This window comes from Halobacterium rubrum, assembly GCF_021729015.1.
In the GTDB taxonomy this organism is placed as follows: Archaea; Halobacteriota; Halobacteria; order Halobacteriales; family Halobacteriaceae; genus Halobacterium; species Halobacterium rubrum.
In genome coordinates, this window is record NZ_JAJQQZ010000001.1 from 1,145,055 (window position 1) to 1,199,749 (window position 54,695).

The window sequence follows — 54,695 nt, forward strand, 5'->3', positions numbered from 1 at the left end:
GGCTCGACCGCGCGAAGGACCTCTACGAGGACAGCGTTGCGACGGAGTCGCAACGAGACGGAGGCGGCGAAGCCGCCGGAGCAGCCGACTTCGGCGAGGACGAGTGGGAGGAGGCCAAGGACGACGCCGCCCGCCTCATCACGAACGAGCACGAGCGCGCCGGCCTCGACGTGGTCGTGGACGGCGAGATGCGGCGCAACGAGATGGTGGAGTTCTTCGCCCACCGCATCGACGGCTACGAGTTCAACGGCCCGGTGAAGGTCTGGGGCCACAACTACTTCGACAAGCCCAGCGTCGTCGACGAGGTCAGCTACGACGAGTCCTGGCTCGTCGACGAGTACGAGTTCACCGCGAGCGTCGCCGACCGCCCGGTCAAAGTCCCCATCACGGGGCCGTACACGCTCGCGAACTGGAGTTTCAACGAGGCCTACGACGACGAGGAGAGTCTGGCCTACGACCTCGCGGACCTCGTCAACGAGGAGATCGAGAAGCTCGTCGAGGCGGGCGCCCGCTACATCCAGATCGACGAGCCGGCGCTGGCGACGACGCCCGACGACCACGCCATCGTCGGCGAGTGCCTCGAACGCATCGCCGCCGGCATCCCCGAGGACGTCCGCATCGGCCTCCACGTCTGTTACGGGGACTACTCCCGCATCTACCCCGAGATTCTGGAGTTCCCGGTCGACGAGTTCGACCTCGAGCTCGCGAACGGCGACTACGAACAGCTCGACGTCTTCGAGGACCCCGCGTTCACGAAGGACCTCGCGCTCGGCGTCGTCGACGCGCACGTCGCCGAAGTCGAGTCCGTCGAGGAGATCGAGGCGAACATCCGGAAGGGCCTGGAGGTCGTCCCGCCCGAACAGCTCACCGTCAGCCCCGACTGCGGCGTGAAGCTGCTACCCCGCGAGGTCGCCTACGGGAAGATGGCGAACCTCGTCGAGGCCGCCCGCAACGTCGAAGCAGACCTCGACAGCGGCGACATCGACGTCGCGGCACCCACCCCGGCAGGCGACTAGAGCCCCTCGCTGCGGAGGTCCTCGAGGTGGCGCGTGCAGACGACGCCCTCCGCCACGAGTTCGCGCTCCGACTCGGCGCCTTCTCCGCCGCTGTCCGCCACCGAGCCGACGTACTCGAAGAGGTCGTAGTCGGCCGACCCACCACAGTACATGCAGGTGTCGTCGTCGAGCTCGTCGAGGAGGTGCTCGGCGACGCACTGCTCGCAGACCCCCAGCCTGCCCTCCCCCGCGACGAGTCGGTACGTCCCCCCGGTCTGATTGCAGACGACGCAGTCCATACGCCGTGCTGACGGTCGACGGCCAAGAGTCTACGGGCCGACGGACCGGTTCACGCCACCGGCTCCCGAATCGTCTCGTACTCCTCGTCCGAGTAAGCGATGAACCGGACGTCATCGAGGTGGTCGGGGTCGAACGCCCGAATCTCGTCGGCGATGAGTGCGGCGCCCTCCCGGAGGTCGAACCCGGCGACGCCACAACCCAGCGCCGGCACCACCACGGACTGGCAGCCGCGCTCGTCGGCCGCCGTGAGCGCGTTCCGGGTGGCCGAACGGATGCTCTCGCTGGTGGCCTTCCCGTCTCCATAGTGTGGCATCGCGGCCGCGTGCACTACATACTCGGCGTCGAGGTCGAACGCGTCGGTCACGGCGACTTCGCCGAGATTCACCGGCCCCTCTGCCATCGCAGCCTCGTTCAACTGCTGGCCGGCCGCACGCCGGAGCGCGCCCGCCACACCGGACCCCATCCGCAGGCTCGTTCCGGCGGCGTTCACCAGCGCGTCCGCGGACTGTTCGGCGATGTCTCCCTGGACGACGGTGAACTGCATAGCTACGCGAGTGTTCTGCTCGCTCCCGCAAAAAGGTCGGCGTCCGTCAGTGGTCGCCGGCGTCCTCGTACACCCACTGCGAGGTGCCGAGGTCCCAGTCGACGAGTTCGTCGTCGTCGAAGAACAGGGCGATCTCGCGCTCGTTGGCGCCCTCGTCCTCGTGGTCGCTACCGTGGATGAGGTTGTGACCCAGGTCGTTGCCGTAGTCGCCGCGGATGGTGCCGGGCGCCGCTTCCTGGGCGTCCGTCGCACCCATCATCTGGCGGACCTGGCGGGTGGCGTCGGCGCCCTCCCAGACCATCGCGAACACGGGACCCGACGTGATGAACTCGACGAGCCCGTCGAAGAACGGCTTGTCCTCGTGCTCGGCGTAGTGCTCGTGGGCGAGCTCCTCGCTGATCTGCATGAACTTCCCGCCCACCATCTTCAGCCCCTTGTCCTCCAGCCGGGAGACGACGTCGCCGATGAGCCCGCGCTGGACGCCGTCGGGCTTGACCATCACGAACGTGCGCTCGTCGTGGTGGCTCACGCCGACCACCCCGTGGTCGCGTGAGCGTCGAGCGTCGCGAAGCGTCGCTCGGAAGTCATCTACTGGCCCTCCCCGACTTCTTCCTCCTCGGTCCACTCCACGTCGCGTGGCTCGCGGCCGAGGTCGGCGTTCTTCTCGCACTTCGCCGAACAGAAGTGGACGGTGCTCCCGTCGTTGTGCACGAACATCGTACCCGTACCGGGCTCGATGTCCGCGCCACAGTAGTCACAGCTCCGGTTCTCCACCATTATTGACCACCGATGGAGTCCGCTTCGCGGGCCGTTTCCTTGAGCTGGATGATGTCACCAACTCGGACGGGGCCCAGGACGTTCCGCGTGATGATGCGGCCCTGGTTGCCACCCTCCTGGATGCGACACTTCACCTGCATCGCCTCGCCGTGCATCCCGGTCTTGCCGACGACCTCGATGACCTCGGCAGCCGTGGCGCCCTCTTCAGATTCCTCTGCACTCATTGTTGGTTACTGCAGGTCCTCGACCTTCGTCGAGATGTCCTCGATCTCGTCCTCGGCGTCGCCGGCGTCGACGACGGCCGCGGCAGCGGAGCCGACCTCGAGGCCGGCCGCGTTGCCGAGCTCGTCCTGGGTCTCCACGAAGACGACCTGGATCCCCTTCTCGGCGGCGAGCTCGGGGAGGTGCATGACGATCTCCTCGGGGGAGACGTCCTCCGCGACGAACACGACGTCGGCGTTGCCGCGCTCGACGGCCTTCGTCGTCTCGTTGGTACCTTTCTTCACGCTACCGGTGTCGCGAGCGACCTCGAGGGACTCGAGGGCTCGCTCCTGGAGGTCTGCTGGAACGTCGTAGTCTACGTATACTGGCATTGTGTTCACCTATCCCGCGGACGGGCTTGCGCTCTCGGCCGAGTAGAGACCTTCCGGCCTCAAGCATCATCGACCCCCGCAGGCTGTATCCCAACACTGGGTCGCCCTCCCGTAAAAGCGCTTTCAATGCCATCGGGGCGTGTCACGCCGGCACAGCCGCGGACGAAACGCCCTTGCCGCCACTCGCCGTACCCCGACGCGATGGACACAGCGGCCGCCCGCGACCTGCTGGCCGAAGCCGAGCGCGCGAACGAGCGCCGCGTCCTCGTGCTCGCCGGCGACCGGGCGGCGGGCGTGGACGCCGCCGACGGGCTGCTCGACGCGCTCCCGGTCGCGCTCTCCGAGACGAGTCTCGTCTCCACGCGCGACGACCTCGCCTGCGAGCACGTCCCGACGCGGAACGCCGGCCGCCTGCTCGGCACGACCCGCCGCGCGGTCGTCCTCGACCTCCACGCCGACTGCCGGCCGAACGCGCTCGGGCGTGTCGTCGGCGCCGTCGACGGCGGCGGCCTCCTCGTCGTCCTCGCGCCCGCCCTCGACGACTGGCCGGCCCACCGCGAGTCGTTCGACGAGGGGCTCGCCGTCCCGCCGTTCGACACCGGCGACGTCACTGGGCGCTTCCGCCGCCGACTCGTCGACACGCTCCGCGCCCACCCCGGCATCGCCATCTACGACGTCGACGACGAGACGCTCGAACGCGACGGGCTCACCGACCCCGCGCCCCGAATGCGCGAGCCACTCCCGGACCCACCCGAATCCACCGCCTTCCCCCGCGAGGCGTACGAGGCCTGCCTGACCGCCGACCAGGCAGACGCCCTCGCAACCTTCGAGTCCCTTCGAGAGCCCGGGCACGCAGTCGTCGCGGACGCCGACCGCGGCCGCGGGAAGTCCAGCGCTGCAGGCCTCGCCGCGGCGTGTCTCGCTCGCGAGGGACTGGACGTGCTCGTCACCGCCCCCGACCACCGGAGCGCGGCGGAGCTGTTCGCTCGCGCCCGGGAGCGCCTCGACGCTCTCGGCGACCTCGACAGCGACGGCGACACCGTCGAGACGACCACGGGGGGCCGTATCCGGTTCGCGAAGCCGCCGGCGGCGGCCGACCTGCCGGGTGACCCCGACGCCGTCTTCGCCGACGAGGCGGCCGCGATTCCCGTCCGCCTCCTCGAATCGCTGGTGGGCTGCCAGCGGCTGGCGTTCACGACGACCGTCCACGGCTACGAGGGCGCCGGCCGGGGGTTCGACGTGCGCTTCCGGGACCGGCTCGCCGAGACCGACCACGAGGTCCACGAGACGTCGCTCGTCGACCCCATCCGGTACGCCGGCGGTGACCCGGTCGAGGCGTGGGCGTTCCGCGCGCTCCTGCTGGACGCCCGGCCCGCCGTCGACCCGCTAGTCGCCGACGCCACGCCCGAGACCGTCGAGTACGTCTCGCTGTCGGGCGACGACCTCGCCGGGGACGAACACCTGCTCAGGGAGGTTTTCGGCCTGCTCGTCTACGCCCACTACCGCACCGAGCCCAACGACCTCGCGCGCCTGCTGGACGCCCCGAACCTCGCGGTTCGGGCGCTCCGCCACGACGGCCACATCGCGTCGGTCGCGCTGCTCGCCCGCGAGGGCGGCCTCGACGCCGACCTGCGGGCCGCGATGTACGACGGCGAGCGCGTGAAGGGCAACATGATTCCCGACGTGCTCACGAGCCAGCTCCGGGACGAGGCGGCAGCGGTCCCGTTCGGCTACCGCGTGATGCGCATCGCCACCCACCCCGCCGTGCGTTCCCGGGGCCTCGGCTCGCGGCTGCTCGGCGACGTCCGCTCGGAGTTCGACGGCGAGGCCGACTGGCTCGGCGTCGGCTACGGCGCAACCCCCGAACTGCTGTCGTTCTGGGCCGCGAACGGCTACGGGACGGTCCAGCTCTCGACGACGCGCAACGACACCAGCGGCGAGTACTCCGCCATCATGCTCGACCCCCTCTCCGACGCCGGCCGCGAGCTCTACGACCGCCACGCCGACTGGTTCGCCGACCGCATCGGCGGCGTGCTCTCGGACGCGCTCCGGGACCTCGACCTCGACGTCGCTCGCGCGGCGCTTCGGTCCTGTGACGCGACTTCTGGCTTCGACTTGGGCGAGCGCGACTGGCGGGTCGTCGCGGGCGCTGCCCACGGTCCGGGGATGTACGGCGTCGACCCGGAACCGTTCCGCGCGCTCGCCGTCCACCACCTCGTCGCGGGCGACGCCGACCTGCTCTCCGCAGACGAGCAGCGCCTGCTCGTCGGGAAGCTCCTGCAGTCCCGGCCGTGGGACGACCTCGCCGACGAACTCGGCTACCACTCCACGAGCCAGGCGATGCGCGCGCTCGGCGACGCGCTCCGACCGCTCGTGGAGGCGTACGGGTCGGAGGCAGCCCGCGCGGAACTCCGGCGGTTCGAGAACGACGACTGACAGCGGTACCCTGAAGCCTGCGGCGGCCCCCGATGGTGTATGGAGCCGTTCGTCGCCGCAGCGCTCGTCCTGCTCGCCGTCGGCGTCGCCGGCAGCGTCCTCCCGCTGCTCCCGAGTGGCCTGCTCTCGCTGGCCGGACTGTTGCTGTACTGGACGCAGACCGGCCGCCCGGGCCCGATTCTGCTGGTCGCGCTGGCCGGGCTCGCCGTCCTCGCGACGCTGGTCGACTGGCTGGCGGGCGTCGTCGGCGCGCGCGCCAGCGGCGTCGACACCCGGACATCGATACTCGCGGGCGCCGTCGGGTTCGGCGCCATGCTGGTGACCGGTCCGGTCGGCCTCCTGCTCGGCGTCGCGGGCGTCGTCTTCGCCGTCGAGTTCCGCGAGAACGAGAACGTCGCCGAGAGCGCGCGACGAGCGGGGTACGCGACGGTCGGCGTCCTCGGGTCGGCCGCGATGCAGGTCGTGTTGACCGTCGTCGTGCTCGCGGCCGTGCTCTGGCTGCAGTTCCTCTAGGGGTGCGTGAAGTACGCCACGGACGCCTCGGCGTCGTGGGCGTCGACGCGCGCGAACCCGACGCGGACGAACTGCACGACAGTGTCCACGGACTGGTCGGCGAACCCGGGTTCGGCGTAGCCGGTTGCGTCGCCGTCCATCGTGCGCAGCCGGACTTCGACGTTGTCGTCGGCGGGCACCCAGTGCACCACGTCGACGCCCTCCTCGCGCACGATGTCGATGTCGGCGTCGAGGAACTCGAAGCGCTCGCCGTCGTAGCGCACCGGCCCGTAGCCCTTCAGCCAGACGCGGTCGCCCTGCTCGGGGAGGTCGGCGGCCTCCACGAGTACGCCGTCACCGACCGGAATCTCGCGGTCGCCGCGGTCGGGGTGCTCGGGGTGGACCTGCGGCGTCGCCTCGTCGGGCCCGCCGTCGACCGGAACCACGACGGCCTCGTACGATTCGCCGTCGCCCTCGCCGCGGGCCTCGAAGCCGTCCCGGACGAGGAACTGCCGTGGCGCCTCGTCGTCCACGAGGTCGCGGTTGTTCGCGTACACCGAGGACATCGCGAGGTCGACGTCCGACGAGGAGGTGCCGAGATCCACCATCGCGTCCACGACGGCCTCCCCGCGGATGCCGCGGCGCTTCACGCTCTGCACGGTCGGCGCGCGCGGGTCGTCCCAGCCGTCGAGCTCGCCGCTCGCGACGAGCTCCTTGATTGTCGAGGTGGACATCTTCACGTCGTAGGCGTCCAGCTGGACGTGCCCCCAGTGCAGGACCTCGGGGTACTCCCAGTCGAAGTAGTCGTAGAGGAAGCGCTGGCGCTTCGCGGAGTCCTGGAGGTCGATGCCGCGGATGATGTGCGTGACGCCGGTGAGGTGGTCGTCGACGCCGGACTGGAAGTCCAGCATCGGCCAGCAGCGGTACTCGCTGGCTTCCTCGCGGGGGTGTGGGGTGTCGACCATCCGGAACGCCACCCAGTCCCGGAGCGCGGGGTTCTTGTGCTCGATGTCGGTCTTGATTCGGAGGACCATCTCACCGGACTCGTACTCGCCGTCGACCATCGCCTCGAACTCTTCGGCGACCGTCTCCGGGTCCTTCTCGCGGTGCGGACACGCCTCCGCGCTGTTCTTCAGCTCGGAGAACTCCTCGCCGGGGCAGCTACACGTGTACGCGCCGCCTTTCCCGATGAGCCGGCGGGCGTGCTCGTAGTACTCATCGACCCGGTCGCTGGCCTTGATGACCTCGTCGGCCTCGAACCCGAGGTAGTCGAGGTCGTCGAGAATCTGGTCGTAGGCGTCGAGGTCTGGGCGCTTGGTCTCCGGGTCGGTGTCGTCGAACCGGACGAGCATCCAGCCGTCGTACATCTCCTTGTACGTCCCGATGACGGCGGGCATCCGGGCGCTCCCGAGGTGCCACGGGCCGTTCGGGTTCGGCGCACACCGCATCCGCACCTCGTCGTACGCCTCGGCGTTCGGGAGGTCCGGCAGCGGCTGGTCGTCTTCTTCGTCCTCGCTGTCCAGTTTCTCGACGTCCTCGGGCGCGAGTTCCGCGAGGCGCTCGCGCTGCTCGTCGTCGCTCATCCCGTTGACGTCCTCGATGACGGGCGCGATGACGCCGGGAATCTCGTCGCCGTGCTCCCGGAACTCTGGGTTCTCCCCCATCATCGGCCCCATGATGGCCCCGACCTGTGCGTCGCTCCCGTGTTTCAGGGCGTTAAACAGCGCGGCCCGCTCTGCCTCCCGGCGGACCCGCTCGCGGAGTTCGTCGTCCATACCACCGATTCCACGCCGAGGGGTGAAAATCCCGCGGGATTCGACTGCAGGAGTGCGTGGTGGCTCGGTCGGCTGCTGTTGTCTCGGTTTCTCTTGGAGGGGAAAGCTCTCGCCAGTCTCGCCTTTCAATCCGCCAGGGAGTAGCTGTCTCTCATTGCAGAGTCCTCTGTGTCAGAACTTTGCTACAGCCGCCTGGAAAACGTTGGATAGCATCCGCGCGGCGAAGCCGCACGGTTCACTCGCACGAGCGAAGCGAGTGCGAGGACGTTTTTAGCGTAGATTTTTGCGAGGAGCGGTTCCCGCAGGGAGCGAAGCGACCGAGGAAACCCGACGAGTAAAAAGGTACAAACGGTGCGTTAATATCCTCGTTCGATGAGGTAGTCCGCGATCTGCTCCAGTCGGTGGCGGGCCTCGTTCTCGGGGAGCACGTCGAGGTGGGCTTTGCCCTCCGCGACGAGGTCCTCGGCGAGGTCGCTGGCGTACTGGATGCTGCCGGCGTCGCGGAGTTCCTGGACGGCCGCCTCGACCTCGTTGTCGGTGACGTCCTCGGGGTCGTCGGCCTCCAGCAAGCCCTCGACGTCGACGCCGTGTTCTTCGGCGTGCAGCGTGATGATGGTCTTCTTGTGCTCGACCAGGTCGGAGCCGCGCTGCTTGCCGAGTTCCTCGGAGGGAACCGTGAGGTCGAGGACGTCGTCCTGAATCTGGAACGCCTGCCCGACCCGCAGCCCGTAGTTGTAGAGGGCTTCGACGGTCTCCTCGTCCGCGGAGAGGAGCTGCGCCGGCAGTGTGGCGGCCGCAGCGTACAGCACCGCGGTCTTCAGCTCCACCATGTCGAGGTACTCGTCGGTGACGACGTTGCCCCGGGTCTCGAATCCCATGTCCATCGCCTGCCCCTCGCAGATGTGGGTGCAGGTCTCCGCGAGCGTCCGCATCGCGCGGAGGCCGCGTTCGGGCGGTGCGCCCGTCTGGAGCATTATCTCGAACGCTTTCGAGTACAGCGTGTCGCCCGCGAGAATCGCGGTCTCGGTGTCGTACTCGCGGTGGACCGCAGGGACGCCCCGTCGGAGGTCGTCGTCGTCCATGATGTCGTCGTGGATGAGCGTGAACGACTGGATGACCTCGATGGAGACTGCCGCCGACATCACGTCGACCTCGCCGCCGTTCAGGTCTGGGAACGCCCGGTAGTCGGCGGCCGCGGCGTCCACGCCAGACAGCGCTTCGGCTGTCAACAACAGGACCGCCGGTCGCAGCCGTTTCCCGCCGGCCTCGAGGATGTAGCGGGTCGCCTCGTAGAGCCGCTCGGGGTCGGCCATCGGCAGGTCCTCGTCGATGGCGTCGTTGACCTGCTGCCGGCGCTCGCGGACCGCCGCGAGCACCGCCTGTTCGCGCGCTTCCTGGGACATCTACTCGACGAGCTGGATGGTGTTGCCGTTCTCGGTCACGTGTAGGTCGCGACCGACCTTGTACCCCTGGCTCTTCGCGAGCTTCGTGTACGGCGCGAAGCCAGCCATGTCCTGGTGGGCGGGGATGAGGTGCTGGGGCTGGAGCGCCTGCAGCATCTGGTAGTGGCCCTCCTCGCGGAGGTGGCCGGAGACGTGGATGTCGTCGTAGATGCGGGCGCCCTGCATGCGGAGCAGCTGTTCGCTCTGGTAGCGCTGACCCTCGTTGGTCGGCTCCGGGATGACACTCGCCGAGAAGATGACCTTGTCACCGTCCTCGATGTCGTAGGGCGTCTCGCCGCGACCCATCCGGGTGAGCATCGCGCGGGGCTCGCCCTGGTGGCCGGTGACGATTGGGAGGAAGTTCTCCTTGCCCTCGTTCATCACGCGCTTGAACGCGCGGTCGACGGACTTCCGGTGCCCGAACATGCCGAGGTCGTCGGGGAAGTTCACGCGACCCATGCGCTCGGCGGTGCCCGAGTACCGCTCCATCGAGCGGCCGAGCAGGATGGGCTCGCGGCCGATGTCCTTCGCGAACTCCACGAGCGAGGACACCCGCGAGATGTGGCTGGAGAACGTCGTGGCGATGATGCCGCCGTCGTAGTCCTCGACGCTCTTCATCACGTCCTCGAGGTGGCGTCGCGCCGTGCTCTCGGAGGGCGTCCGGCCCTTCTTCCCGGCGTTCGTACAGTCCTCGATGTAACAGAGGACGCCCTCGCCCTCGCGGCCGATCTCCCTGAACCGTTCCATGTCGATGGGGTCCTCGAGGACCGGGTCGTGGTCCATGCGCTTGTCGAGGCCGTAGACGACGGCGCCCTCGGGCGTGTGGAGCACGGGGTTGATGGCGCCGATGATGGAGTGCGTGACGTGGACGAACTCGAGTTCGCAGTCGTCGCCGATGGGCATCGTGCCGCCGGCCTCCATCTTCACGAGGTCGTTCTCGACGCCGAACTTCTGCTCGCTCTCGATCTCGCCTTTCACGAGCTCAATGGTGAACGGGCTGCCCACGATGGGGGCGTCGTAGCGGTGTGCGAGCTTCGAGATGGCGCCGATGTGGTCGAGGTGGCCGTGCGTCGGCACGATGGCCTTCACGTCGCCCTCGAGGTCGGACATGACGCGGTCGTCGGGGATGGCGCCCATGTCGATCAGGTCGAGGCTGTGCATCTTCTCGGTCTCGACGTTGTCGTGAATCAGGACCTGCGAGAGGTTGAGGCCCATGTCGAAGATCACGATGTCGTCGCCCGCACGGACGGCAGTCATCTGCCGTCCGACCTCCTCGTAGCCGCCGATTGTGGCAATTTCGATTTCCATAGTTCTGAAGCACTGAAACCCGCGTTTTCGCGCGTCTCGAAACAGTCGCGCGCTGGCCGCGGTCGACCCCGGCGTCTTGCAGCCGTCGACCGCCGCGGCGTTGCCGCCCGCGACGTCTTGCTTGTCCGGGGGTATGCGCCACGCTGTTAAAAACAGCGGGGATTGCGCGGTCGACTGGAGGGAGACCGCGAATCAAACGAGCGGGGAGCGTTACGACCCGTGAGTTGCGTGCCCGAGCGCAGCGAGGCCACGTTGTTGCGAGCGGCGACCGGAGGGAGCCGCGAGCACTGCGGTGTGGCGGCCCGCAGCGGAGGGCACGGAAGCGCCGGGGGTCAGCCCTCGATGCGGGTGCCGGCGTCGTCGCCGGCGAAGAAGTCGCCGAGAGCGTCGGGGCCGAAGACGAAGGCGGGAGAGCCGAGGGCGAGGAGCGCGCGGACTTTGGCGGCCATGCCACCGGTGACGTCGGTGGCGTCGCTCCCGCCGAGCGCGCCGCCGACGTCCTCGAAGGCGGTGATTTCGGGGATGACGTCGCCGTCCTCGTCGAGGACACCGGGGACGGTCGAGCAGAGGCCGACGCGGTCGGCGTCGAGTCCTCGCGTGACCGAGACGACGAGGTCGTCCCCGGAGACGATGGTGACGCCGTCGCCGGCGGTGGTGAGCACGTCGCCGTGGAGGACGGGGACGAAGCCCTCCTCGAGCATCGCTGCGATGTGGCCGGTGGGGAGTTCGAGGTCGCCGTCGGCGTCCCGGTACCCCGCCGAGAAGGGGTGGACTGGGACGGCAGCGACGCCGGCGTCGGCGAGCGCGCCGACAACTGCGCTGTTCAGGTTCTCCATCGCGGCGGCGATGTCGCGGACTGCTTCGGGGTCCCGAGTGGCGTCGGTGCTGGAGACACCGTGTTCGGCGGCGTGCGGGTGCCCGAAGCTCCCGCCGCCGTGGACGACGACGATGTCCGAGACGTCACTGCTGGCGATTGCCCTCGCGAGGGCTGCGAGCCGGTCGCCGGCGACCGTCTCGGGCTGGTCTTTCTCGGTAACGACGCTGCCGCCGAGTTTGAGAACGACGGTCCCGGTCATTCGCTGCGGACGCCCTCCCGGGCGAGTTCGGCGCGGAACGCTTCCTCGCACTCCGGCGTCAGCGAGAGCGCGGTCTCGGCGCCGTCGCCGTCGTCGAGGGCGACGATAGACCCCCCGCCGCCCGCGCCGGTGAGCTTCGCGCCGTGGGCGTTGCCGTCGCGTGCCGCCCACACCATCGAGTCGAGGGTGCGCGCGGAGACGCCGAGCGCCGAGAGCAGGCCGTGGTTGACGTCCATCAGGCGGCCGAGCGTCTCGACGTCGCCCTCGGCGAGTGCCGCCTCGCCGCGCCGCACGAGGTCGCCGATGGCCGAGACGGTGTCGGCGGCGAACCCGAACTCGTCTCGGAGGTCCCGCACCCCGGCGACGAGCTCGCCGGTGTCGTGGCTCGTGCCGTCGTAGCCGACGACGAACGGGAGGTCGGGGGCGTCCAGCGTCTCGCAGTCGTCACCCTCGACGCGGACGGCGCCACCCATCGCGGAGCAGAACGTGTCCGCGCGAGACGCCTGCCCGTCCTGGACGGCGTGTTCGACCTGGTAGGCGCGGTCGGCCAGCTCGCGAGCGTCCAGTTCGACGCCGAGTTCGCGCGTGGCGGCGTCGACGCCCGCGACGACGACGGCTGCCGACGAGCCGAGGCCCGCGCCGAGCGGAATCTCGCTGTCGATTTCGACGTCGAAGCCGGCGTCGGGTGCCTCCGCAGCGTCCCGGGCCTGCTCGACCGCCTCGTCGACGTACCCCATCGCCGCTTCCACGATGGGCGCCGGGACGTCGACGTCCGGCGTGTCGTCGGTGCCGCCGCTGTACTCCACGGTGAAACCGTCGATGGAGAGGTCGCCCGCCGACACCCGAAGGCGGCCGTCCTCGCGCTCGGAGACTGTGACGTGCGCGCGCCGCTCGATGGCACACGGCACCGCCGGCTCCCCGTACACGACGGCGTGCTCGCCGAAGAGGTAGACCTTCCCCGGCGCACTCGAAGTCGTCGTCATACCGTGGCGTGTGCCCCGGGAGGTTACAGGGTTTCCGGAACGCGGCCGACGCCGCCACTGCCGGGGAACGGGGGCGGCTCCCGGCACCTGGAGGGCGGCCGCAGGCTTATCAACGGCAACCGAGTACGGCGGGGCATGCGTCCGGTCATCGACCACGTGCCGTTCACGGGGGCGTCTCACGACGTCCTCGTCGAGCGGTTCGAGACGGCAGGGTTCGACCCCCGGTACGGCGGCGAACACCCCGACGCGGGCACCGAGATGTCGATGCTCGTGTTCCCGGACGGGTCGTACGTCGAGCTCGTCGCACCCACGCAGGACGAGACCGGCTGGTGGGGTGACTTCTTCGACGCCGCCGACCCCCTCGCCGGCCCGAGCGACTGGTGCGTGGAGACCGGGAGCGTCCACGCCGAGTGCCAGCGCCTCATCGACCACGACGTCGAAGTCCACGGCCCGACCCGGGGTCGCCGCGAGCGCCCCGACGGCACCAGCGTCGAGTGGGACTCGGCGTTCCTCGGGCCGCCGGACCGACACCTGCTGCCGTTCCTCGTCGCCGACCGCACCCCACGCGAGTACCGCGTCCCGGACGCCAACAACTTCGGCGCGCCAGTCTCCGGCGTCGAGTGCGTCGTGCTCGCCGTCCCCGACCTCGAGGCCGCCATCGACGCCTTCCAGCGCGTCTACCGCTTCCCCGACCCGAACCGGGACTACGACGACGAGTTCGGCGACCTCGCCACGTTCCCCGGGCAGGACGTCGTGCTCTCCGAGCCGTCCTCGGGGTGGGTCGCCGACCGCGTCGACACCCACGGCGCCGTGCCCGCAACTGTTCTCCTCACGGCGGACGTCGACGACGCCCGCCACCGGCACCCGCTGGACGGCGGCCGGGAGTGGTTCGGCCGCCGCGTCCGCATGGTCGACGGCCTCGACGGCTACCTCGGCGTCGTCTCCCGGTAACTCCAGCACTGCCGCTACCGTCGTCGTCGATTTCGGAAACAAAGAGCGACCACGCGCCTGCGGCGCTGTCGCTACGCGGACGAAACACGCGGAAACGAAAAGGCTCGTAGCCGGGTTACAGGCCGTCCTCGAAGTCCTCGAGGGCGTACGTCGGCTCCGCGCCGCGCCGGTCGAGAGTCTCGTTGGCGAGCAGCCAGTAGACCACGGACAGTGCGCGACGACCCTTGTTGTTCGTCGGCACGACCAGGTCCACGTTCCCGGTCTGATTGTTCGAGTCACACATCGCAATCACGGGGATGCCGACCGTGATGGCCTCCTTGACGGCCTGCGAGTCACCAATCGGGTCGGTGACCACGAGGACGTCCGGCTCGATGTAGCCGTCGTAGTCGGGGTTCGTCAGCGTCCCCGGAATGAACCGCCCGGTGCGGGCGCGAGCGCCGACGGCCTCCGCGAACTTCTCCGCGGGGAACCGGCCGTACTGGCGACTCGACGTCACCAGAATCTGCTCGGGGTCGTAGTTCGCCAGGAAGTCCGCCGCCGTCCGAATACGGTCGTCCGTCTTCGAGACGTCGAGGACGTACAGACCGTCCGTCCGGACGCGGTGGATGAACCGGTCCATGTCGTTGGTCTTCTGCTGGGTACCGATGTGGACGCCAGCGCCCAGGTAGTCCTCGACGGGGATGAGGAGGTCGGCCTCCTCGTCGGACATCACGTCCTCCGTCGCCGTGGACTCCGGCTCGGGCTCCTCGGCGGCGTCCTCCTCGGCTTCTGTCTGTTCGTCTGTCTGGGCCTCGCTCTCGGCCGCCGCCTCGACGGCATCGGCGTCGTCCGCCGGCTCGTCGGGGGCGTTCTCCTCGAGGTCGGCCTCGGTGTCGGATTCGTTCTCGCTCATGCTTCGTCCGCGATGCGGATGAGTTCATTTAGCTTGGCGGTTCGCTCGCCGCCGACGGCGCCGGTCTTGATGAACGGCGCGTCGGTCGCCACGGCGAGGTGTGCGATGGTCGCGTCCTCGGTCTCGCCGCTCCGGTGGGACACGACTGCGTCGTACCCGTTCCGGGTGGCGAGCTCGATTGCGTCGAAGGCGTCCGTCAGCGTCCCGATCTGGTTGGGCTTGACGAGGATGCTGTTGGCAGCCCCCTCGTCGACGCCGCGCTGCAGGCGCTCCGTGTTCGTCACGAACAGGTCGTCGCCGCAGACCAGCGTCTCGTCGCCCACGCGGTCGGTCAGCTCCGCGAACGCCGCGAAGTCGTTCTCGTCGAGCGGGTCCTCGACGTACGCGAGGTCGTACTCGGCAACCAGTCCGGCGACGTACTCGATCTGCTCCTCGGTGGAGCGGCGGTCGTCACCGAAGACGTACTCGTCTCCGTCGTAGCACTCGGCGGCAGCGAGGTCGAGGCCCAGCTGGACCTCGAACCCGTACTCGTCGGCGACGTCGCTGGCGGCCTCGGCCACCACGTCGAACGCGGTGGCGTCGTCGACGGCAGGCGCCCACGCGCCCTCGTCGCCTTTCGCCGCCGGCACGTCGTCCGCCTCGAGGAGCTCCTTGACGCGTCCGTGCACGGCCGCGTTCGCGAACACGGCGTCCCGGACGCTCGGCGCGCCGGTCGGCGCGACGAGGAACTCCTGGATGGCGGTCGCGTCGTCGGCGTGCGCACCGCCGCCGAGGACGTTCCCGAGCGGCACCGGGAAGTTCCGGCCGCGGAACGCGCCGCCGAGGTGCTGGTAGGTGTGCACACCGAGGACGTCCGCAGCGGCCTTCGCGGCCGCCATGCTCGTCGCGACGGCGACGTTCGCGCCGACCTCGGAGAAGTCCTCCGTGCCGTCGGCGGCGTGCAGCGCCGCGTCGACGCCGCGCTGGTCGCCCGCGAACTCGCGCCCCTCCAGTCGAGGTGCGACGTGCTCGCGACCGGCCGCAATCGCTTCGCCGACCGGCAGCTCGACGGCCTCGTGCTCGCCCGTGCTCGCCCCGGAGGGCGCCGCTGCACGACCGAACCCGCCGTCCTCGCTCGACACCTCGGCCTCAACGGTCTTGTTCCCGCGGGAGTCGAGGACGGGCCGGTAGCGGACTGCCTCGATGCGCGTCATCTCAGTTCTCCCTCCGGACGGTGAACGGGAGCGCGTCCGCGTCGTACTCCTCGGCCGCGATGAGGATCGGCTCCGTCTGGTCGGTGTCGACCAGCACGGGCGCCCCGTAGGCCACCTGCAGCGCTCGCGCGCCGATGATTCGGGCCTTCTCGTACCGGCTGAAGTGCTGTGATTCGCTCATTATTGGTATGGGGAGACCACGTCGACGAGGTCCTGGTGGGAGATGAGCATCCGGCGACAGCAGTGCCGGTCGACGCCGAGGTCGTCCAGCACGTCGGCCGGATCCTCGTCGCCCTCGTGGCTCTCGGCTCGCGCCTTGAACTCCTCCCAGTGTTCGCCGACGACAGTACCGCAACTGAAACACCGGACTGGTACCATCATAGTCTGGTCACCTCAGCGGTAGGACTTCTGGTAGCGCGCGCGTGCCCCGGGACCGCCCCACTTCTTGGACTCGCGCTGGCGCACGTCGTTCACCAGCAGGCTCCGGTCGAACTCGCGGAACGCGTCCCGCAGTTCGGCGTCGCCGTAGTGTTCGACGAGCCCGCGCGCGATGGCGGTCCGGACGGCGTCAGCCTGCCCGGAGAACCCGCCGCCGGCCACGTCGACGTCGATGTCGACGTCGCCACGGAGGTCGCTGCCCGAGATGCGGAACGGCTCCAGCATCTTCAGGCGCGCCATCTCCGGCTCGACGAGCTCGACGGGCTGGGAGTTGATTCGCACGCGACCCTCTCCGTCGCTCACGGTGGCGCGAGCGACAGCCGTCTTCTTCTTGCCTGACGTGTTGGTTACCATGTGACGTTCGCCCCCAGTTCCTCGGACACTTCGCTGAGGGTGACGAAGCGGATGGTCGACAGCCGGTCCAGCGAGGTGCCGTCGAGCACTTCGCCGTCCTCGTCCATCGGATTCCCGACGTACACGCGGACGCTATCGAGCGCCTCGCGGCCGTCGTCCTGCTTGTACGGCAGCATGCCACGAATGGCACGCTTGAAGATGCCGTCGGGGCGCTTCGGGTAGTACGGACCGCGGTCGGACCCGAGCTCGGCGCGCTTCCGGTACGTGGAGAACACGTCGTCCTCCGTCCCGGTGATGACGGCCTGCTCGGCGTTCACGACGGCGACCCGCTCGCCGGCGAGCGCGCGCTCGGCGACGTTGCTCGCGACTCGACCCATGATGCAGTCGCGGGCGTCCACGACCACGTCGGCGTCGAACTCTGCGAGACTCATCGGATCACCCGCACGTCGCTCCCTTCGGGGTTCTGTTCGACTGCCTGTTCCAGGTGGACGGCCTCGCCGTCGGCGTGCTGGATCTTCGTCTCCGCGCTGCTGGAGAAATCCACAGCAGCGACGGTGACGGACTTCCGCAGCGCGCCGGACCCCAGGACCTTCCCGGGGACGACGACCGTCTCGTCCTCGTTCGCGTACCGTTCGATGCGACTCAGGTTCACCTCGGCGTGCGTGGAACGGGGCTTCTCCAGCCGGCCGGCCACGTCGTGCCAGACGTCCGCACCCGAATCTCGGGCGACGGACTTCAGTTCGGCGATGAGACTGCTGAGTCTCGGACTTGTCTTGCTCATGCTCCTAACTCTCGGAAATTCTGGTGAGAAGTCGAATGCAGGGAGCAGGATTTGAACCTGCGAACCCCTACGGGACAGCGCCCTGAACGCTGCGCCTTTGGCCAAACTTGGCTATCCCTGCTCGGTCGCGGTGACCTTACACTTCTCCGTAGCCCCCGCCCCTTCTTACCGATTACGATTGCCGGACCCGTCGCTCCCGGGGCAGGAACGGACGCCGACACGGTGTTGAGGGGGGAGACACTCATAATTACAGTTGAACTGCCTGTTCGAGTTCGTCCGCGCGGTCGACCAGGGTGTCGACCGCCCGCAGCACCAGCTCTTCGACGGGCATCGAGCCGTCAGACTCGACCTGGAAGACGAACGCGCCGGGGACGTCCTCGACCTCGACCTCCTTGCCGGGGTACCGGTTCGTCAGGTCGTTGTCGAAGTCGTCGGTCGGCACCAGTTCGCCGTCCTCCTCGATGACGCCCCGGAGCATCCGGGGTTCGTCGTCCGCGTACTCGGGGCTGTCACCGACAACGTTGATGCGCTGCAGGTGTCGGTAGCCCACCGCCACCCCGCCCTGGTGTTTGGCGTGGTCGCGGCCGTAGCCCATCACGGCGTCGGCCTCGAGCTCGAGGCGCTGGTCGTCTTTCAGCTCGATGATGGGGATGTTGTCGTCTGCCGGCTCGACCTCGGGGTCGTTGCTCACGAGGTCGCCGGAGTACGCGGTGCCCGGACCCTCGACGTCGAGCGCGAGCGTGACCGTCTCGCCCGCCTCGTAGTCGTCGGGCGTCGTCAGCGGCACGAGCCCGAGTCGGAGCGCGAGCTGCTCGTCGAACATCACACTCGAGTTCTCCACGAACCGAACGCTGTCGATGGACAGCGTGGGCACGTCCGCGAGCATCGCTCGACGGACGCCGTTGGCGAACGCGGGCGTGATGTTCCGGACGACGAACCGGGCTTCCCGGTCGTCGCGGTCGACGAATTCGACGTCGAAGTCCTGGCTACTCATGGTTCTAGTACCCGCTGTTCTTCGGCGGTCGCGTCCCGTCGTGCGGGATGGGCGTGACGTCCTCGATGCGACCGATCTCGAGGCCGGCTCGGGCGAGCGCGCGGATCGCCGCCTGCGCGCCCGGGCCCGGGCTCCGCTGGAGGTTCCCGCCGGGACCGCGAACCCGGACGTGGACCTTCTCGATGCCCTGGTCGAGTACTTCCTCTGCGAGCTTTTCTGCCATCTGCATCGCGGCGTACGGCGACGCCTCGTCCCGGTTCTGCTTCACCACGGAACCGCCGCTGGACTTCGCGAGCGTCTCGGCGCCCGTCTGGTCCGTGACGGTCATGATGGTGTTGTTGAACGAGGCGTGGATGTGCGCGATGCCCCATTTGGTGTCGTCAGCCATGCGTTATCACTCCTGAGCACCGGCGCGAGCCGGGTGCAGTTCGTCGGTGAGGTCGCTCGTTTCGTCGAACTCGAGGGTCCCCTCTTCGTCGACGGGCACCGTGTACGACGGCTCCGTGACGCGGCTGCCGTCGACGGTGACGTGGCCGTGAGAGACGAACTGACGGGCCTGCCCCATCGTGTTCGCGAGTCCCTCGCGGTAGACGATTGTCTGGAGACGGCGCTCGAGCACGTCCGTGACCTCGAGGGACAGGACGTCGTCGAGGCTCTCCTCGGCGGAGAGGATGCCGATGCGCTGCAGGCGAGCGACGAACTCGTCGCCGGACACCGTACCGGTCTGCCCGAGCAGGCGTCGCGCCTCGCGGCGGTAGTCACGCAGCTCGGACTGTGCTCGCCAGAGCTCCTCTTTGTTCTTCAGGCCGTAGCGCGAGAGGAGGTCGGACTCCTCTGCGATGCGCTCGCCCTGATAGGGGTGGTTCGGCGTCTCGTAGAACTTGGTGTTCTCGCCGGGGAGCGCCATTACTCCTCACCCCCCTCTGCCGCTTCTTCCTCTGCCTGTTCTTCCTTGATAGCCTCGACGTTGACGCCGATGGTGCCCTCCGTACGACCGGTGGACTTCGTGCGCTGACCGCGGACCTTCTGTCCGCGCTCGTGACGGATGCCCTTGTACGAGCGGATCATCCGCATGCGGTTGATGTCCTGGTCGCGGGTGAGCCCCACGTCGTTGCCCGTGATGTGCTGGTCCTCGCCGGAGTAGAAGTCGTTCTGGCGGTTCGCCAGCCACTCGGGGGCGTGCTCGGTGAAGCTGTCGACGGCTTCGGTGACGCTCTCGATGGCGTCGTCCTCGAGGCCGCCCATCGTCGCGGTTCGATCGACGCCGGCTTCCTCGGCGACGACCCGCGCGACGCGACGGCCGACGCCGTCGAGCTCCGCGAGAGCACGCTCGACGGACTTGGTGCCGTCGAGGTCTGTCTGGCCGATGCGGACGAAGTACTGAATGTCCTCGTCCACGTCTTCTTGTTCTTCCGAACTCATGATTGGGTTGTCTGTGAAAGGCGTCGTGGCGGGGATTTGAACCCCGGAGGCTTACGCCACAGAGTTAGCAACCCTGCGCCTTGACCAGGCTAGGCTACCACGACAGGCTTTCGCGTGTATCTTCGCCCTCTCGGACTCGGGGCCTGGGCCCCTACAGTGACTGCACTCGTGCGAACTCGGGCACGGCACTTAAACACTACGAAGGGCGGCGCCAGAATCCGCACCCAGCGTGGGTATGCGGCCCACACACGCGACCACGCGACTCCGGCGACGGCCGCCGGCCCATCCACCGCCGACACAACCCTTATCGGCCGACCCGGCCCTATCCGAACCCATGAACGAAGACGACGTCCTCGCGCTCCTCGAAGGCGTCGAGGACCCCGCCCTCGGCGACGACATCGTCTCTCTCGGCCTCGTCAACGACCTCGACGTCGACGGCGACACCGTCACCATCTCGCTCGCGCTGGGCGCCCCCTACTCGCCGACCGAGAACGACATCGCCGCACGCGTACGCGAAGTACTCCAAGCCGAGGGCCTGGAGCCGGACCTCACCGCCGCCATCCCCGACCGCGCCGAGACGGAGGTCCTCCCCGGCGTCAAGAACGTCGTCGCCGTCGCCTCCGGCAAAGGCGGTGTCGGTAAATCCACGGTCGCCGTCAACCTCGCCGCCGGCCTCGCCGACCGCGGCGCCCGCGTCGGCCTCTTCGACGCCGACATCTACGGCCCGAACGTCCCCCGCATGGTCGACGCCGACGACCACCCACAGGCCACCGAGAGCGAGACCATCGTCCCGCCCGAGAAACACGGCATGAAGCTCATGAGCATGGCGTTCATGGTCGGCGAAGACGACCCCGTCATCTGGCGCGGCCCGATGGTCCACAAGGTCCTCACCCAGCTCATCGAGGACGTCGAGTGGGGCCACCTCGACTACCTCGTCGTCGACCTCCCGCCGGGCACCGGCGACACCCAGCTCACCCTCCTCCAGACGCTCCCGCTCACGGGCTCCGTCGTGGTCACCACTCCCGAGGACGTCGCCGTCGACGACGCCCGCAAAGGCCTCCGCATGTTCGGCCGCCACGACACCACCGTCCTCGGCGTCGTCGAGAACATGTCCACGTTCGTCTGCCCCGACTGCGGCGGCACCCACGACATCTTCGGCGCCGGCGGCGGCCAGGACTTCGCCGACGCCAACGACCTCCCGTTCCTCGGCTCCATCCCCCTCGACCCCAGCGTCCGCCAGGGCGGCGACCAGGGTGCCCCCGTCGTCCTCGACGAGGACAACCAGACGGGCGACTCCTTCCGCGAGTTCGCCGCCGAAACCGCCGACATGCTCGGCTTCGTCCAGCGACGAGGAGTCGGTGAATGACCGGGGACTTCGACGACACACAGAAACGCGACGCCCTCCGCGAGGTCGCCGACGACCTCCGCGACGAAGACTCAGACGAAGCCGAACGTATCGCCGCACTCGTCCACCGCGTCAGCGACATCTACGACGACGCAGAAGACGTCGACGCCCAGCACGTCTACCTCAACATGCGGAACATCCTCCAGATCTCCGAACAGGGCGGCATCGAACGGTAACCCGGCTGCCTACCGCCGCCAGAACCAGAACCCGCCGACGACCAGCAGGACGACGAGTACCGCCCCCGCTTTCGAGGCAGTTTCAGAAATCGGGTCTACGTCTGGACCGCCGTACTTCTTCTTCGCCGACTCGTTCTCGTAGTACACCTCTCGCTGTTCGATCTCCCGATCTGTTGGAATCTCTCCGAATTCCGGCTCCCAGATCTCGTAGGTTCCATTCGGGTAGGACACGAAACTCATGCGGTCGAATTTCGTTCCAGGGTTGAATTTGCCTCCGTACAGCCGGACGGTTCCGACGATGACACCGTCGTTCGATTCACTGAGACGTACCGAGTACCGTCCACCGGGGCTCCCGTCGGGTGCGTCGTTCAGGTAACGCGAATCAGATTCGAACGTTCGTACTTCTGCCTCTGGGACGTAGGTTCGTCTGCCTTCGTTCTCGACCTCAAGAATGACCCGAGGCTGCCCGCTCTTCGTCCCGTTTCGTTTCACCGTTAGGCTCTCGAAGTGTGGTGTCGGGACACCCTGTTCATTCATCGTATCTATCTCTTGAGTGAAATTGAAATAGAACGTGCCGTTGTGTGAAGAAACTCTCACAGAGTGGTTGTCTCTCGTCGCATCGATGCCATCTGTAATAGTCCGATTGTCCGTGAACTCGTCACCTGGAGCTAATCTCACAGAGCCACTATCCGCGAAAGGTGCGTCGTCAACCCAAATGCTGTAACCGAAACTCTCGTTCTTCTCTCCAGTATTTTTTGCCACTGCACACACTCGCTGTGTGCTTTCATTGTACGTAATTGCGTACTCGACACGACTGAAGAAGTTACTCACCCCCGTCTCGGTTTGACCGTCACACTCTACCTCTGGCGGTTCGTCGGCTACTTGGTTTGCTGTCGCAGGTGCAGCAAGCAGCAACGACATCCCGAGGAGCACGCTGAGTATGAGGCTAGAAGCTTTCTGCATGTGTTTTGTTCGACTCCTCTCGGATGATATTATTAGCTTCTTCGATTGGAACGAATCGGTCGGCTGTTTCGGTGACGTCTACAACCCGTTCGTTAGTAACAATCTTTGAGCGTACCGACGGATCCGGTGGGAGATACCGTGCCTCAACGTGAGCCCTTGCGGTCATTCTAGTCTCGACGACGCTGGACCGCTGTTCGGGTGCATCGGTAACTCGAGTGACCGTGCCGTCCTGTCTTCGCAGCGTCCACTCAAGGGTTCGATCGGTGCTGGCCTGCCGGATGTCCGGGGTCGTCGTCATGACTGAAGCGGCCCGCTCGGTCGTCACTGTCTCGTGATGCTGCCACTCGTACTTCGCCGGTTGAACTTTCTCCCTCGTCGATACGTGGTATACCCGCTCCCAGTACGTCTCCGTCTCTTCGACGCGGTACTCGTACTGGCGCTCGTACTCCGCCCGCTCGACTGTCCGTGTTCTGGTGTCTCCAGTCCAGTCGTGGGTAGGATTCCGTGGGAAAGAGGACCAGTAGTCGTGCTCTGTGGTCCGCGTCTCTTCGGTCGTCGTCTCGACGGTGTACGTCCGACAGCCCAGCCCCGGGAGACAACTCTCACGTTCCTCCTCTTCGGTCACTTGTACCGTGTACTCCGTCTCGTATTCGTACTCTCGGAGCGTCTCCACCTCCGCAGGTTCGACCCTGACCCGCCGGGTGTCACCCGTGAGTTCACCGGGGCCGCCGCGGTAGTCGCGCCAGACCCGGTCCACCTGTGTACGCTCACGTCGTTCCTCACTCGTCCCGTCGGCCTGCCAGCTATCAGTTCCGTCGAGGAACAACTGCCGCTGGAATTTGCTGTCGAAATCCTTGGTGACGGTTTCCCACTGCGCCGGCTGGGTCTTCACGTGTTTCTCAAGGTGATACTCGGTCCCGGACTGCCGAGCAGTGTAGAGGTCGAAGCCCATCCGCTGCAACGCCTCTTTCCGCTCGGACTTCGCAGTTCTTTCTACCTCGTATTGGGGGTGCTCCTCAACGTACTGCACGTCGAACTCCCAGAGATCGACCGACGACCCGATCTGGTCGTACATTCTCGGGTCTGGTAGTTCGACTTCGCGGAATGCTTCGTCCTGACTCGTCGACTGGATCCTGACCGTCGGCTGGTCTCCTCTCAGGAATTCGCTCGCTGGAAGCGAAACGAACCATTCGTGGAAGATGTACGAATCCTCGAACCCCTCAGGACGGCTCTGGTCGAAACTACCGCCATTCTCGTTCTCCCAGTAGCGGCTGTGACCACCGACGCTGCCTACGTCAGAAACTAGTTCGAAGTCTATTAGCTTGCCTAACTCTTCTTTCTCGTACACTGCCTGAGAAAGCTCGTACTCACTCGTCCGAACCCGGTACGTTACGGTATCTTGCGGGAAGACCGTCTCGACGTTCTGTGCCTCTGGCGACTGGATTCCAGGGACAAACCATTCGAGTATACTATACGTCTTATTGGACTGATCCTGCTCATCGGTTATATTCAAATAAATTAGTTTCCGTGGATGGAGTTGTTTGATTGGGCCCCTCCACTCGTCACTGTTGTTCGCGTCTTTCCATTGGAAAGTTAGATTTGAACCATCCGGATCAAATGACTCCGAGGCGTCGAAGGTCGCTCCGAGGCTACCGACCCGGTTCTGCCCATCGACCAACTCTAGACGGATAACTGGCTCCGAGAGTTCACTGTACGTAGTTCCGCTGACTCCGTCTACCGGCTGTCGGGTGTTTCCTCGCTCCCAGTACACTGCACCGGTTGCGTTGATGGTCCCCTCGTACACTCTCGAGTAGTTTTGTTGGATGGTCAAACCGTATCCTCGGGAGGGGGTCCGGGTCTGTGATTCGGAGATAGAAACGAGGTCTTTTCTCGGCTCTCGGAACTCTGCGACGGCAAGTTCCGGGTCGACGCCGTTGAGCTCGATGTCGATTTGGAACTTGCCGGTGTAGTCTTCTGGGTCGAGCTTCGGGTGTCTCGAGGTGAGTGGTTCGTCGTTGACGAACCGGGCGTCCATGACCACTGGTGGCCCCGGGACGTGGATAGTTCGGGTGGCGGAGTCGGTCTGTCCTCGCGAGTCGGTGGCTCTGACTGTGATGTTCCGGTTGCCGGGAGGGATGGCTGTGTAGCGTTCGAGGACAGCGAGGTAGCCGCCGCCACTGGACCGACGTTCGATGCCGCCGACCGTTTCACTGCTTTTGACGTTGCCGTCGACGAGGATTTCGATCGTCTGGAGGTTCGCGAGGTCGTCGGTTGCGTAGGCTTCGACGGTGACGACGCTCTCCTCGGTCACTCGTTCGAGGTGGACGTCCGGAGCGGGGTCAGCGACGACGGTGCGGGTGCCGTCGGGGAAGTTCGCGACGCCGCCGCTGTCGGGTGCGGCGTAGAGTTCGTGGGTGCCGGGGGCGAGCGTGAGCGTCGCGGTGCTGCCTACGCCGGCGTGCCGGTCGTCGAGGAACCAGTCGCCTGCGGCGCCGTCGGTGAGGCTGTACGTGGCGTCGAGAACGGTGTCGCCGGTTACGACTCGTGGGCCGTCGACGTGCGGGGAGCCCGGATTATCCTCGGTGGTGGTCTCTTCGTCCGGTGGGTCGCCGGTGGGGTCGACAGTACCCGACGCGGAGACAGTCACAGTCCGGGTGGCGTTGCCTCGCTGGTCGTCTGTGTCGACAGCGACAGCACGGATTTCGTGGCCGCCCGAGTCGGGAAACTGGAGTCGCTGGTCGGTGGACGCAGCGGTACCCTCGATGTCCTCGGAACTGTGGCGTTCGCCGTCGACGTACCAGACGACGCGGTCGAGTCGTGCGGCGCCCGCCGAGACGCTTGTCGAGTACGTGGCGCGTTCGCCGGTCGCGAGCTGTGTGGGGCCGGCCAGTGACACCGACGGTGGTGCGCCCGGTTCGACGTCGACGTACAGCGTGTCCGTCGCCGTGGCGCCGTCGTCGTCCGTGACGGTGAGTGTGACCTCGTGTTCGCCGACCGCGCTGGCGGGGAACTGCGCCTGTTCGCAGTCGACGCAGTCCAATGTCGTCGTCGAGCCGTCGGGGGCTTCGACGGTCCACTCGTAGTTGGCGATTGTGCCGTCGGGGTCTCTAGAACCGCCGGCGTCGAGGTGGATAGTGGTGCTGCGGGTGACCGTCTGGTCGAGCCCGGCGTCCGCGAGCGGTGCTTCGTTGGGTGCTGCGATGGCGGGGGTGGTTGCTGCCGTGACGAGTAGCAGGACTGCGAGCAGGCTCGTATATTTCACTACACTCGAAACTGAATATTCCGCCCGGTATTTAAAATTACAGTCTATGGAATTGCGAATATATTTGAGGAGGTACGCCCGCAGCGACTCGCGCGGTCAGCGTGCGCCGGGATTGGGAGGTACCGGCCTCAGTACGGTCCTTCATCATCGTTCAATGCTAATGGATGGCAAACGATTTAGTGGCAACCACGCGTAGTCTCGAATATTGGTCCACGGCTGGGCCAGACCACATTATGACTGACGACGAACTCATCTGGCGAATCGCAGGCGGTTCCGGCGACGGAATCGACTCGACCAGCCAGAACTTCGCCAAGGCGCTGATGCGCTCGGGCCTCGACGTGTTCACGCACCGGCACTATCCGTCGCGAATCCGGGGCGGCCACACGTTCGTGGAGATTCGGGCGCGGGACGAGAACGTAACGTCGCGCGGGGACGGCTACAACTTCCTGCTGGCGCTCGGTGACTCGTTCGCCCGCAACCCCACAGAGGAGGCCGTCTACGGGGACGAGGAAGTGAAGCCCCTCACCGAGAACCTCGAGGACCTCCGCGAGGGCGGGGTCATCGTCTACGACGAAGGTCTGCTCGACAGCGAGGACGTCGGCGACCTCGAGGAGCGAGCCGAAGAGAACGACTGGCACGTCTATCCGCTGGACCTCCGTGGCCTCGCGAAAGAGCACGGCCGCGAGGTCATGCGGAACACCGCTGGTGTCGGCGCGACCGCGGCGCTCATCGGCATGGACCTCGGCCACGTCGAGGACCTGATGAGCGACGCGATGGGCGGTGAGATCCTCGAGCAGAACCTCGAGGTCCTCCACGACGCCCACGACCAGGTCGCGGAGATGGAGCACACCCACGACCTGACGGTGCCGACCGGCAGCCACGACGAGGAGCAGGTCCTCGTCTCCGGCAGCCACGCCATCGCGTACGGCGCCATCGACGCCGGGTGTCGGTTCATCTCCGGGTACCCGATGACGCCGTGGACGGACGCGTACACTATCATGACCCAGCTCCTGCCGGACATGGGCGGCATCTCCGAGCAGGTCGAGGACGAGATTGCGGCGGCGGCGATGGCGGTCGGTGCAAGCCACGCCGGCGTGAAGGCGATGTCCGGGTCCTCTGGTGGTGGATTCGCGCTGATGAGCGAGCCGCTCGGACTCGCGGAGATGACCGAGACGCCGCTCGTGCTGCTGGAAGCGCAGCGCGCCGGTCCCTCCACGGGGATGCCGACGAAGCCCGAGCAGGCCGACCTGGAGCACGTCCTGTACACGAGTCAGGGCGACAGCCACCGGGTCGCGTTCGGGCCGAAAGACCCCAAGGAGTGCTACGAGCAGACGCGGACGGCGTTCGAAATCGCGTACGACTACCAGATTCCGGTCATCGTGCTGTACGACCAGAAGCTGTCCGGCGAGTACCGGAACGTCGACGCGTCGTTCTTCGACCGCGAGCCGGCACCGGACCTCGGGAAGACGCTGACCGAGGACCAGATTCCGGACGCGCCCCACGACCCGACCGGGAAGTACCACCGCTACCAGCACGACGTCGAGGACGGCGTCAGCCCGCGGACGATTCCCGGGCAGTCGGGCGGTCGGTACCTCGCGTCCGGTAACGAGCACTGGCCGAACGGCCACATCAGCGAGGACACGGACAACCGCGTGGCGCAGGTCGAGCGCCGCCTCCAGAAGCTGGAGGCGATTCGTGACGACCTCGACGAGCGCGACCAGCAGACCCACTACGGCGACGAGGACGCGGACATCGGCCTCATCGCGTGGGGCAGCCAGGAGGGCACCGTCGAGGAGGCCGTCCAGCGGCTGAACGACGACGGGAACAGCGTGAAGGCGCTGGGCGTCAGCGACATGATGCCGTTCCCCGTCGAGGAGGTTCGCGAGTTCGTCGAGAGCGTCGACGAGGCAATCGTCGTGGAGATGTCGTCGACGAAGCAGTTCCGCGGCCTCATGCAGAAGGAGGTCGGGGACATCGGCGACAAGCTCTCGAGTCTGCTGAAGTACAACGGCGACCCGTTCGAGCCTCACGAGGTCGTGGAGGCCGTCGAAATCGCACAGGCGGGCGACGGCGCGCAGCCGACCGCCCAGACCACTCTGGAGCCCGCGGCAGGTGACTGATCATGAGCAAGGCATTCAGCGCAATCGATGAGGACCGCGAGGTCGACCGGGACGAGTTCACGCCCGGTGTGGAACCGCAGCCGACGTGGTGTCCTGGCTGCGGCGACTTCGGCGTCCTGAAAGCCCTGAAGGGGGCGATGGCAGAGCTCGGCAAAGACCCCGAGGAGATTCTCCTCGCGACCGGTATCGGGTGTTCCGGGAAGCTCAACAGCTACTTCGACAGCTACGGCTTCCACACGATTCACGGTCGCTCCCTGCCCGTGGCCCGGGCGTCGAAGCTGGCGAACCACGACCTCGAGGTCGTGGCCGCTGGCGGCGACGGTGACGGCTACGGAATCGGCGGGAACCACTTCATGCACACCGCCCGGGAGAACCACGACATCACGTACATCGTGTTCAACAACGAGGTCTTCGGCCTGACGAAGGGCCAGACCTCGCCGACGAGCCCGAAGGGCCACAAGTCGAAGACCCAGCCCCACGGCTCGGCGAAGGACCCGATTCGGCCGCTCTCGCTGAGCATGACGTCGGGCGCGTCGTACGTGGCGCGGACGGCGGCAGTGAACCCGAATCAGGCGAAGGACATCCTCGTGGAGGCCATCGAGCACGACGGCTTCGCGCACGTGGACTTCCTGACGCAGTGCCCGACCTGGAACAAGGACGCGAAGCAGTACGTCCCGTACGTGGACGTCCAGGAGTCCGACGACTACGACTTCGACGTCACCGACCGCCGGGAGGCCCAGGAGCTGATGACGGAGACGGAGGAGGCCCTCTACGAGGGCACCGTCCTGACGGGCCGCTACTACAAGGACGAGGAACGGCCGTCCTACCAGGCCGAGAAGCAGTCTCGGGGCGACATGCCCGACGACCCCGTGGCGGAGCAGTACTTCGACGAGGAGAAGGAGTGGGAGCGCTCGTTCGACTTCGTCGACCGCCACAAGTAGCGACCGCCAGGCCCCGGTTCGGTGGCGCCGTCCTGTTCGGCGTTTAGACGGCCGAAGCGGCCGTATGACGCGATTCGCCGTCTGGGTTGCCGATTCGGAAGATATTTTTTCGCAGGAACCAAATCGTCTATCGTGAGCACTGAATCGACGGAAGAGCGAATCCTCGCCGCGCTCGAGGAGGACGCGCAAGCGTCGTACGCGGACATCGCGGCGCGAGCGGACGTCTCCAAGCCCACCGTCCGCAAGTACATCGACCGGCTGGAGGAGGAGGGCGTCATCGTCGGCTACTCGGCGGACGTCGACCCGAAGAAGCTCTCCGGCCAGAGCATCGCGATGGTGGGCATCGACGTGGCCTCCGAGCAGTACGTGGAGGCGACACGGGCGCTCCAGGAGCTGGAGTCCGTACAGGCGCTGTACTCCTCGAGTGGCGACCACATGTTGATGGCGGAGGTACGGGCCGCCGACGGGGACGCGCTCGGCGACGTCATCAGCGACGAGGTTCTCGCCATCGACGGGGTCACCGCCGCCCACCCCTCTTTCCTGCAGGAGCGACTCAAGTAGTCGTCGTGGTTCTGGTGTCGGCGAGCAGGGCGTCGATACGGTCGACGGCGTCGCGGACGTTCTCTGTGCTGGTGGCGAACGACGCGCGCAGACACGTCGCCGCGTTCTCGCCGAAGTCCGGTCCGGGCGTCATGGCGACGCCGGCGTCCTCGAGGAAGACGTCTGCGACGTCGAAGGGGTCGCCGAGGTCCGAGACGTCCAGCAGCACGTAGTAGGCGCCCTCCGGGGTGTAGCCGAGGTCGAACCCCCAGCGTTCGGCGGCCTCTAGCAGGATGTCGCGGCGTTCGCGGTAGTCCTCCCGGACCTCGGGCAGCCAGCCGGTGCCCTCGCGGATGGCGGCTTCGGCACCGGCCTGCACGAAGGAGGGGGCACAGATGAGGGCGTTCTGGGCGATTCTGTTGACGGCGTCGACGTACTCCGGCGGGCAGACGACCCAGCCGAGGCGCCAGCCGGTCATGCCGTAGCGCTTGGAGACGCCGTCGAGGACGAACGCGTCGTCGGTGTACTCGAGGACGGAGTGTTCCTCGGCGTCGAACGCGAGGCCGTGGTAGACCTCGTCGGAGACGACGGCGGTGTCGGTGCGGTCGGCGAGGTCGACGAGTCCCGAGAGCGTGTCGCCGTCCATCACGGCGCCAGTGGGGTTCCCGGGGGAGTTCAGCAGCATCGCGGCGGTGTCGTCGTCGACGACGGTCTCGTAGTCCGCGACGTTCGGCTCGAAGCCGTCCGCGGGGTCTAGGTCGACCGTCCGGACGGTCCCGTCGGCGAGGCGGACGAAGTTCGGGTAACAGGCGTAGTGTGGGTCCGTGAGGACGACGTCCTCGCCGGGGTCGACGGTCGACAGCATCGAGACGAGCAACGCCGGCGACGACCCGGGCGTGACGACGATGCGTTCGGCGGGCACCGTCACGCCGTACTCGGTGGCGTAGTAGCCGCTGATGGCGTCCCGCAGCGACCGGGTGCCGCGGGAGGAGGTGTAGTCGTCGTCGCCTGCGCGGAGCGCCTCGACTGCTGCGTCGGTGGCCGCGGCCGGCGGCCGGAAGTCGGGTTCGCCCACCTCCATGTGGACGACGTCGTCCAGCTCGCCGGCCCGTTCGAGCACGTCCATGGCAGCGAACGGCGTCGTGGCAGTCGCGCGCTCCGAGGGCATGCAACGTGGGAGGTGTCTGGGCGGGATAACCGTTCCCCTACCCCGTCAACGGTTCGCACAGTCGGTGCGGGTAGTTCCTCCCGGAGCCCCGGGAGTTTTGCGCACCTGGTGCCTATCGGGGGTATGCAGACTTTCGAGCGCGACCTGCGCGTGGACGCACCCCTCGACGAGGTCTGGGCGTTCCACTCCACGGTCGACGGCCTGCTGGCGCTGACTCCGGACTGGGCGAACCTCCGCGTCGACGATGTGGAGTGGCCCGAGGACCGCGACAACGAGGTCCTCGTCGAGGGCACGCGCATCCACATGTCCGTCAGGCCGCTCGGCATCGGTCCGCGACAGACGTGGACGTCGGTCATCACCGAACGCGTCGAGGAGGACGACCACGCGTACTTCGTGGACGCGATGGAGGACGGGCCGTTCCCCGAGTGGGAGCACACGCACTCCTTCTTCGCGGACGGCGACCAGACGGTGCTCCGGGACCACGTCGAGTACCGCGCGCCGCTGGGCGGCGTCGGCGCGCTCGGGTCGCCCGCGGTGCTGTGGCCGATGTTCTACTTCCGCCACCAGCAGACCCGCGAGTCCCTCGGCGACGCGTAGTTTTATCGGCTCGCCAGTGTACTGTGTGTACATGACACACGTAGCGGTGGTCGGTGGCGGTCCAGCCGGCCTCAGTGCGGCACTGTTCACGGCGAAAAACGACCTCGAGACGTCGGTCTTCGACACCGACGAGACGTGGCTGCACAAGGCCCACCTCTTCAACTACCTCGGCATCGACTCGGAGGACGGCTCGGCGTTCGTCGAGGACGCCCGCGAGCAGGTCGACGGGTTCGGCGTCGACCGCCACCAGGACACCGAGGTGACGGGCGTCAGCGAATCCGGCGACGGCTTCGCGGTCGCGACCGAGGACGGCGACGAGTTCCACGCCGACTACGTCGTGCTCGCGACGGGCGCCGACCGTGACCTCGCGGAGGACCTCGGCTGCGAGTTCACGGAGGGAGGCGTGGTCGACGTGGACGTGACGATGGAGACCAGCGTCCAGGATGCCTACGCGACCGGCGCGATGGTGCGCGCCGAGGAGTGGCAGGCGGTCATCTCCGCCGGCGACGGCGCCGCCGCTGCACTGAACGTCCTCTCGAAGGAGAAGGGCGAGCACTTCCACGACTTCGACACGCCCGCGGACGCCGAGTAGCGTTCTCCGCTTCGGTTTTTCAGACGTCGTCGCGGTACAGCGGCGACCCCTCGTTGGTGCACTCCGGGCGCCCGCAGACCCCGGCCTCCTCGCCCGCCTGCTCGACGCCGCCCGCGACTTGCTGGATGTCCCAGTCGGCGTCGTGGCCGGCCTCCTCGTGGGCTGCCAGCGCTTCGCGAGCGTCTCGCAGTCGGTCGAACGCCGCTTCGAAGCCGCAGGAACACTGGACGACCGTCTCGCCGGAAGGCATGGGAGTGTCTCGGAGCCGCGTCATCATAATCGTCCCGGCGGCGGCGTTCCACGCCCGCACCTGTCGTCCCCAAGATACTTCGCCAGTGCTCGTAAACCGCCAACTATGTCGGACGCAGCCCTCCAGCGGACAGTGAGACGTATCGGCGCCCTCGTGGTCGTAGCACTCTGGCTGCCGACGTCGACGCTGATCCAGTACGTCCGGTACGACGGCCTCGACGTCCAGTTGCAACTGCTCGGCACGACGGGACTGTTCCTCGGCGCACTCGGTTACCTGTGTCTGAGCTTCCTGCTGTCCGCCGTGGGGAGCTACGAAGCTGGCGTGGAGGGTGCCCCGGACGGCGAGTAGCCGTCTCCCGCTACCGCGACCCGAACGGCTATCAGCGCCCGCCGGCGTGGGTGTGATGTGAGCCGGACGGAGTCACCCCGGTTCCCGCCGATGGCGGGACTCGCAGTGGCGGTCGTGGCGGTGTCGACGAGCGCGATTCTCGTGGACGTGAGCGACGCGCCCAGCCTCGTGAAGGCGGTCTGGCGGGTGGTGTTCATGGCGGCGCTGGTCGCGCCGTTCGCGGTCCGCGAGCGCGACCAGTTCGAGTCCATCTCGGGGACCGACTGGCTGCTCGTGACGGTCTCTGGAGCGCTGCTGGCGGGACACTTCGCGGCGTGGTTCGCGTCTATCGACTACACGAGCATCGCCGCGTCGACGGCGCTCGTGCAGACGCAGCCGGCGTTCGTCGCCGTCGGCGCGTGGCTGCTGCTCGACGAGCGCGTGACTGCTCGCGTGGTCGGCGGTATCGTCGTCGCTATCGCCGGGTCCGTGTTGCTGTCGGCCGGCGGCCTGCTCGGCGGTGCGACGGTCGGCCCCGACCCGTCGCTGGGGAACGCGCTGGCGGTGCTGGGCGCCGCCGCCGCGGCGGGCTACGTGCTCGCGGGCCGGTCGGTCCGCCAGCGGCTCTCGCTGGCGCCGTACGTCTTCGTCGTCTACGGCGTGTGTGCGGCGACGCTCGTCGCGGTTGCGCTCTGGCGGGGGACGCCGCTTTCGGGGTACGCGCCCCACGAGTGGGCGCTGTTCCTCGGGATGGCGGTCGGCCCGGGGCTGTTCGGACACACGCTCATCAACTGGTCGCTGAAGTACGTGGAGTCCAGCGTCGTCAGCGTCTCCCTGCTCGGCGAGCCGGTCGGGAGCGCGCTGCTGGCGCTCGTCTTGCTGGCCGAGGTACCGGGACCGTTCACTGTCGCCGGCGGCGCCATCATTCTCGTCGGTATCGCCGCGACGGCGACGAGCCGAGCGAACTGACACCCGCGAATTTGAACACGTACGTGTATGTTTATAGCTCTACGGAGAGCAATAAGCGGATATCTAGACACAAATGAGCAACACTTATTGTGCAGCTGTCGGACCACGGAGACGCATGCGAACTGCGACGACCGTACTCGTGGCGAGTCTGCTCGTCCTGTCGGCCGCGGTCGGGCCGGCGGGCGCAGTCGCGGCCCCCACCACTGACGCATCCGCGGCGGACGCCGGGTCTACGGTGGCGGCCGACACCACGGTACAGGCGAACAACACGACGGTGACGATTCTGTCGTACAACGACGTCCAGACAGCAGCAGCCGAGAACGGGACCTTCCCGCGGATGGCGTCGCTCATCGACGAGCGACGGGCCGCTCACGACAACCCGACGTTCGTGTTCGGGGCGGGCGACGAGGTCAGCCCGCACTCGCTGTCCCCGCTGACGCAGTGGAGGACGCCCGTCGACGTACTGAACGAGATCCAGCCCGACGCCGAGGGCATCGGGAACCACGACCTCGACTTCGGATTCGACGGGGTCGAGAACTTCTCCGAGGCGTCGGAGTTCCCGTGGCTGATGGCGAACATCGTCGACAGCGAGACCGGCGACCCTATCCCCGGCACTGAGCCGTACACGGTCGTCGAGAAGCAGGGCGTGAAGGTCGGCGTCATCGGTCTCGCCGACGAGAAGATCAAGGGCAAGACCGCAGTCGACTTCGACAAGCAGGGCTACAAACTGCAGGACTACAGCGAGGTCGGCAGCGAGTACGCCACCCAGCTGAAAGACGAGGAGAACGTCGACGTGGTCGTCGCACTCGGCCACTTCGGCGTGCCAGTCGCGAAGGACTTCGCGAACAGCACCGACAACGTCGACGTGGTGCTGGTCGGGGACGACGAACAGTACTACCCGCCGGAGGAGACTGACGGCGTCGTCATCAGCGAGGCCGAGGCCCGCGCGAACTACGTCGGCGAACTCAACCTCACCGTGTCGGACGGCGAGGTCGCCGACTGGGACGGCCGCCTGATTTCGACGGAGAACTCGACAAAAGACGAGAACGTCTCCGAGATCATCGAGACGGCGCGCGGCGAGCAGCTCTCGAGGGTCGCCGGGCAGAGCGAGGTCAAGCTCGATGCGCGGTTCGCGTCGAACTACCACGACGAGACGAACCTCGGGAACCTCGTGACCGACGCGTTCCTCGCGGAGACCGGCGCCGACGTCGCCATCACGAACGCCGGCGGCATCCGGTCGAACGGCCAGTACGGCCCCGGCAACATCACGGCCGGCGACGTGTACAACATGCTGCCGTTCAACAACCACCTCGTGACGGTGGAGCTGACCGGCAGCGAGCTCGAGTCGCTGCTCGCCAGCCAGGTCGTCACCCTGGAGAGCGAGACCGGCCAGCAGTACGACGCCGAGTCTCAGCTGCAGGTGGGTGGCGTCACCTACGAGTGGTACACGCACAACGACACTGACGACCCGATTCGCTCGATGTACGTCGGCGGCGAGCCGGTCGACGCCGACGCCACCTACGAGGTCACCGTGAACTCGTACATGGCGGGCTGGGACGGCTCCGTCCTGACGAACGCGACGGTCGTCGACAGGGACTACACGCTGTACGGCACGGCACTGTACGACTACATCGAGTCCCAGGGCACCGTCGCGCCCGAGGGTGAGGACCGCATCCGGCGCGTCGACAGCGAGGTCGACGCCGGCACGGTCGAACTCGACGGCGAGGGCGACGTCGCCGTCTCCTTCGAGAAGCCGACCGCCGAAAACGAGACGGCCGTCGACGCGGAGAGCTTCTACGCGCTGAACAGCGCCAACGAGCGCGTGAACGCCTCCGCCGCCACCGTGGAAGACGGGACAGTCAGCGTGACGTTCGCCGACAGCGAGCTGTCCACGCTCGCCGAGAGCGGTGACGTCGAAGTGTACGGTCACTACTCGGTCGACGGCCGCGAGCGCCCGTACTTCGAGTACTCGGTCGTGAACGCGGACGTGACCGCCGAGGTCCTCGAGACGACGACCACCACTACGGCGGCGCCGACGACGACGACCGAGTCGGCCGAGACGACCGCTGCGCCGGAGACGACTACCAGCGAGGACGACGAGTCCGGCAGTAGCGCACCCGGCTTCGGTGTCGGTGCGGCCGCAATCGCGGTCCTCGGTGCGGCGCTGCTCGCACTCCGCGAGTAGTTCGAATCGCCATAGCCGCAGAAACTCCGCCCGTCTTTTCTTCGAGTGAGACTCGCCGCGTGCCCGTGTGGCTACGCTTCGAGGTCAGCGATTGCGTCCCGCCAATCCTGGGGGACCCGTCGGGTCTCCCGGCCGCCGGGTTCGAGAGCGACCTGCGTGGTCTCGCCCTCGACGGCGACGCCCTCGTCGTCCCGGACCTCGTAGGTCATCGTGAAGCTGGTGTCGCCGACGTCGGTCACCGAGACGGCGACCTCGACCTCGTCGGCGAACTGGACGGGCCGCCGGAAGTCGACGGTGAGGTTCGCGACGACCATGTTGAGCTCCATCGGCGGGACGCCGAGGCCCTCGGTGAGGTAGGCGAACCGGGCTTGCTCCATGTACGTCACGTAGACGGCGTTGTTGACGTGCCCCATCGTGTCGTGGTCCTGGTAGCGCACGTCGACCGTCTCGGTGAACGCGAACTCCGTCATCACCGACGCTGGGCTCGGGAGACGCATAACGCCCGCGGTTCAGGCGAACTCGTCCGGCCGGTCGACGTCCCGCAGCACGCCGCTGTCGCCGGTTTCGACGACCGCAGCGTCGCCAGCGGCCAGCAGCACGCTCCGGCCGCCAGTGTCCCCCGAGACGGCCGCGAGCGCGTCGAAGTGCTCGGCCGCGAACAGCACGGGATTCCCGCGGTCGCCGCTGCAGCCGGCTGCGAGCGCCGACCGCCCAGTCGCCGCGAACGTCGCGACGAGCGCGTCGACGCTCGCCGGATCGACATACGGCATGTCGCCGAGCGCGAAGATGGCGGCGTCGACAGCCTCGTCGTCCAGCGCGTTCACACCCACTCGGACTGACGACGCCTGCCCGGACTCGTAGTCGGGGTTGCGGACGACCGACACGTCGAGGGCGTCGAGTGCGTCACGGACGCGGTCGGCGTCGTGACCGACGACGACCGTCACCGAGTCGAGGTCGGCGGCGAGGAGCGTCCGGGCGCTCCGGCGGACCATCGGGTGGTCGTCGACCGGTTCGAGGAGCTTGTTCGGCTCGCCGTACCGGCTGCTGGTGCCAGCGGCGAGCAGGACGCCGGCGACGGTCGCATCGGCTTCAGCCGGTTCGCTCGGGGGGTCGACGACGGGCAGGGTCATTCCACGGACTCGTAGGGAATCACGCGGACCCGCTGGCCCGCGTCGAGGGCGGACTCCGTGAGCACGAAGCCATCGGCCCGCGTGGCGCGCGTGCTCGAGGAGAGCACGCTCGGGTCGAAGGTCTCCTCGTAGACGCTCAGCGGCGAGTCGGCGTGGCCGAGCGGCATCGCCGTGGGGTCGCCATCCCCGTCCCGGTCTTCAAGCGTGACGGGGACGGCGTACTCGAAGCCAGAGGGCCCGAGCCCGACGTCGACGGCGACCTCGGCGGGGACGGTCGGCAGGTCCGTGCGGCCCGTGAAGAACGGTCGCGCGACCAGCGACGTGATGGTGTGGGCGCCCACGGGCTTGCCGGGGACGGCGAACACCGTCGCGTCGTACTCGGGGAGGTCGGCCATCGCGATGGGTTTCCCCGGGCGGACGGCGACCCGGTGGAAGTCGACGTCGCCGAGCGCCGCCAGCACCCGGATGACGTAGTCTTTCTCGCCGACGCTCGTGCCGCCGGTCGTCAGAAGGACGTCGTGCTCGTCGGCGAGGGCGGCGACGCGGGCCTCGACGGTGTCGTAGTCGTCGGGCACCGACCCCTCGTAGGTCGCGTCGTGGCCCCACGACTCGACGAGACCCGCGAGCATGGGGGAGTCGAGGTCGGCGATGCGGCCCTCGTGGATTTCGGTGCCGGTCGCGAGCAGGCCGACGGAGAGGGGCTCGCGGACCGTGACGGACTCGACGCCGAGGTCCCGGAGGAGAATCGCGTCCTTCGGGGAGAGCCGCTCGCCAGCGGCGAACAGCCGCTCGCCGGCTTCGACGTTGCTGCCCTGCTCGTAGACGTACGTCCCCGGCGAGAGGCTGGTACCGGTGAGTTCGCCGTCCTCGACGGCCGCCTCCTCGACTTTCAGGACGGCGTTGGCGCGCTCGGGAACTGGGGCACCCGTGGCGACCCTGACAGCCTCGCCGTCGCCGAGTCTACCGGGGTCGTCCTCGGGGAACACCTCGCGGTCGGCCACACGGAGGGGGTAGCCCTCGGTGGCGTCGACGGCGTAGCCGTCCATCGTCGCGTAGCTGTACGGCGGCTGGTCCTCGCTGGCGACGACGGGCTCGGCCAGCACGCGGCCCGCGATGGCGTCGATGTCGACCGTCGCGGTGTCGAGGCGGCCGAGTGCCGTCTCGCGCTGGGCGAGGGCGCGGTCGACTGCCGCCGGCCGCGGGAGCAGGTCGGCGTGGTCGTGGTCCATGCCGGGGCGTCGGGCCGCCGCGAGTAAGGTGTTGCCCCGGTGGGAGTGTGCGCCGAGCCGGTCCGGCGCAGCAATGATTTAAGCCCCCGTCCTGCCTCGAGTGTGGGTATGGCTCACGATGGACACGCTCTCGACGGCGTGACGGTCCTCGACTTGAGTACGTTCGTCACCGGTGGCTTCTGCTCGCTGATGCTCGCCAACCAGGGCGCCGAGGTCATCAAGGTCGAGCGGCCCGGCGTCGGCGACGACAACCGCCACTCCGGCCCGCCGTTCGTCGACGGCGAGTCGCCGTACTTCTGGACGGTGAACTACGGGAAGCGCAGCGTCGAACTGGACCTCAAGACGGAGGAAGGCCTCGCGGCGCTGTACGACCTCGCGGCGGAGGCCGACGTCTTCGTGCAGAACTACCGGCCGGGCACCGCGGAGAAACTCCGCGTCGCCGACGACGACATCCGCGAGGTCAACGAGGACATCGTCTACTGCGCCATCTCCGCGTTCGGCCAGACCGGACCGTGGAGCCAGCGCCCGGGCTACGACCTGCTCGTACAGGGGATGAGCGGCATCATGTCCGTGACCGGGGAGGCTGACAGGGACCCGGTGAAAGTCGGACTGCCCCAGACCGACCTCATCACGGGGATGTGGGCGGCGTTCGGTATCGTCACGGCGCTCTACCGGCGCGCGCTCACCGGCGAGGGCGACTACCTCGAACTCGGGATGCTGGACGCGGCGCTGCCGTGGCTCACGAAGCAGGCCGGGAAGGCGTTCGTCGGCGAGGAGCCCGAGCGCATGGGCACGAAAGACCCCGTGCTGGCGCCCTACCAGACGTTCGAGACGGCGGACGGCCACATCAACGTCGCGTGCCTGAACCAGAAGCTCTGGCGCGGGCTCTGCGAGGCGCTGGACCGCCCGGAGCTCGCCGACGACGACCGGTTCGAGACGAACGCCGACCGCGTCGAACACATGGACGCTCTGGAGGCAGAACTCCAGGCGGAACTCGAGCGGCGAACGACCGACGAGTGGATGGAGCTGCTGGTCGAGGACGCCGGCATCCCGGCGGGCCCGGTGTACTCGGTCGACGAAGCGCTGCACAACGAGCAGACCGAGGCCCGGGGGATGGTGACCGAGATGGAGGCTCGCGGCACGGAGATTCCCGTCGTCGAACACCCGCTGAACTTCGAGCGGACGGAGACGGGCTTCGAGTCGCCCCCGCCGGAACTCGGCGAGGACAACCGCGAGGTGTTCGCGGAACTCGGGTACAGCGACGAGGAGATCGACGCTCTCGCCGAAGCGGGCGTATTCGGTAGTGACTGACACACACGCTTAAGACCCTCTCTTTCGTGGGGGACGGTATGCTCGACGGCTACGAGATGCACGACCTGACGCAACCGTGGTCGCAGGACACGCCGGCGTGGCCGACCTACGACAACCCGAAAATCTGGTACGAGAAGTCACTGGACACCGAGAAGGTCAACGGCCAGAAGATCGAGTTCATGAACCACACGGGCACCCACCTCGACGGCGAGAAGCACTTCATCGCCCACGGCCGGGACATCGAGAGCATGCCCCTCGAGGAACTCGTCGGCGACGCCGTCGTCGCGGACATCTCCGACAAGGTCGGGGACTACGACGTCTACACCTCCGATATGATCGAGGACGTCTGCGACGTCCAGAAGGGCGACATCCTCTTCGTCCACACCGGCTACCAGAAGTACGCCTGGCACCGGGAGGAGGCCGACCCGCACGCGTTCTTCTGCAAGCACCCGGGCCCGAACCAGGAGTTCGCGGACTGGTGCAAGGAGATGGAACTGGAGTACCTGATTCTGGACTGCGGGAGCGCCGACCACCCGATGAACACCGTCATCCGGGACGTTCGGCCGGAGCTCGCCCGCGAGGCCCGCGAGAAACACGGCGTCGACGACCTCGACGAGATCTTCCCGCCGGAGGGCTACCAGCTCATGCACACGGAGCTGTTCCCGGAGGGCATCGTCCACGTCGAGAACGCACAGGTGCCACACGAGCTCCTGAACGAGCGCGTGCAGATCGGGACCTTCCCGTGGCGGTTCCGGGGCGGCGAGTCCTCGGTGTGTCGGTGCGTCGCGTTCACCGAAGCGTAACGCACTCCCGTTCGTTCTACTCGTCCCGACCCAACAGCGACGGCTCCGGCGACGGCCGAACAGCTAACTGTCCCGCGCCGAGTGCGCGTGGTATGGTCACGATGAACGCAGTCGTCCTCGACGAGTGGGGCGGCAGCCTCGACGTCGCCGAGGTCGAGCACCCCGGGCCCGGCCCCGGCGAGGTGCTCGTGGACGTGCGCGCCTGCGGTGTCACGCGAACCATCGAGAACGCCGTCCAGGGCGGCCTCAGCGACGACCCCGCCCTGACGCCCCGGATTCCCGGGCACGAGGCCGCGGGCGTCGTCGCCGAGACCGGCGACGGCGTACCCGACTGGACCCCGGGCGACCGGGTGCTGGCGTACTTCTACCTCACGTGTGGGCGCTGCGACCGCTGCCGGCGCGGCCACCAGAACCAGTGTGTGAACTTCGACGGCTGGCTCGGCGTCCAGCGCGAGGGCGCGTACGCCGAGTACGCGTCCGTGCCCGCCCGGAACCTCCTGCCGCTCCCCGACGGCGCGTCGTTCGCCGAGGGCGCAGTGGCGAGCGACGGCCTCGCCACCCCGCTGCACGTCTGCGAGCGCACGGGCGTCGACGACACCGACACCGTGCTCGTCGTCGGGGCTGCGGGCCGCATCGGCATCCACCTCGCACAGCTCGCCGCGAACCGCGGCGCGCACGTACTCGCAGCCGACGTCGACGACGACCGCCTCGCCCACGTGGACGACCTGACGAGCGACGACGTCACACCCATCGACGCCCGGGGCGGCGACTTCGCCGAGCGCGCCCGCGAGGCCACCCGGTTCGGTGAGGGGCCGACCGTCGCCGTGGACACGGTCGGCGACCTCGACACCGTCAGAGCTGCCTGGGATGCGCTCGCGATGGGTGGCGACCTCGTTACGCTCACTACCCACCACGAGCGCTCGTTCGCGCCGCAGCTCGCCGACTTCGTCGTGAAGGAGGCCAGCGTCGTCGGCTCCCGGTACGCGACGATGGACCAGGTCGTTCGAGCGGCTCGCCTGCTCGCCGACGACCGTGTCGACGCTGACTACACGACGACCGTCGGGCTCGACGGCGTCGCCGACTACCACGCCGCCCTCCGCGTGGGCGAGACTCACGGGATGGGCGTCCTCGAACCCTGAGCGTCAGTCTACGCGCTCGCCGTTCAGGTAGAGCTCCCGCTCCACGGGCACGGCCAGCGAGGCGTGGGCCGGACAGTGCGCTTCCGCCGTCTCCACCAGGCTGCGGACCTCCCGCTCGGTCGCCGGGCTCTCGATGCGCGTGACCTGCTGGAGCGCGCCGTCGAACCCGGAGTCGACGTCGCCCACGCCGAGGACGCCCCGCGGGTCGACGTCGCCCTCCACTTCGACGTTCACGTCGTCGAGTTCGACGCCGGTGGCGAGCGCGTGCTTCGCCAGCAACACCTGCTGGCAGAACGCGAACCCCGCGAGGAAGTACTCCAGTGGCCGCGGCCCCTCGTCGCCGCCGCCGGCCATCGACGCCGGCTCGTCGGACTCGAACGTAAAGTTCCGGGCCCGGCCCCGGCCGTGGTAGTTCTGTACGAGTTCGGTCTCGACGCGGTTCTCCCCGACGGGCACGTCGTCGGCGTCGCCGAGCAGTTCGAACTCCTCCCAGACGGCCTCCTGCAGGTCCCAGTCGAGGGTCATGACGGAGTGGTACCCCCGAGTCGTGTAAACGCTTGGCACTCCGGCGGGGCTCGCAGTCGGCGGGAACAGTTTTTCCGTGGGGCGAGAGAGTCGGTGGGCGTGAGCGGACTGCCGCGTCGCGCCCTCGCGGTGCTGGGTGCGGGCCTGCTCGGGATGGGGCTGGCGGTCGGCAGCTACGGCGCCAGCGTCACGCTCCTGCTGGAGCGCGGCGTCCCGCCCGGGCTGGCCGGCTTCGGGATGTCGCTGTTCCTGCTCGGCCAGCTCGTCGTCGTCGTGCCCGCCGACCGGGCGACCCGCACCCACAGCGCCGCCCGGGTCGCCGCCGCCGGGCTCGCGGTGGGTGCGCTCGGCGTCGTGCTGTCGACGCGCGGGACGCTCGCCGCCACACTCGCCGGCCGGGGCCTGCTCGGGCTCGGGCAGGGCGCGGCGTTCGTCGGCGCGATGAAGCACGTCGGCCGTCGCACGCCCCCGGACCTCGTGGCGACCGCACAGGGGCTGCTGGGCGCGCTGTTCACGCTCGGGCTCGCCGCGGCGCTCGCCGTGGCTGCCCCCGCCTACGACGCCGTCGGGATGCCGGCGTCGATGGGTGGCGTGGCTGCCGTGGTCGCGCTCGGCGCTGCGGGGGCGCCCCTGCTGCGGCCGGCGGACCGCGAGCCCGTAGTGCCGTACCGCGACTACCTCGCGCCGCTGTGGTCCCGCGTCGGGCTCGCCCTCGGGCTCGGGAACATGGCGACGTTCGGGTTCCTGATCGTCGCCACGACCTGGTACGTCGACGCGCTCGACGCGACGCCGGGGGTCTCAGCGACAGCGACGCTGCTGGTGTTCGCCGGGACGACCGTCCTCGGACGTGCCCTCGGGGGAGTACTCGCCGCGAGGCTCGGCGACCGCGCGGTCGTCGGGCACACGATGCTCGGGCTCGCTGTCGCGCTCGCGGGGATGGCCGGCGGAGTCGCGGCCGGGGTTCCGGTCGTGCTCGCGGCGGGCGTCGTTGGCACCGGATTGGGGTTCAGCGTGCCGTTCGGCCCGCTGTTCGCGCTCGCGTTCTCGAACCTCGCCGAGGACGCCGGCGTCACACTCGTCGCGATGCTCGCCGTCGGTAACGCCGGCGCGCTGGCGTTCCCGTGGGTCGTCGGCGAACTCGTCGCCACAACCGGCTCGTACGCCGCTGGCTTCCTCGCGATGAGCGCGGCTGTGTTCGGCGTCTGGTGGCTGTGGCGCTCTGCCATCGGGACCGGGGAGCCGGCAGCCGGCCAGTGACTCGCAGGGGGCGCGCTCCGGACCGGTGCGTTCGTGGAAACGCGTAAGTGCGCCCGGTTGGAACTCGGTAGCATGGACCGAGACGACCCGTGGAGCGCGACGGCTCGCGGCATCCACGACGCGCTGGCCGCGCTCCGCGAGGACGGGGGCAGCGCGGAGGCCGCCGTCGCAACCGTGGTCGACGTCGAGGGGTCGGCGTACCGGCGGCCCGGCGCGAAGCTCGTGGCGCCCGCCGACGCCGAGACGCTGGGCGCCGTCACCGCCGGCTGCCTCGACGGCCCGGTGAACGACCTCGCGTCAGCGGCGCGGTCGACCGGGCAGTCGACCGTCGAGACGTTCGACCTGACCAGCGACGACGGGGAGTGGGGGCTAGGACTGGGCTGCAACGGCGTCATCGACCTGCTCGTCGAGCCGTTGGACGACTCTTTCGACGCGCTGGTGGCGTCGCTGGAGAACCAGGAGTCAGCGGCCGTACTCACTGTCGTCGACAGCGACGACCCCGACGTGGCGGTGGGGGACCGGACCACGCTGACGGCAGACGGCGAGCACCAGGGCAGCGACAGGCCCGGACTGCCGGCGGACGCGCTCGCCGACCTGCGAGCGGCAGCCGAGAACGCACGGGAGACGGGCTCCAGCAGCGTCTGGACCGTCCAGCGCGCCGCCGGCGACCTCGAGGTGTTCGTCGACGGCGTGGAGCCGGCGCCGGAGCTGCTGGTGTTCGGCGCGGAGAACGATGCGGGCGTCGTCGCGTCGTTCGCCGCACAGGCCGGGTTCCGGGTTACGGTGGCGTGTCCGCGGGGGGCGCGCGCCGACGACGCGGCGTTCCCGGCCGCCCACCGGGTCGTGGCGGCCCACCCTGCCGACCTCGTCGACCACGTCGAGGCGGCCGAGCGGACGTACGCCGTCCTGATGTCGCACAACCTCGTGGACGACCAGCTCGCGCTCGAGACGCTGCTGCGGGAGACGGCGGTCCCGTACGTCGGCGTGATGGGGCCGCGCGAGCGCTTCGAGGAGCTCCGGGACGGGCTGGCGGCCGATGGCGTGACGCTCTCGGAGCCGGACCTCGAGCGGGTCGCGACGCCAGTGGGGCTGGACCTCGGGGACGGCAGCCCGACCGGCATCGCGTTGAGCATTGTGGCCGAGGCCACCGCCGTCGCGAACGACCGGTCGGGCGGCCGGCTGCGGGACGCGTCCGGCCCTATCCACCCCAGGGTCGACACCGCGGACTGACGCGGACACGCCGGAGGCGGCCCCCGAATTCGACGAAACAGTAATGAACGACTCCTCCTACGTAGGGTACATGAGTAGTGAGAGCAGTTCACACAGTCTCGACCGTCCCACGCGAACGGTAACGCTCTCCGTGAACGGCGAGACCGTCGAGGCCGAGGTCGAACCCCGACTGAAACTCTCGGACTTCCTGCGGGAGGAGTGTGGCAACCGCGGGGTCCGGGTGGGCTGCGAGCACGGCGTCTGTGGCGCCTGCACCGTGCTCGTGGACGGTCGCGCGACGAAGAGCTGTCTCACGTACGCCGTGCAGGTCGACGGCGCCTCGGTCACGACCGTCGAGGGACTCGCCGGCGACGACGGCGACCTCCACCCCATCCAGGAGTCGTTCCACCAGGAGCACGCCCTCCAGTGTGGGTTCTGCACGAGCGGGTTCGTGATGGCGACCAAGGAACTGCTGGACCGCGAGCCCGACCCCGACCGCGAGACTATCGAGGAGGGGCTGGCCGACAACATCTGTCGCTGCACCGGCTACCAGAACATCTACGACGCCGTCGAGCGCGCCGCCGCCGAACTCGCCGACGCGGACTACCCGCGGGGTGAGGACTGAATGTCCGGCGCGGAGCCACACAGTGAGGCTGCGCCCGGCGAGGACGTCGAGGCCGACCAGGAGTCGTTCGTCGGGACGGGCCTCGAGCGCGTCGAGGACCGCCGCATCCTCACCGGGGAGGCCGAGTACATCCACGACAAGGCGCCCGAGGACGCCGTCCACATGGCGCTGGCGCGCAGCGTCCACCCCCACGCGACCATCGAGAACGTGGACACGAGCGCCGCCGAGGACCACCCGGACTGCCTCGCGGTCGTCACCGGCGAGGACCTGCAGGCCGACTACAACCCGATGCCGTGTGGCCTCAACGAGTTCGAGGAGTGGTCGCTGGCCGTCGACAAGGTCCGGTACGTCGGCGAGCCGGTGGTCGCCGTGGTGGCCCCCGACCGGTACGCCGCCGAGGACCTCGTCGACCTCGTGTCCATCGACTACGAGCAACACGAACCCGTCGTCGACGCCCTCGAGGCCCGCGAGGACGAGACGGTCATCCACGAGGACGTCGGGACGAACGTCCCGGACGGCGAGACCATGGAGTTCGGCGAGGTCGACGAGGCCTTCGACGAGGCCGACAACGTCCTCGAGCGCGAGTACTCGTGGGGCCGCATCTCCGGCGTCCCGCTGGAGACGGCGGGCGTGGTCGCCGAGTACGACACCGACGACGACGCCTTCGACGTCGACTGCAACATCCAGTTGCACACGCTCGTCGACGACACGGTCTACGAGACGCTGGGCTACCCGCCGGAGAAGGTCAATCTGGAGGTGCCGCCGGACGTCGGCGGGAGCTTCGGCACGAAGATCGCCATCCACCGCTACTGCGTGCTGGCGGCCGTCGCCTCCCAGCAACTCGACGGCCGGCCCGTGAAGTTCGTGGAGGACCGCATCGAGAACCTCCAGGGTGGCGACATGCACTCCTCGGACCGCGAGTACCGGGTGCGGCTGGCGTACGACGACGACGGCACCATCCGCGGCGTCGACACGTGGTTCGTCGACGACTTCGGCGCGTTCCCCCGCTACCCGGTCAATCAGGCGCTGAAGCCGCTGTCCGTCGTCACGAACGCCTACGACGTCGAGCACGTCCGGTACGACTACGAGCTCGTGATGACGAACAAGACGAGCCAGACCGCCTACCGGGGCTTCGGAGTGCCGGCGCACCTCCACGCCCTCGAGATGGCCGTCGACGAGATGGCTCACGACCTCGGTGCGGACCCGGTCGACGTCCGGCAGGCGAATCTGGTCCAGCCGGACCAGATGCCGCACAAGATTCCGACAGGAAACGTCTACGACTCCGGGGACTTCCCGGAAGCCCTCGACCGCATCCAGAACATCGTCGAGGAGCGAGAGGTCTGCGAGGGCGGCCTGCTGGACCCCGAGGTCGTCGAGGCGAAACGCGAGGACGGCAAGTACCGGGGCGTCAGCTACACAATCCACATCGAGCCCGGCGTCTCGGGGTCGGACTGGACGGACCGCCAGCGCACCGAGGACGGCGCCCTCGAGGAGCGCGAGCGCGAGGACGTCGAGGAGCTCCCCGAGCACTTCCGCATCGAACTCCAGGAGGACGGCAGCGTCCAGGCGTACCTCGCGACAGACACCTCCGGGCAGGGCCACCAGACGCTCGTCACGCAGCTGCTGGCGGACCAGCTCGGCGTGCTCCCCAGCGACGTCGAGGTCGGGTACCTCGACAGCGTGACGGCGCCGACCGAGTACGGCACCGCCGCCTCCCGGATGGCGGTGATGCTGTCCGGCGCGACCGAGGGCGCGGCGGAGACGCTGCGGCACAACTGCCGACAGCTCGCCGCCGAGGAGGCGTTCGGGTCGGCGCTCGACGACATCGTCTACCGGGACGGCGGCGTCGAGTGCCAGCAGTCCGGCGAACGCCTCGAACTCCACGAACTGGCGGAACTCGACAGCGGCCGCGGCCAGCGCCTTACTCGGGTGCAGTACGACTACGACCACCCGACGACGGAGCTGCCGGAGTTCGACGAGGCGCTCACGCAGAAGTACCCCGTCTACCCGACGGCGGCGTTCGCCGCGAACGCGCCCATCGTCGAGGTGGACACGAAGACCGGCGAGGTAGAGATTCTGACGTTCTACTCGCTGCGGGACTGCGGCACCCGCCTGAACCCGACCATCGTCGACGGGCAGGCTCACGGCGGCCTCGCGCAGGGCGTCGGCGCCGCGCTCATGGAGGAGTTCCAGTACGACGACGAGGGCCAGCCCCAGGCCATCACGATGTTCGAGTACCTCCTGCCGTCGACGAAGAACATGCCGGACATCGAACTCGAGCACTCCGAGACGCCGTCGCCGTTCACGGCCACTGGCGCGAAAGGCACCGGCGAGGGCGGGATGATCGACGGGCCGGTCGCTATCGCTTCCTCGATCAACGCCGCGTTGCGCGAATACGACTTCGTCACCAACCAGATCCCGATGACGCCCCACCGCATCCGCCAGCGGCTCCGCGAGACTGACGAAGGCGAATAGGCGGCGACACCGGAACTGGTCGGCCAGAACGGTCTGTTACTCTTCGAGCGTGGCGGTGGCCTCGGGCTTCCCCGAGATGCGGGACTCGGCCGGCACGCCCTCGTCGGCGAGGGCTTCGAGGTCGTCGAAGAAGTTGTTCACGAGCCGGTCGGCGACGCTGCCGAGCGCGCGCTGGCCGAGGCTCGCGATGAGCCCGGAGACGTTCGTCTCGGCGTGCCAGGTCGCGTACGTGCCGCCCTCGCCGTCGTCCTCGAGGGTCATCTCCGCGACCGTCTCGAAGGAGTTCCGGGAGGCGTCGCCGCCCGCGTCCATCACCAGTCGGTTCGGCTGGTCGGCCTCCACGACCACCATCTCGACGTCGAACGTCGGCTTGACGCTGCCGACGCCGACCGAGACCGTGGCGGACATCTCCGACTCGGACTCCTGTTCGATGTGGTCGCAGCCCGGCGCACACTCCGCCAGAATGTCCGGGTCGGTGAAGTACGCCCACAGTTCGTCCGGTCCGTGCTCCGACTCGAAGTCGCCCGAGAATTCTATCATCGTGTTGTCGCTCGTTCGTGTGCCGTTCGCAGGGAACGGCGGGTGTACTCGCCGGCCAGTTCGACCTTCCACTCCTCGTCGGCGTGCATCTCCGGCGAGGGGTCCGCGGCCTCGATTGCGGCGTCGGCGGCCGCGTCGATTCCGTCGTCGAGCGTCCCGCCCTCGAGGGTCGCCTCGGCGTCCGGGACGTGCAGCGGGACGTCGGCGACGTTCGCCAGCGTGACGCGCGCGTCCTCGATCACCGGGTCGTCGGCGTCGGGGTCGTCCACGCGCAGGGACGTGGCGGCGCTCACCGTCGGAAACGTCTGCGCACCGCGTTTCAGCTCCTCGAAGGCCATCCCCGTGCGGTCGACGGGGAACGGCGCCCGGTCGATGGTGACGCCCGTGACGAGTTCGTCCGGCCCGAGGTCGGTGAACATGTACGCGACGAAGAAGTCGCGGGCGGAGACGGTGCGCTCGTCCTCGGCTGACGTCAGGTGGAAGTCGGCGTCCAGCGCGACGAACGCCGCCGGGTAGTTGCCAGCCGGGTCGGCCTCGGCGACGCTACCGCCGACCGTCCCCTGGTTCCGGACCGCCGGCCCCGCAATCTGTTCGGCTGCCTCCGGCACCATCTCGAGGGCGTCCCGGAGGTCGTCGGCGAACTCGAGGTCGCGGTGGGTCGTCATCGACCCGATCTCGACCGCGTCCTCGCGGACTGTGACGCCGGAGAGCGCCTCGACCTGCCCGAGGTCGACGAGGTGGTCCGGCGTGGCGAGGCGGTTCGCCATGATGATGCCGAGACTCTGGTTGCCCGCCAGCAGCTCGGCGTCGTGCCCGAGGTCCGCCAGCAGCTCCGTCGCCTCGGTGACCGAGTCCGGCCGGTGGTACTCGAAGGCGGCCGGCTTCACGGTGGCCCACCTCCGGCGTGTGTACGTGCGTCCGCTCTGCGTGTTGGGTTCCAGCACATGGTTCGGTGCGTCCGGCGACCCGGTCGAACGACTGTGATATACGGAAGAGCCCGCTGTTAAGTGTTGTGCCAATTCGTACCGCGATACTGTGTAACAAATCACGGGCGGCGGCTTCGAAACGGCCCAGCGAACGTGAGGGCGGCAGTCAGTCCAGCGACCGGACCGGGAGGTCGACGTACGTCGAGTGGCTCGCGGAGTGGTGGACGGTGTTCTCGGCGACCCGGTAGTCGTCGTTTCCGTCAGCGCGATGCGCTGACGACGTGCCACTCGATTCGCTCGCGGCACCCGTGTAGAGCTCGCCGCCCGTGTTCGCGTTCACGTCGAACCGCGGCCAGTTCGACGAGGAGACGTCCAGTCGGATGCGGTGGCCCTCGGCGAAGACGTTCGCCGTGTCGTAGGGCTCCATGTCGAAGTCGTACACCTCGCCGGGCTCGAGGAGGTCCGGCTCGTCGCGGTACCCCCGGTAGCGGCCCCGACAGATGGAGTCGGAGAGGTTCAGGTCGTAGCCCTCCGGGTAGTCGTCGCTGGCGGGGTACTCGTCGACCAGTTTGGCCGTGAAGTCGGTGTCGGGACCGTCCGTCTCGCCGGCCACCCGCACCCGAATGGGGCCCGCAATCTCGACCGCCTCCTCCAGCGGTGGCGTGCGGAACGTCAGCACGTCGTCGCGCTGGCTAAGCGGGCCGTACGGCGGACTCGCGCCGAACGTGTCCTGGTCGGTGCGCTGGTCGTAGCCGCCCCGGCCCGCGAAGTCGACGATGTTCCGGTCGCCGAGCGGGTGTGCCTCCACGGACTCCTCGCGGGGCTCGAAGGTCAGGTACGACGAGGTGTTCCCGCCGATGGTCGGCACCGGGTCCTCGGGGTCGAACTCGTAGGACGTGTACGACTCGCTGGCGGTCGGCTCGGCAGTCGAGAGCGTGCCGTCGCCGTGCGCGTAGAACCGCGTCATCTCGGTCTCCTCGGGCGGCCACTCGTCGGCCGTGCGCCACTCGCCGCCGTGGAACAGGTGGCCGTCGTCGGTCCGGTGGCCGTCCCCGGTCCCCATCAGGAAGTACTCGACCCGGGGCTGGTCGCTCCAGGTGTCCATCCCACGCACGTAGTGGTCGAAGAAGCGCTTGCGGGTCTCGCGGTACTTCCGGGTGGCGTGCTCGCCGAACGCGAGGTCCCCGGCCGTCGGCTGTTCCCACGTCAGCGGCGGGAACAGCAGCTCCTCGCTGTGGTCGTGGCCGCCGGGGAGCCGGGCGAGGTGCGTCCACGGCCCCATCAGGAGGTAGTGGTCGCTGTCCGTGCGGTCGGCGAGCCCGACGAAGTTGTCGCAGGTCGCGCCCGTGTACGAGTCGTACCAGCCGCCCGAGTAGACCGTCGGGACGTCCGCGCTCTGGTCGTAGTAGCGCTCGAAGTTCACGCTCGGGTTCTGCCAGTAGTCGTCGCTGGCCGATGCCGTCGTCATGATGTCGAAGGTCCACTCCTCGTACTGCGGGAGTTCGGCGAGCGCGCTCTCGCCGCGCTGGATGGGGCCGTTCTCGAACACCTCCCGGACGTCGACGTCCGCGAAGGTCTGCTGGACGTCCGGGTCGGCGAGGCTCTCGTGGGCGAACCCGGCGCCGAGGGTGAGCGCCCACGCCAGCCACCGCTGCTCGAACGCGCCGTTGTGCCGGAACGTCTTCTCCCGGCCGTTCGCGGCGCCCATGTTGACGAACATCCCGGCGAGCCCGTCGGGGTCCTGCGTGGCGAGCGCGCTCTGCACCCAGGCGCCGTAGCTCGTGCCGAGCGTGACCACCTGGCCGTCGCAGTACGGCTGGTCGGCGAGGTACTCGACGGTGTCGGCGCCGTCCTCGGCCTCGTGGCGGTTGATGTAGAAGTCGCCCTCGCTGTCGAAGCGCCCCCGGACGTCCTGGATGGCGACGACGTACCCCCGGGAGGCGTACCACTCGCCGTGGCGGAGCCGCCCGCCGGTCCGGTCGTAGGGCGTCCGGTCGAGGATGACCGGGCGTGGCTCCTCGATCGGCTCCCGCGTCTCGGGGTCGGCGGGCCGGTAGACGTCGGTGGCGAGCCCGACGCCGTCACGCGTCTCCACCATCACCTGGAGGTCGGCGTGGACGGCGTACTCGCCGCCGGTTTCACGTGCCATACGTCACCGACTGACGCGGAGCGCAAATACGTTTCCCCGGCGCCCGCCCCGAGTGTGTGTTCATCGTGAACTTGCACCAAATTTTGCGGCAGTTTTATGGGGTATCTTAGCTCAGGTGGGTACGTCCCAGACACGACAGCACTCCCCACGGAACCGGCTGTCACACTGGACGGAGGGCTCACGCATGACGACAGACGCGAACGGAGACGGCGCGGAGCACAGCTCGACCGACCCCGAACTCGCCACAGACGGCGGCGAAGCGAGTATGGTGGAGTACGGCATCGAGGACAAGCCGCCACTCCTCCAGTCCATCCTGCTCGGCACGCAGCACTGGCTCACGATGGTCGGGTCGACCATCGCCATCCCGCTGGTGCTGGCCGGGCTGCTCGGCTTCGACGCAGGCCAGACCGCCCAGCTCGTCGGGACGTTCTTCGTCGTCTCCGGCGTCGCGACCCTCGCTCAGACCACCATCGGGAACAAGTACCCGATCGTGCAGGGCGGGACATTCTCCATGCTCGGACCCGCTATCGCCATCATCGGCGTCCTCGGCGGCGCCGACGGCGGCGCCAGCTCGACAGTGATGATGCGGGAACTCCAGGGCGCAATCATCGTCGCCGGCGGGGCCGAGGTACTCATCGGGTACCTCGGGCTGTTCGGCCGACTGAAACGCTACATCGGCCCGCTGGTCATCGCCGTGGTCATCTCCCTCATCGGGCTGGCGCTCATCAGCGTCCCCCAGATCACGAGCGCGTCACAGAACTGGTACCTCGTCGGGCTCACCCTCGGGCTCATCGTGCTGTTCTCGCAGTACATCGACCACTACTCGCGGGTGTTCAAGCTGTTCCCCGTCTTGCTCGGGCTCGGCTCGGCGTACCTCATCGCGCTCGCCCTCTCGCTGGCCGGCGTCGTCGACATCGTGAGCCTCAGCGGCGTCGCCGACGCGCCGGCGATTCGCGCCATCACGCCGTTCCAGTGGGGCACCCCGCTGTTCACCGGCTCGTTCGCCGTCGGCATGGGCGCCGGCATGCTCGCGTCCGCCATCGAGAGCTTCGGTGACTACCACTCCGTCGCCCGCATGGCCGGCGAGGGCGCGCCGAACAAGCAGCGCATCAACCACGGCCTCGGCATGGAGGGCCTCGGGAACGCCTTCGCCGGCATCATGGGCACCGGGAACGGCTCGACGTCGTACACCGAGAACGTCGGCGCCATCGGCATCACGGGCGTCGCCTCCCGGTACGTCGTCCAGATCGGCGCCATCGTGATGATCCTCGTCGGGTACATCGGGTACTTCGGCGCGTTCGTCACGACCATCCCGAACGCCATCGTCGGGGGCCTGTTCCTCGCGATGTTCGCGCAGATTGTCGGCGTCGGCATCTCCCAGCTCCAGCACGTCGACATGAACCAGAACCGGAACGTCTTCGTGCTCGGGTTCGGACTGTTCGCCGGGCTCTCTATCCCCCAGTACGTCTCGAACGTCCAGAGCGCCGAGGCGTCCTTCGAGGCCGGCCTCTCGAACGTCCCGGTGCTCGGCCAGGTGCTCGGCATCCCCGAGGTCGCCACCACCATCAGCATCATCCTCGGCACCGAGATTGCGGTCGGCGGCATCGCGGCGTTCATCCTCGACAACACCATCCCCGGCAGCCACGAGGAGCGCGGCCTGACCGCCTGGGAGAAAATCACGGAGGACGAGGACGCCTTCGACCCGTTCCACGAGCAGTTCTTCCCCGGCGGCGAACCTGCCAACGAGGACATCGCCAACGACGACTGACTGCGGCGGCCCAACGCTGAAACCACCCCACCGGTTCTTTCGACCATGACCGACGAAGACGGCGACGGAGCAGCCGACGAGGAGAGACGGGGCGACGACGAACCACTGGCAGACGAGCGGGCGGCGCGCGCCCAGTCCGGCCCCCGAAGCGGCGACGCGACCACCCACGGCACCGGTAGCAGCGACGTCGAAATCACTCGGATGGGGCTCCGGAACGGCGGCTGGGTCGGGTACTCGGCGGACGCCATCTTCGTCGACCGGGGCGACGAGCGCGTGAAGATCCACGACGACGCAGTCTCGCGAATCGGTCTCCGGATGCTCGCCTGGGACACCGCCGTGTTGAGCCTGCTGCTGGTCGGGGTCGGCGCGTACGTCGTGGCCACCCGGAATCCGCTCGTCGGCCTGGGGTTCGCGGCGGTCGGCGCCTACAGCCTCTACCGGACGTACGACGACCGGCAGGCGGTGGTCATCCACGTGGAGGACCGCCGGAAGCCGGTCGCCGTCCACCCCGAACACCCTGCGGAGTGCCACGAGCGGCTGGCCGCGGAGGCCGGCCTCGAGGAGCCGACCTGACGCGGAGCCCGCCCCTGCGGGCGGTTCTGGCCTCGAGACCCCGTGCTGCGACCGGGGTCATGCATAGAGTTAAGTCGAGCGTGTGGTTTTCACACACATGGTCAGCGAGCAGGCAGATCTCCGAGTCGAGAACGCGCGTGTGGTCACGCCGTCGGGTACCGTCGACGGCGGCGTCGCCGCCCGGGACGGGAAGATTCTGCGGGTCGGCACCGAGCCGAACCTCCCCGACGCCGAACGGACCATCGACGCCGAGGGGAACTTCCTGATTCCGGGGTTCGTCGACCCCCACGTCCACTGGGGGCTCTCCCGGTACGAGTACGACTACCACGAGGGCCTCGAGCACGACTTCGAAACGGAGACCCGGGGCGCCGTCCACGGCGGCGTGACGACGGTCGTGAACTTCCTGTTGCAGCCCGACCCCTACACGCCGGACATGGACTTCTTCCGGCGGGCGGGCGAACAGAACTCCTACATCGACTTCGCCTACCACGCCATCATCCACAAGGACGACCACTTCGACGAGATTCGTGACCTCGCCGACGAGGGGATTCGGTCGTTCAAGATCTTCTTCAACTGGTACAAGTACGCGGCGCCGGAGCTGGGCATCGAGCACTCGGACGCCGGCCGCGTGTACGACCTGCTCTCGAAAGTGTCGGACATCAACAACGGCGTGGTGATGTTCCACGCGGAGAACGAGGACCTCGCCCAGAAGCGCCGCGAGGAACTCCAGGCGGAGGGTCGAAACGACCTGCGGGCGTGGTCGGAGTCGGCGCCGAACATCTGCGAGGCGATGCAGATCGAGCAGATCGCCCAGCTCACGGAGTTCACGGACTCCCGGTCGTACATCGTCCACATGTCCACGGGCGAGGGCGTCGACATCTGCGAGCGCTATCAGGAGCAGGGCGTGAACGTCCACGCCGAGACGCTGCCGGCGTTCCTCTGTCACACGAAAGACGACGAGGAGCTGGGCACGTGGGGAAAGATTTCACCGCCGCTCCGGGGCGAGGACTCCAGACAACGCCTCTGGGAGGGGCTGCGCAACGGCGCCGTCGACTACATGGGGACCGACCACTGCCCGCACAAGATCGAGTACAAGGAGAAGGACACGGGCAAGCACGGCGACATCTGGGACGCCATCCCCGGCGACAACAACGGCATCGAGTACTTCCTGCCAGTGATGATGAGCGAGGGCGTCAACGAGAACCGCATCTCGATGGAGCGCCTCGTCGAGATCTGTGCCGAGAACAACGCCAAGCGCTGGGGGCTCTACCCCCGGAAGGGCGCGCTCGCCGAGGGGTCGGACGCCGACATGGTCATCGTGGACCTGGACAAGAGCCAGGTCGTCGACGACGACTTCTACCACACGATGGAGCCCCGGTACTCGACGTTCCACGGCGAGGAGCTCACCGGGCTGCCGACCCACACCATCGTCGGCGGCGAGGTCGTCGTCGAGGACGACGAACTGCAGGTCGACAAGGGCGGGCGGGACTACCTGCCCCGCCACGAGAACGGCGTGCCTCGTGAGTGAAACGAACGCGGGGCTCGGAAGACGAGCGCAGCGAGCCTGACGAACCCACCCTCCGGTTTTCGAGTGTTCTACGCGACGGTCACTGGATGGTCGCCGTCAGAGGGCAGGTCGCGGCTGGCCTCACCAGTCGAAGTCGCGGTGGATCTGGCGGCCGGCCTCGTTCAGTACGGGGCCGACCACGTCGGTGGCGCCGTCCAGAATCTCCGCCGACCGGACCGACGGCTCGCCGCCGGTGAACGCAGCAACCGCCTCGCCGCTGACGCTGTA

At 68.2% G+C, this 54,695-nt stretch carries 58 protein-coding genes and 2 tRNA genes (2 of these 60 cut by a window edge); 24 read left to right on the forward strand and 36 right to left on the reverse strand.

Annotation, left to right across the window (positions count from 1 at the left end):
• Positions 1–1,016, forward strand: the 3' portion of a protein-coding gene (locus tag LT971_RS06290; protein ID WP_237005998.1) for a methionine synthase. 94 nt of this gene lie to the left of the window's left edge; only the last 1,016 of its 1,110 coding nucleotides appear in the window; its start codon lies off the left edge, out of view; its stop codon occupies positions 1,014–1,016.
• Here the strand turns inward: LT971_RS06290 and LT971_RS06295 are convergent.
• From LT971_RS06295 to rpl7ae, 6 genes are read right to left on the reverse strand one after another with little or no spacing between them, the layout of a single operon-like run.
• Positions 1,013–1,294 carry a hypothetical protein gene (locus tag LT971_RS06295; RefSeq protein ID WP_237005999.1) on the reverse strand — a complete coding sequence of 94 codons (282 nt, stop codon included), beginning with the start codon at positions 1,292–1,294 and terminating at the stop codon, positions 1,013–1,015. The genes LT971_RS06290 and LT971_RS06295 overlap by 4 nt on opposite strands.
• 50 nt (positions 1,295–1,344) lie before the next feature.
• A complete protein-coding gene (locus tag LT971_RS06300; RefSeq protein ID WP_237006000.1) occupies positions 1,345–1,839 on the reverse strand; it encodes a macro domain-containing protein in 495 nt (164 codons plus the stop codon).
• Between the two features lie 46 nt (positions 1,840–1,885).
• A complete protein-coding gene (ndk, locus tag LT971_RS06305; protein WP_237006001.1) occupies positions 1,886–2,368 on the reverse strand; it encodes a nucleoside-diphosphate kinase in 483 nt (160 codons plus the stop codon).
• A gap of 59 nt (positions 2,369–2,427) precedes the next feature.
• On the reverse strand, positions 2,428–2,616 hold the full coding sequence (locus LT971_RS06310) for a 50S ribosomal protein L24e (protein WP_237006002.1): 189 nt from the start codon (positions 2,614–2,616) through the stop codon (positions 2,428–2,430).
• The gene (locus LT971_RS06315; RefSeq protein WP_237006003.1) at positions 2,616–2,840 is read right to left on the reverse strand and encodes a 30S ribosomal protein S28e; all 225 of its coding nucleotides are present in this window, start codon (positions 2,838–2,840) and stop codon (positions 2,616–2,618) included. Before LT971_RS06315 ends, LT971_RS06310 begins: the two co-directional genes overlap by 1 nt.
• A gap of 6 nt (positions 2,841–2,846) precedes the next feature.
• Positions 2,847–3,209, reverse strand: coding sequence for a 50S ribosomal protein L7Ae (rpl7ae, locus tag LT971_RS06320; protein ID WP_237006004.1), 363 nt, complete (start codon positions 3,207–3,209; stop codon positions 2,847–2,849).
• Positions 3,210–3,296: 87 nt separating this feature from the next.
• Between rpl7ae and tmcA the strand changes: the two genes are divergently transcribed.
• On the forward strand, positions 3,297–5,645 hold the full coding sequence (tmcA, locus tag LT971_RS06325; RefSeq protein WP_425293269.1) for a tRNA(Met) cytidine acetyltransferase TmcA: 2,349 nt from the start codon (positions 3,297–3,299) through the stop codon (positions 5,643–5,645).
• A gap of 39 nt (positions 5,646–5,684) precedes the next feature.
• Entirely contained in the window at positions 5,685–6,158 is a 474-nt protein-coding gene (locus LT971_RS06330; RefSeq protein ID WP_237006006.1) for a DUF456 domain-containing protein, read from the forward strand.
• On the opposite strand, the gene LT971_RS06335 is transcribed toward LT971_RS06330, so the two are convergent.
• From LT971_RS06335 to mvk, 5 genes are all read right to left on the reverse strand, one after another.
• Positions 6,155–7,912 (reverse strand): glutamate--tRNA ligase, encoded by a 1,758-nt coding sequence (locus LT971_RS06335; protein WP_237006007.1) that lies wholly within the window; start codon positions 7,910–7,912, stop codon positions 6,155–6,157. The two genes, LT971_RS06330 and LT971_RS06335, sit on opposite strands and share 4 nt — an antisense overlap.
• Positions 7,913–8,268: 356 nt before the next feature.
• Entirely contained in the window at positions 8,269–9,315 is a 1,047-nt protein-coding gene (gene idsA3 / locus LT971_RS06340; protein WP_237006008.1) for a geranylfarnesyl diphosphate synthase, read from the reverse strand.
• Entirely contained in the window at positions 9,316–10,662 is a 1,347-nt protein-coding gene (locus LT971_RS06345; protein ID WP_237006009.1) for a ribonuclease J, read from the reverse strand.
• A gap of 332 nt (positions 10,663–10,994) precedes the next feature.
• A complete protein-coding gene (locus tag LT971_RS06350; protein ID WP_237006010.1) occupies positions 10,995–11,738 on the reverse strand; it encodes an isopentenyl phosphate kinase in 744 nt (247 codons plus the stop codon).
• Positions 11,735–12,721: a mevalonate kinase gene (mvk, locus tag LT971_RS06355; protein WP_237006011.1), complete on the reverse strand. Its 987-nt coding sequence runs from the start codon at positions 12,719–12,721 to the stop codon at positions 11,735–11,737. Before mvk ends, LT971_RS06350 begins: the two co-directional genes overlap by 4 nt.
• A 135-nt stretch (positions 12,722–12,856) precedes the next feature.
• Between mvk and LT971_RS06360 the strand changes: the two genes are divergently transcribed.
• Positions 12,857–13,672, forward strand: coding sequence for a VOC family protein (locus LT971_RS06360; RefSeq protein WP_237006012.1), 816 nt, complete (start codon positions 12,857–12,859; stop codon positions 13,670–13,672).
• 115 nt (positions 13,673–13,787) lie between these two features.
• Here LT971_RS06360 and rpsB read toward each other — a convergent pair whose 3' ends face one another.
• The 13 genes from rpsB to LT971_RS06425 form a co-directional block, all read right to left on the reverse strand.
• On the reverse strand, positions 13,788–14,564 hold the full coding sequence (rpsB, locus tag LT971_RS06365; RefSeq protein ID WP_237006013.1) for a 30S ribosomal protein S2: 777 nt from the start codon (positions 14,562–14,564) through the stop codon (positions 13,788–13,790).
• Positions 14,561–15,757 carry a phosphopyruvate hydratase gene (eno, locus tag LT971_RS06370; protein WP_237006014.1) on the reverse strand — a complete coding sequence of 399 codons (1,197 nt, stop codon included), beginning with the start codon at positions 15,755–15,757 and terminating at the stop codon, positions 14,561–14,563. The genes rpsB and eno overlap by 4 nt, the downstream gene beginning before the upstream one ends.
• A 1-nt stretch (position 15,758) precedes the next feature.
• On the reverse strand, positions 15,759–15,938 hold the full coding sequence (locus LT971_RS06375) for a DNA-directed RNA polymerase subunit K (protein WP_237006015.1): 180 nt from the start codon (positions 15,936–15,938) through the stop codon (positions 15,759–15,761).
• On the reverse strand, positions 15,938–16,138 hold the full coding sequence (locus LT971_RS06380; RefSeq protein ID WP_089670266.1) for a DNA-directed RNA polymerase subunit N: 201 nt from the start codon (positions 16,136–16,138) through the stop codon (positions 15,938–15,940). Before LT971_RS06380 ends, LT971_RS06375 begins: the two co-directional genes overlap by 1 nt.
• Positions 16,139–16,150: 12 nt before the next feature.
• On the reverse strand, positions 16,151–16,549 hold the full coding sequence (locus LT971_RS06385) for a 30S ribosomal protein S9 (RefSeq protein WP_237006016.1): 399 nt from the start codon (positions 16,547–16,549) through the stop codon (positions 16,151–16,153).
• Entirely contained in the window at positions 16,543–16,980 is a 438-nt protein-coding gene (locus tag LT971_RS06390; protein WP_237006017.1) for a 50S ribosomal protein L13, read from the reverse strand. The genes LT971_RS06385 and LT971_RS06390 overlap by 7 nt, the downstream gene beginning before the upstream one ends.
• Positions 16,977–17,330: a 50S ribosomal protein L18e gene (locus LT971_RS06395; protein WP_237006018.1), complete on the reverse strand. Its 354-nt coding sequence runs from the start codon at positions 17,328–17,330 to the stop codon at positions 16,977–16,979. The genes LT971_RS06390 and LT971_RS06395 overlap by 4 nt, the downstream gene beginning before the upstream one ends.
• Before the next feature lie 36 nt (positions 17,331–17,366).
• Positions 17,367–17,451 (reverse strand) — tRNA-Leu (locus LT971_RS06400).
• Between the two features lie 126 nt (positions 17,452–17,577).
• Positions 17,578–18,324, reverse strand: coding sequence for a DNA-directed RNA polymerase subunit D (locus LT971_RS06405; RefSeq protein ID WP_237006019.1), 747 nt, complete (start codon positions 18,322–18,324; stop codon positions 17,578–17,580).
• A 4-nt stretch (positions 18,325–18,328) separates the two neighbouring features.
• Complete coding sequence (locus LT971_RS06410) at positions 18,329–18,712, reverse strand: 30S ribosomal protein S11 (RefSeq protein WP_237006020.1); 384 nt, start codon at positions 18,710–18,712, stop codon at positions 18,329–18,331.
• Between the two features lie 6 nt (positions 18,713–18,718).
• Complete coding sequence (locus LT971_RS06415; protein WP_237006021.1) at positions 18,719–19,231, reverse strand: 30S ribosomal protein S4; 513 nt, start codon at positions 19,229–19,231, stop codon at positions 18,719–18,721.
• A complete protein-coding gene (locus tag LT971_RS06420) occupies positions 19,231–19,746 on the reverse strand; it encodes a 30S ribosomal protein S13 (protein ID WP_237006022.1) in 516 nt (171 codons plus the stop codon). Before LT971_RS06420 ends, LT971_RS06415 begins: the two co-directional genes overlap by 1 nt.
• Positions 19,747–19,767: 21 nt before the next feature.
• Positions 19,768–19,850 (reverse strand) — tRNA-Ser (locus LT971_RS06425).
• Positions 19,851–20,080: 230 nt separating this feature from the next.
• Here LT971_RS06425 and LT971_RS06430 point away from each other — a divergent pair.
• Both LT971_RS06430 and LT971_RS06435 read left to right on the forward strand, forming a co-directional pair.
• Complete coding sequence (locus LT971_RS06430; protein ID WP_237006023.1) at positions 20,081–21,112, forward strand: Mrp/NBP35 family ATP-binding protein; 1,032 nt, start codon at positions 20,081–20,083, stop codon at positions 21,110–21,112.
• Entirely contained in the window at positions 21,109–21,327 is a 219-nt protein-coding gene (locus tag LT971_RS06435; protein ID WP_237006024.1) for a DUF7976 family protein, read from the forward strand. Before LT971_RS06430 ends, LT971_RS06435 begins: the two co-directional genes overlap by 4 nt.
• A gap of 9 nt (positions 21,328–21,336) precedes the next feature.
• On the opposite strand, the gene LT971_RS06440 is transcribed toward LT971_RS06435, so the two are convergent.
• Positions 21,337–22,290 carry a hypothetical protein gene (locus tag LT971_RS06440; RefSeq protein WP_237006025.1) on the reverse strand — a complete coding sequence of 318 codons (954 nt, stop codon included), beginning with the start codon at positions 22,288–22,290 and terminating at the stop codon, positions 21,337–21,339.
• Positions 22,274–25,552, reverse strand: a complete 3,279-nt coding sequence (locus LT971_RS06445; protein WP_237006026.1) for a PKD domain-containing protein — start codon at positions 25,550–25,552, stop codon at positions 22,274–22,276. The genes LT971_RS06440 and LT971_RS06445 overlap by 17 nt, the downstream gene beginning before the upstream one ends.
• Before the next feature lie 233 nt (positions 25,553–25,785).
• Between LT971_RS06445 and LT971_RS06450 the strand changes: the two genes are divergently transcribed.
• From LT971_RS06450 to lrpA1, 3 genes are all read left to right on the forward strand, one after another.
• Positions 25,786–27,672, forward strand: coding sequence for a 2-oxoacid:acceptor oxidoreductase subunit alpha (locus LT971_RS06450; RefSeq protein ID WP_237006027.1), 1,887 nt, complete (start codon positions 25,786–25,788; stop codon positions 27,670–27,672).
• 2 nt (positions 27,673–27,674) lie between these two features.
• Positions 27,675–28,613, forward strand: a complete 939-nt coding sequence (locus LT971_RS06455) for a thiamine pyrophosphate-dependent enzyme (RefSeq protein WP_237006028.1) — start codon at positions 27,675–27,677, stop codon at positions 28,611–28,613.
• 132 nt (positions 28,614–28,745) lie between these two features.
• Entirely contained in the window at positions 28,746–29,174 is a 429-nt protein-coding gene (gene lrpA1, locus LT971_RS06460) for an HTH-type transcriptional regulator LrpA1 (RefSeq protein ID WP_237006029.1), read from the forward strand.
• Here the strand turns inward: lrpA1 and LT971_RS06465 are convergent.
• Positions 29,167–30,321: a pyridoxal phosphate-dependent aminotransferase gene (locus LT971_RS06465; protein WP_237006030.1), complete on the reverse strand. Its 1,155-nt coding sequence runs from the start codon at positions 30,319–30,321 to the stop codon at positions 29,167–29,169. The genes lrpA1 and LT971_RS06465 overlap by 8 nt on opposite strands.
• Before the next feature lie 123 nt (positions 30,322–30,444).
• Here LT971_RS06465 and LT971_RS06470 point away from each other — a divergent pair, with 123 nt between their 5' ends.
• Positions 30,445–30,918 (forward strand): SRPBCC family protein, encoded by a 474-nt coding sequence (locus LT971_RS06470; protein ID WP_237006031.1) that lies wholly within the window; start codon positions 30,445–30,447, stop codon positions 30,916–30,918.
• Positions 30,919–30,949: 31 nt separating this feature from the next.
• Positions 30,950–31,510: an FAD-dependent oxidoreductase gene (locus LT971_RS06475; protein ID WP_237006032.1), complete on the forward strand. Its 561-nt coding sequence runs from the start codon at positions 30,950–30,952 to the stop codon at positions 31,508–31,510.
• 19 nt (positions 31,511–31,529) lie between these two features.
• Here the strand turns inward: LT971_RS06475 and LT971_RS06480 are convergent, their stop codons facing one another.
• Complete coding sequence (locus LT971_RS06480) at positions 31,530–31,760, reverse strand: DUF7542 family protein (protein ID WP_237006033.1); 231 nt, start codon at positions 31,758–31,760, stop codon at positions 31,530–31,532.
• 105 nt (positions 31,761–31,865) lie between these two features.
• Here LT971_RS06480 and LT971_RS06485 point away from each other — a divergent pair, with 105 nt between their 5' ends.
• From LT971_RS06485 to LT971_RS06495, 3 genes are all read left to right on the forward strand, one after another.
• Positions 31,866–32,108 carry a hypothetical protein gene (locus tag LT971_RS06485; protein WP_237006034.1) on the forward strand — a complete coding sequence of 81 codons (243 nt, stop codon included), beginning with the start codon at positions 31,866–31,868 and terminating at the stop codon, positions 32,106–32,108.
• A gap of 90 nt (positions 32,109–32,198) precedes the next feature.
• Positions 32,199–33,056 (forward strand): DMT family transporter, encoded by an 858-nt coding sequence (locus LT971_RS06490; protein ID WP_237006257.1) that lies wholly within the window; start codon positions 32,199–32,201, stop codon positions 33,054–33,056.
• Between the two features lie 115 nt (positions 33,057–33,171).
• Positions 33,172–35,241 carry a bifunctional metallophosphatase/5'-nucleotidase gene (locus LT971_RS06495; RefSeq protein ID WP_237006035.1) on the forward strand — a complete coding sequence of 690 codons (2,070 nt, stop codon included), beginning with the start codon at positions 33,172–33,174 and terminating at the stop codon, positions 35,239–35,241.
• A 71-nt stretch (positions 35,242–35,312) separates the two neighbouring features.
• On the opposite strand, the gene LT971_RS06500 is transcribed toward LT971_RS06495, so the two are convergent.
• The 3 genes from LT971_RS06500 to LT971_RS06510 are packed head-to-tail and all read right to left on the reverse strand — an operon-like array spanning position 35,313 to position 37,600.
• Positions 35,313–35,711, reverse strand: coding sequence for an acyl-CoA thioesterase (locus tag LT971_RS06500; RefSeq protein WP_237006036.1), 399 nt, complete (start codon positions 35,709–35,711; stop codon positions 35,313–35,315).
• A gap of 39 nt (positions 35,712–35,750) precedes the next feature.
• On the reverse strand, positions 35,751–36,371 hold the full coding sequence (locus LT971_RS06505) for a nucleotidyltransferase family protein (protein WP_237006037.1): 621 nt from the start codon (positions 36,369–36,371) through the stop codon (positions 35,751–35,753).
• Positions 36,368–37,600, reverse strand: a complete 1,233-nt coding sequence (locus LT971_RS06510; protein WP_237006038.1) for a molybdopterin molybdotransferase MoeA — start codon at positions 37,598–37,600, stop codon at positions 36,368–36,370. The genes LT971_RS06505 and LT971_RS06510 overlap by 4 nt, the downstream gene beginning before the upstream one ends.
• A gap of 108 nt (positions 37,601–37,708) precedes the next feature.
• On the opposite strand from LT971_RS06510, the gene LT971_RS06515 reads away from it, so the two are divergent.
• From LT971_RS06515 to LT971_RS06525, 3 genes are all read left to right on the forward strand, one after another.
• Positions 37,709–38,911, forward strand: a complete 1,203-nt coding sequence (locus LT971_RS06515) for a CaiB/BaiF CoA transferase family protein (RefSeq protein ID WP_237006039.1) — start codon at positions 37,709–37,711, stop codon at positions 38,909–38,911.
• Positions 38,912–38,949: 38 nt separating this feature from the next.
• Positions 38,950–39,714 carry a cyclase family protein gene (locus LT971_RS06520; protein ID WP_237006040.1) on the forward strand — a complete coding sequence of 255 codons (765 nt, stop codon included), beginning with the start codon at positions 38,950–38,952 and terminating at the stop codon, positions 39,712–39,714.
• Between the two features lie 92 nt (positions 39,715–39,806).
• Positions 39,807–40,853 carry an alcohol dehydrogenase catalytic domain-containing protein gene (locus LT971_RS06525; protein WP_237006041.1) on the forward strand — a complete coding sequence of 349 codons (1,047 nt, stop codon included), beginning with the start codon at positions 39,807–39,809 and terminating at the stop codon, positions 40,851–40,853.
• Between the two features lie 3 nt (positions 40,854–40,856).
• On the opposite strand, the gene LT971_RS06530 is transcribed toward LT971_RS06525, so the two are convergent.
• A complete protein-coding gene (locus tag LT971_RS06530; RefSeq protein WP_237006042.1) occupies positions 40,857–41,378 on the reverse strand; it encodes an OsmC family protein in 522 nt (173 codons plus the stop codon).
• 99 nt (positions 41,379–41,477) lie between these two features.
• On the opposite strand from LT971_RS06530, the gene LT971_RS06535 reads away from it, so the two are divergent.
• The 4 genes from LT971_RS06535 to LT971_RS06550 all read left to right on the forward strand — a co-directional run bounded on the left by LT971_RS06535 (position 41,478) and on the right by LT971_RS06550 (position 46,944).
• On the forward strand, positions 41,478–42,635 hold the full coding sequence (locus LT971_RS06535) for an MFS transporter (RefSeq protein WP_237006043.1): 1,158 nt from the start codon (positions 41,478–41,480) through the stop codon (positions 42,633–42,635).
• 72 nt (positions 42,636–42,707) lie between these two features.
• Positions 42,708–43,865 carry an XdhC family protein gene (locus tag LT971_RS06540; protein ID WP_237006044.1) on the forward strand — a complete coding sequence of 386 codons (1,158 nt, stop codon included), beginning with the start codon at positions 42,708–42,710 and terminating at the stop codon, positions 43,863–43,865.
• Between the two features lie 70 nt (positions 43,866–43,935).
• A complete protein-coding gene (locus LT971_RS06545; protein WP_237006045.1) occupies positions 43,936–44,469 on the forward strand; it encodes a (2Fe-2S)-binding protein in 534 nt (177 codons plus the stop codon).
• Positions 44,470–46,944, forward strand: a complete 2,475-nt coding sequence (locus LT971_RS06550) for a xanthine dehydrogenase family protein molybdopterin-binding subunit (RefSeq protein WP_237006046.1) — start codon at positions 44,470–44,472, stop codon at positions 46,942–46,944.
• Positions 46,945–46,980: 36 nt separating this feature from the next.
• On the opposite strand, the gene LT971_RS06555 is transcribed toward LT971_RS06550, so the two are convergent.
• The 3 genes from LT971_RS06555 to LT971_RS06565 form a co-directional block, all read right to left on the reverse strand.
• Positions 46,981–47,484, reverse strand: a complete 504-nt coding sequence (locus tag LT971_RS06555) for an SRPBCC family protein (RefSeq protein ID WP_237006047.1) — start codon at positions 47,482–47,484, stop codon at positions 46,981–46,983.
• Complete coding sequence (locus LT971_RS06560) at positions 47,481–48,371, reverse strand: FAD binding domain-containing protein (protein WP_237006048.1); 891 nt, start codon at positions 48,369–48,371, stop codon at positions 47,481–47,483. The genes LT971_RS06555 and LT971_RS06560 overlap by 4 nt, the downstream gene beginning before the upstream one ends.
• Positions 48,372–48,576: 205 nt before the next feature.
• Entirely contained in the window at positions 48,577–50,559 is a 1,983-nt protein-coding gene (locus LT971_RS06565) for a CocE/NonD family hydrolase (RefSeq protein WP_237006049.1), read from the reverse strand.
• 184 nt (positions 50,560–50,743) lie between these two features.
• On the opposite strand from LT971_RS06565, the gene LT971_RS06570 reads away from it, so the two are divergent.
• The 3 genes from LT971_RS06570 (at position 50,744) to LT971_RS06580 (ending at position 54,428) form a co-directional block, all read left to right on the forward strand.
• Positions 50,744–52,327 carry a uracil-xanthine permease family protein gene (locus LT971_RS06570; RefSeq protein WP_425293264.1) on the forward strand — a complete coding sequence of 528 codons (1,584 nt, stop codon included), beginning with the start codon at positions 50,744–50,746 and terminating at the stop codon, positions 52,325–52,327.
• 45 nt (positions 52,328–52,372) lie between these two features.
• Positions 52,373–52,900 carry a hypothetical protein gene (locus LT971_RS06575; protein WP_237006050.1) on the forward strand — a complete coding sequence of 176 codons (528 nt, stop codon included), beginning with the start codon at positions 52,373–52,375 and terminating at the stop codon, positions 52,898–52,900.
• A gap of 97 nt (positions 52,901–52,997) precedes the next feature.
• Entirely contained in the window at positions 52,998–54,428 is a 1,431-nt protein-coding gene (locus LT971_RS06580) for a dihydroorotase (RefSeq protein WP_237006051.1), read from the forward strand.
• Between the two features lie 120 nt (positions 54,429–54,548).
• Here LT971_RS06580 and LT971_RS06585 read toward each other — a convergent pair whose 3' ends face one another.
• Positions 54,549–54,695: the end of a nucleoside deaminase gene (locus LT971_RS06585; RefSeq protein ID WP_280337550.1), read on the reverse strand. 318 nt of this gene lie beyond the right edge of the window; only the last 147 of its 465 coding nucleotides appear in the window; its start codon lies off the right edge, out of view; its stop codon occupies positions 54,549–54,551.

Excerpts from the sequence above, each read along its gene's own strand:
- LT971_RS06395 (WP_237006018.1), bottom strand. The coding sequence starts at position 17,330 with ATGAGCAAGACAAGTCCGAGACTCAGCAGTCTCATCGCCGAACTGAAG.
- LT971_RS06545 (WP_237006045.1), top strand. The coding sequence starts at position 43,936 with ATGAGTAGTGAGAGCAGTTCACACAGTCTCGACCGTCCCACGCGAACG.
- LT971_RS06470 (WP_237006031.1), top strand. The coding sequence starts at position 30,445 with ATGCAGACTTTCGAGCGCGACCTGCGCGTGGACGCACCCCTCGACGAG.
- LT971_RS06510 (WP_237006038.1), bottom strand. The coding sequence starts at position 37,600 with ATGGACCACGACCACGCCGACCTGCTCCCGCGGCCGGCGGCAGTCGAC.
- LT971_RS06450 (WP_237006027.1), top strand. The coding sequence starts at position 25,786 with ATGACTGACGACGAACTCATCTGGCGAATCGCAGGCGGTTCCGGCGAC.
- LT971_RS06570 (WP_425293264.1), top strand. The coding sequence starts at position 50,744 with ATGACGACAGACGCGAACGGAGACGGCGCGGAGCACAGCTCGACCGAC.
- LT971_RS06315 (WP_237006003.1), bottom strand. The coding sequence starts at position 2,840 with ATGAGTGCAGAGGAATCTGAAGAGGGCGCCACGGCTGCCGAGGTCATC.
- LT971_RS06515 (WP_237006039.1), top strand. The coding sequence starts at position 37,709 with ATGGCTCACGATGGACACGCTCTCGACGGCGTGACGGTCCTCGACTTG.
- LT971_RS06525 (WP_237006041.1), top strand. The coding sequence starts at position 39,807 with ATGGTCACGATGAACGCAGTCGTCCTCGACGAGTGGGGCGGCAGCCTC.
- LT971_RS06330 (WP_237006006.1), top strand. The coding sequence starts at position 5,685 with ATGGAGCCGTTCGTCGCCGCAGCGCTCGTCCTGCTCGCCGTCGGCGTC.
- LT971_RS06415 (WP_237006021.1), bottom strand. The coding sequence starts at position 19,231 with ATGGCGCTCCCCGGCGAGAACACCAAGTTCTACGAGACGCCGAACCAC.
- LT971_RS06485 (WP_237006034.1), top strand. The coding sequence starts at position 31,866 with ATGTCGGACGCAGCCCTCCAGCGGACAGTGAGACGTATCGGCGCCCTC.
- LT971_RS06390 (WP_237006017.1), bottom strand. The coding sequence starts at position 16,980 with ATGAGTCTCGCAGAGTTCGACGCCGACGTGGTCGTGGACGCCCGCGAC.
- LT971_RS06310 (WP_237006002.1), bottom strand. The coding sequence starts at position 2,616 with ATGGTGGAGAACCGGAGCTGTGACTACTGTGGCGCGGACATCGAGCCC.
- LT971_RS06380 (WP_089670266.1), bottom strand. The coding sequence starts at position 16,138 with ATGATGGTACCAGTCCGGTGTTTCAGTTGCGGTACTGTCGTCGGCGAA.
- LT971_RS06475 (WP_237006032.1), top strand. The coding sequence starts at position 30,950 with ATGACACACGTAGCGGTGGTCGGTGGCGGTCCAGCCGGCCTCAGTGCG.
- mvk (WP_237006011.1), bottom strand. The coding sequence starts at position 12,721 with ATGACGACGACTTCGAGTGCGCCGGGGAAGGTCTACCTCTTCGGCGAG.
- LT971_RS06350 (WP_237006010.1), bottom strand. The coding sequence starts at position 11,738 with ATGACCGGGACCGTCGTTCTCAAACTCGGCGGCAGCGTCGTTACCGAG.
- rpl7ae (WP_237006004.1), bottom strand. The coding sequence starts at position 3,209 with ATGCCAGTATACGTAGACTACGACGTTCCAGCAGACCTCCAGGAGCGA.
- LT971_RS06540 (WP_237006044.1), top strand. The coding sequence starts at position 42,708 with ATGGACCGAGACGACCCGTGGAGCGCGACGGCTCGCGGCATCCACGAC.
- LT971_RS06575 (WP_237006050.1), top strand. The coding sequence starts at position 52,373 with ATGACCGACGAAGACGGCGACGGAGCAGCCGACGAGGAGAGACGGGGC.
- LT971_RS06505 (WP_237006037.1), bottom strand. The coding sequence starts at position 36,371 with ATGACCCTGCCCGTCGTCGACCCCCCGAGCGAACCGGCTGAAGCCGAT.
- LT971_RS06480 (WP_237006033.1), bottom strand. The coding sequence starts at position 31,760 with ATGCCTTCCGGCGAGACGGTCGTCCAGTGTTCCTGCGGCTTCGAAGCG.
- LT971_RS06300 (WP_237006000.1), bottom strand. The coding sequence starts at position 1,839 with ATGCAGTTCACCGTCGTCCAGGGAGACATCGCCGAACAGTCCGCGGAC.
- LT971_RS06465 (WP_237006030.1), bottom strand. The coding sequence starts at position 30,321 with ATGCCCTCGGAGCGCGCGACTGCCACGACGCCGTTCGCTGCCATGGAC.
- LT971_RS06440 (WP_237006025.1), bottom strand. The coding sequence starts at position 22,290 with ATGCAGAAAGCTTCTAGCCTCATACTCAGCGTGCTCCTCGGGATGTCG.
- LT971_RS06530 (WP_237006042.1), bottom strand. The coding sequence starts at position 41,378 with ATGACCCTCGACTGGGACCTGCAGGAGGCCGTCTGGGAGGAGTTCGAA.
- rpsB (WP_237006013.1), bottom strand. The coding sequence starts at position 14,564 with ATGAGCGAGAACGAATCCGACACCGAGGCCGACCTCGAGGAGAACGCC.
- LT971_RS06490 (WP_237006257.1), top strand. The coding sequence starts at position 32,199 with ATGGCGGGACTCGCAGTGGCGGTCGTGGCGGTGTCGACGAGCGCGATT.
- LT971_RS06520 (WP_237006040.1), top strand. The coding sequence starts at position 38,950 with ATGCTCGACGGCTACGAGATGCACGACCTGACGCAACCGTGGTCGCAG.
- LT971_RS06420 (WP_237006022.1), bottom strand. The coding sequence starts at position 19,746 with ATGAGTTCGGAAGAACAAGAAGACGTGGACGAGGACATTCAGTACTTC.
- LT971_RS06550 (WP_237006046.1), top strand. The coding sequence starts at position 44,470 with ATGTCCGGCGCGGAGCCACACAGTGAGGCTGCGCCCGGCGAGGACGTC.
- LT971_RS06500 (WP_237006036.1), bottom strand. The coding sequence starts at position 35,711 with ATGACGGAGTTCGCGTTCACCGAGACGGTCGACGTGCGCTACCAGGAC.
- LT971_RS06555 (WP_237006047.1), bottom strand. The coding sequence starts at position 47,484 with ATGATAGAATTCTCGGGCGACTTCGAGTCGGAGCACGGACCGGACGAA.
- LT971_RS06345 (WP_237006009.1), bottom strand. The coding sequence starts at position 10,662 with ATGGAAATCGAAATTGCCACAATCGGCGGCTACGAGGAGGTCGGACGG.
- LT971_RS06435 (WP_237006024.1), top strand. The coding sequence starts at position 21,109 with ATGACCGGGGACTTCGACGACACACAGAAACGCGACGCCCTCCGCGAG.
- LT971_RS06360 (WP_237006012.1), top strand. The coding sequence starts at position 12,857 with ATGCGTCCGGTCATCGACCACGTGCCGTTCACGGGGGCGTCTCACGAC.
- LT971_RS06385 (WP_237006016.1), bottom strand. The coding sequence starts at position 16,549 with ATGGTAACCAACACGTCAGGCAAGAAGAAGACGGCTGTCGCTCGCGCC.
- LT971_RS06430 (WP_237006023.1), top strand. The coding sequence starts at position 20,081 with ATGAACGAAGACGACGTCCTCGCGCTCCTCGAAGGCGTCGAGGACCCC.
- idsA3 (WP_237006008.1), bottom strand. The coding sequence starts at position 9,315 with ATGTCCCAGGAAGCGCGCGAACAGGCGGTGCTCGCGGCGGTCCGCGAG.
- LT971_RS06455 (WP_237006028.1), top strand. The coding sequence starts at position 27,675 with ATGAGCAAGGCATTCAGCGCAATCGATGAGGACCGCGAGGTCGACCGG.
- LT971_RS06335 (WP_237006007.1), bottom strand. The coding sequence starts at position 7,912 with ATGGACGACGAACTCCGCGAGCGGGTCCGCCGGGAGGCAGAGCGGGCC.
- eno (WP_237006014.1), bottom strand. The coding sequence starts at position 15,757 with ATGACGCGCATCGAGGCAGTCCGCTACCGGCCCGTCCTCGACTCCCGC.
- LT971_RS06565 (WP_237006049.1), bottom strand. The coding sequence starts at position 50,559 with ATGGCACGTGAAACCGGCGGCGAGTACGCCGTCCACGCCGACCTCCAG.
- LT971_RS06375 (WP_237006015.1), bottom strand. The coding sequence starts at position 15,938 with ATGAGCGAATCACAGCACTTCAGCCGGTACGAGAAGGCCCGAATCATC.
- LT971_RS06580 (WP_237006051.1), top strand. The coding sequence starts at position 52,998 with ATGGTCAGCGAGCAGGCAGATCTCCGAGTCGAGAACGCGCGTGTGGTC.
- LT971_RS06495 (WP_237006035.1), top strand. The coding sequence starts at position 33,172 with ATGCGAACTGCGACGACCGTACTCGTGGCGAGTCTGCTCGTCCTGTCG.
- LT971_RS06410 (WP_237006020.1), bottom strand. The coding sequence starts at position 18,712 with ATGGCTGACGACACCAAATGGGGCATCGCGCACATCCACGCCTCGTTC.
- LT971_RS06405 (WP_237006019.1), bottom strand. The coding sequence starts at position 18,324 with ATGAGTAGCCAGGACTTCGACGTCGAATTCGTCGACCGCGACGACCGG.
- LT971_RS06295 (WP_237005999.1), bottom strand. The coding sequence starts at position 1,294 with ATGGACTGCGTCGTCTGCAATCAGACCGGGGGGACGTACCGACTCGTC.